We start from the raw sequence: 44,512 nt of genomic DNA on the forward strand, positions 1-44,512 counted from the left end.
GCTCTTCCTTGACGTCGGCCTTGGGGGCGACGGCCGGGATCAGCAGCAGCATGAGCGCGGCCAGGTGCAGCGCGATGACGAACGCAATGCCGATGATGCGCGGCCAGCTGAGCCCGCGATCCTCGGTTTCTTCGTAGTTCCTGTGGACGACCAGTTGTTCAGCCATGCGCCTAGTGACTCGGGTGTGGGGCCGGGCCTCGAGGAAAGCGTTTCCAGCAGAGGCCCAGGTTCTCGCGGGTGACACCGCATGAACCGCCAAGCATATACCAAATACCGCGTCCGGTGCCTAGGACGCGGCGCTTTTACGTTTTCTTACTTCAAGTTGATGATCTTGCGGGCGTCCTCGGGCTTCTTCACGCCCTTGGCCAGCGCCTGCTGGGCCGCCTGCTTGGCCTCGGCGACGCGGCCTTCCTGCCAGAGCACGCGGGCCAGGTTCAGGTAGGTCTCGCCGTCCTTGGACAGGGGGGCGGCCTTCTGCCAGGCCTCGATCGCCTGCGGGATCTGCTCGCTGTAGTAGTAGGACTGGGCCAGGGCCAGGTAGGTCTGGTAGTCCTGCTTCAGCACGCCCTTCTGCACGCCCTCGTTGATGACCGAGATGACGTCCTTCTCGCGGCCGTCCATGTTGGCGTAGGTCACGTACAGCTGGCGGTACTCGCGCTCCTCGGTGAGCTGGCCGGCGGCGCGCAGCTTCTCCATCACCTCGGCGGCCTTGTCCATGCGGTCGGCCTGGGCGTAGACGGTGGCGAGGTTGACCTGGGCCTTCTTGTCGGTCGGGTTCTTCGCCGCCAGCTGTTCGGCCAAGGCGATCGCCGCGTCGTTCTGGTCGGATTCGGCGTAGGACGCCATCAGCAGCTGGGTCCAGTTGTCCTTCGGCTCAGGCGAGGTCTCGATCGCCTGCTTCAGCACCGGGATCGCTTCCTGGAAACGCTCCAGCTGGTACAGCACCTGGCCCTTCAGCGCGAGGTCTTCCGGCTTCTTCGACTGGGTTTCGGCCAGGTAACGGTCGAGGGTGGCCAGGCCTTCCTGCAGTTCGTCGTCGCCCAGCTGCAGCTGCGCGAGCATCAGCATCGACTGGTAGTGGCCGTTGTTGTCCAGGCCGCCGATTTCCAGCGCCTGCTTCAGGTAGGCCTTGGCCGCCGGGATGTCGTCGAGGTTGTACGCGGCCTGCGCGGCCAGCTGCGCGGCGACCGAGCGGTCGTATTCGTTGGCCACGTCCAGCGCCAGTATCTCGTCGGCGAGGACGCGGGTCTGCTCGGCGTCGTCCTTGTTGTAGACGTCGATCAGCTTCTGCAGCTTCTTGCCGGCCTTGGCCGAAGCCTTGATGCCCGGTTCCTTGCGCGTGGCGTCCGGGAACATCACTTCCGACTTCTCGGACTTCTTCGAACGCGACGAGGTCGGTGCGGCGGCCGCGTCGGCGATCACCACGCCCCCGAGCGCGGCAGCGACGAACAGGGACAGGAGGGCTTGCTTGCTGCGGAATTTCATTGGATCACCTCTTGCGGGCCGCCTGTATTGCAGGCGGCGACGGAAACCGGGTCGGCAACGCTAACAGAACCGGCTTTCTTACGGAATGGCACAGGCTGCCAATTTTCCTGCGGCTTACGGACCGCACTGTGGCGTACGGCCGGCGCGTCGCGCCTCCTGGGCGAGGGGCTGCAGCGCGGGCGCGCGCGCTTCCAGCGCACGGATGCGGTTCTGCGGATCCGGGTGCGTGGACAGCCATTCCGGCGAACGTCCGCCGCCGGAAGCCATCATGTTCTGCCACAGGTCCACGGCCTGGGCGGGATCGAAACCGGCCTGGGCCATCAGCCGCTGGCCGAGCTCGTCGGCCTCGCTTTCCTGGGTGCGCGAGAACGGCAGCAGCACGCCCAGCTGGGCCAGGATGCCGCCGCCCTGGGTGACCAGGTCGCTGCCGGTCTGCCCATAGCGGGCGCCGGCGAGCGCACCGATCACCGCCAGTCCGGTCGACGTCGCGGCCTGGCGCGAGACGCGTTCATTGGTGTGGCGGGCATAGACGTGGCCGATCTCGTGGCCGATCACCGCCGCCAGCTGGTCCTGGTTCCTGGCCACCTTGAACATGCCGCTGTTCACGCCGACCTTGCCGCCGGGCAGCGCGAACGCATTGGGCGTGTCGTCGACGAACACCGCCGTTTCCCACGGCAGGTTGCGCCATTCGGGCGGCAGGTGCGGGACCAGGGCATCGACCACGCACTGCACGTAGCGGCTCTGCTGGCCGCCCGTGGTCTGCTGCTTGCTCTTCATTTCGGCGAAGGCCTGCGCGCCCATCTGGTTGAGCTGGGCGTCCGAGTAGGCCATGTACTGGGTGCGGCCGGTCGGCGAAGTCGTGGTCGCGCACGCCGCGACGACGACCGCCATTGCCAACGCGAGCGCGGTCGGCTTCCAGTGCATGTGCAGGGCAACCCCCGTTCCGGTACCTGAAGGAAAGTGTCCGCGCTGGCGGCTTAACTTTTCGTCAAGCGGACCGGTCAGCCGAAGCCGTGCAGGGCCAGCGCTATGCCGTTGTTCAGCGCATGGGCGGAAACCGCCGCCCATAGCGTGCCGGTCCGCCAGTACACCCAGGCGAAGGCCGCGCCCAGGCCGCCATAAGCCAGCCACAGCAGCAGCATCGCCGGCAGGGTGTTGTCGCTGAGGAACGGCATCTCGTGGGCCAGGGCAAAGGCCAGGCTGCTGAGCACCAGGCCCAGCCAGGGCCGGCCGGCGCGCAGGAAGCGCCCGAACAGCACGCGCCGGAACAGCAGTTCCTCGTAGGCCGGGGCCAGGACCACGACGAACAGGGCCAGGAACACCGGCCAGCGCGCGGCGGCTTCCTCGACCATCGCCTCGTTGCTCGGCACCGGGTCGATCCCGGCCTGCCTGCCCAGCCAGCTGAACAGCGCCGAACCGAGGAACACGACCAGGCCGGCGGCCAGGGTCCAGCCCCAGGTCGAGGGCCGGCGCAGCGCCGCCAACGAGCGGGCGCGCTCGTCGGCGGAGGCCGGCTGGCGCAGGAAGTACAGGGTCAGCGCGATGATGCCGGTGGAAAGGATCACCAGCACGATCTGCGCAAGCAGGCCCGGCTGGCCCGGCAGCGGCTCCGCCCCGGCAGCGGGAATCCCCTGCGAGAGCAGCTGCCACACGCCCAGGGCGATGCCGCCGGCGAGGCTGATCGCCAGCATGAGGAACACCGCCAGGCCGATGTCGGCCAGGAACGCGCCGACCAGCGGCGCGGCACGCGGCGCGACAGGCGCGGCCGGCGGGAGCGCCGTCGGCACCGCGGACGTATGCACGGCGTCCGCCGGCTCAGACATCCAGGTTGGCCACCTTCAACGCGTTGGTCTCGATGAACTCGCGGCGCGGTTCGACCACGTCGCCCATCAGCGTGCTGAAGATGCGGTCGGCGGCGACCGCGTCCTCGATGCGCACGCGCAGCAGGCGACGGGTGTCCGGGTTCACCGTGGTTTCCCACAGCTGCTCGGGGTTCATTTCGCCCAGGCCCTTGAAGCGCTGGATCTGGCGGCCCTTCTTCGCCTCTTCCAGCAGCCAGGCCTGCGCCTGGGCGAAGCTGGTGACCGGCTGGGTCTTGCCGCCGCGCATGACCTGCGCGCCCTCGCGGACCAGGCCGTGCAGCAGCGCCGCCGCATCGCGCAGCGGGCGCAGTTCGCCGCTTTCGAAGATCGACAGCGGCAGCACCTGCAGCAGTTCCTCGCCCATGTGCCGGCGGGTGACCTGCAGCGCGGCCGGACGCGACTCGGTGGCCGGCAGCAGCTTCAGCGCATAGCGCGGGCTGCCGAGCTTGCCGCGGTTGAGGCGCGCTTCCAGCGCCTGCAGTTCGTGCTGCTCGTCGGTGTTCTGCGCCAGGTGCTGCGCGTCCAGCGGGGTGAAGTCGATCAGCGATTCCAGCAGCAGCGGATCGAAGCGGTGGCTGTTGCGCGCGATCGCCTCGCGCGCGCCGGCGTAGGCCAGCAGCAGCTTCTCCAGGCCCTCGCCGCTCACCGGCGGCTCGCCCTCGGCCGGCACCAGCGCCGCGTTCTCCACCGCGTTGCTGGCCAGGTAGCTGTCCAGCGCCGCGTCGTCCTTGAGGTACAGCTCGGTCTTGCCCTGCTTGACCTTGTACAGCGGGGGCAGGCCGATGTAGACGTGGCCGCGCTCGATCAGCTCCGGCATCTGCCGGTAGAAGAAGGTCAGCAGCAGGGTGCGGATGTGCGAGCCGTCCACGTCCGCGTCGGTCATGATGATGATGCGGTGGTAGCGCAGCTTGTCCGGGTTGTACTCGTCCTTGCCGATGCCGGTGCCCAGCGCGGTGATCAGGGTGCCGACTTCCGCCGAGGACAGCATGCGGTCGAAGCGCGCGCGTTCCACGTTGAGGATCTTGCCGCGCAGCGGCAGCACCGCCTGGTTCTTGCGGTTGCGGCCCTGCTTGGCGGAGCCACCGGCCGAGTCGCCCTCGACGATGAACAGCTCCGACAGCGCCGGATCCTTCTCCTGACAGTCGGCCAGCTTGCCCGGCAGGCCGGCGATGTCCAGCGCGCCCTTGCGGCGGGTCAGCTCGCGCGCCTTGCGCGCGGCCTCGCGGGCACGGGCCGCGTCGACCACCTTTTCCGCGATGGCACGGGCTTCCTGCGGGTGTTCCTGGAGGAACTCCTCCAAACGTGCACCGAACGTGCTTTCAACTGCCGGCTTCACCTCCGAACTGACCAGCTTTTCCTTGGTCTGGCTGGAGAAGCTGGGATCCGGGACCTTCACCGACAGCACGGCGATCATGCCTTCGCGCATGTCGTCGCCGGACAGGTTGATCTTGGCCTGCTTGGCCAGGCCGTTCTGCTCGATGTAGTTGGTGAGGGTGCGGGTCAGCGCGGCGCGGAAGCCGGCCAGGTGGGTACCGCCATCCTTCTGCGGGATGTTGTTGGTGAAGCAGAACATCGTTTCCTGGTAGGCGTCGGTCCACTGCAGGGCCACGTCCACCACGATGCCGTTGGATTCGCCGGTCACCGAGATGACGTTCGGGTGCAGCGGCGTCTTCAGCTGGGCCAGGTGCTCGACGAAGCTGCGGATGCCGCCTTCGTACTGGAACACGTCCTGGCGGCCTTCGCCGCGCTCGTCGATCAGGGTGATCTTGACCCCGGAGTTCAGGAACGAGAGTTCGCGCAGGCGGCGCGCCAGGATCTCGTAGTGGAACTCGGTGTCGGTGAAGATTTCCGCCGCCGGCTTGAAGCGCAGGCAGGTGCCGCGGCGCGTCGAGGCTTCCAGCTGCTTGAGCGGATACAGCGGCTCGCCCAGCGCGTACTCCTGCTGCCAGTGGAAGCCGTCGCGCCAGATATCCAGCCACAGGTGCTCGGACAGCGCGTTGACCACCGACACGCCGACGCCATGCAGGCCGCCGGAAACCTTGTAGCTGTTGTCGTCGAACTTGCCGCCGGCGTGCAGGACGGTGAGGATCACTTCGGCCGCCGAACGGCCCTCCTCCTTGTGCGTGTCCACCGGGATGCCGCGGCCGTTGTCCGAGACCGCCACCGAGCCGTCCTCGAGGATGCGCACGACGATGTCGTCGGCATGGCCGGCCAGGGCTTCGTCGACCGAGTTGTCGACCACCTCGAACACCATGTGGTGCAGGCCGGTGCCATCGTGCACGTCGCCGATGTACATGCCGGGGCGCTTGCGCACCGCTTCCAAACCACGCAGGACGGTGATCTTGCTGGAGTCGTAGGAATCGTTGACGGGGGTGGAGCTCTGGATCTGTTCGCTCATGCGCTCGCCGCAATCGGGGCCGGGCCGCGGCGGGAGGCCACGACACCTTAGCTAAAGGAATCAACGGCTGATTATAGCAGCCCACCCCCTTGACCTGACCGCCGGGATTTACCCTGCGATCAGCCCCTGTTCCACGTGGAACACCTGGCAGGCCGCGGGCAGTTCACGCAGCGCTTCGGGGACCTCCGTGGCTGTCACGAACAGCTGCACGCCAGGCTGTTCCAGCAGGAACTCGAGGGTCCGGCGCTGGTGTTCGCGGTCCAGTTCCGACGGCAGGTCGTCCAGCGCCATTACCGGCCAGTGGCCCTGGCGGGCGGCGTAGTCGGCCGCCTGCGCCAGCAGCAGCGACAGCGCGGCCAGCTTGGTCTGTCCGCGCGACAGCGCCTCGCGCCCCGGCAGCCCGGCCAGGCGCAGGCTCCAGTCGGCCCGGTGCGGGCCCACCCCGGTATGCCCGCTGGCCCGGTCGCGGTCGCGGGCCAGCAGCAGGGCGTCGGCCAGCGACAGCTCCTGGCGGCGCCAGCCGGCCTGGAATTCCAGCCCCAGCAACTCCGGGCCGGTGCTGAGCCGGCGCCCGATGGCCGCGGCCCTTGGCATCAGTTCGCCGAGGTAGCGCTCACGGAAGGCGGTCAGCACTTCCCCGCTCTCGGCCAGCTCGGCATCCCAGGCATCGAGCTGGGCGTTGGAGCCGCCGGCCTTCAGCAGCGCATTGCGCTGCTTGAGCGCCCGCGCGTAACGCCGCCACAGGGACATGAAGTCGTGTTCCACGTGGAACAGGCCCCAGTCGAGGTAGCGGCGACGGTTATCCCCCCCCCCGGCGACCAGCGCATGGCTGCCGGGCTCGAAGGTCACCACCGCCAGGGCGGCACAGAGCTGGCCAAGGTGGGCGACATCGCGGCCGTCCAGGCGCCCGGTCCAGGCCTGCCCGGTATGGCGCAGGCCAGCGCGTCGTGGAACGCCGCCGCCAGTGCCCTCCTCCCACTCCACGAACACCTCGAGGGCCTCGGCGCCATCGCGGACCAGCCCGTCCCGGACACGCCCGCGGAAGCTGCGGCCATAGGCCATCAGGTGCAGGGCCTCGAGCACGCTGGTCTTGCCGGCGCCGTTGGCGCCGGTGATCAGGTTGAGGCCGGGTCCCGGGACCAGTTCCGCATGCTGGAACCGGCGCAGGTCGCCCATCACCAGCCGCGTCACCCGCATCGGCCGGCCTCCAAAGTACGACGCCCGGCGAGGGCCGGGCGTCGTTCGGGTTCCACGTGGAACATGGACCGGTCCACGGCTGCGGTCAGAGGCGCAACGGCATCACCACGTGCCGGCAACGGCTGTTGCTGGCCTCGCGGACCAGGGCCGAGGAGTTGGCATCGCGCAGGGCCAGCACGACGTGCTCGTCGCGCAGCGCACCCAGCGCATCCAGCAGGTAGTTCACGTTGAAGCCGATGGCCAGGTTGTCAACCCTGGTGTCGGCCTCGATCTCTTCCTGCGCCTCTTCCTGCTCCGGATTGTGCGAGCTGATCCGCAGCTGGCCCGGCGAAACCTCGACGCGGACGCCGCGGTACTTCTCGTTGGACAGGATCGCCGCACGCTGCAGGGCTGCACGCAGCACTTCGCGGTCCAGCTTGACCTCCTTTTCCGCGCCGATCGGGATCACCGCCTCGTAATCGGGGAAGCGGCCGTCGATCAGCTTCGAGGTAAAGGTCACGTCGTCGCGCTTCACCCGGATGTGGCTGCGGCCCAGTTCCAGCTCGAGCGCGCGGTCGCCGCCTTCCAGCAGGCGCTGCAGCTCGGTCACGCCCTTGCGTGGGACGATGATCTGGCGCTTGGCGCCGGAAGCGCCTTCCAGCGGGGCTTCGCACAGGGCCAGGCGGTGGCCGTCGGTGGCCACGCAACGCAGCAACTGGTCGCGCAGGTCGAACAGCAGGCCGTTGAGGTAGTAGCGCACGTCCTGCTGGGCCATCGCGAACGCGGTGCGTTCGATCAGTTCCTTCAGGCCGGCTTCCGGCACGCCGATGCGTTCGGTGGCTTCGACCTCGTCCACGGACGGGAAGTCGTTGGCCGGCAGCGTGGCCAGGGTGAAACGGCTGCGCCCGGCCTGCACGGTGACCTTGTCGCCGGACTGGCTCACGGTGACGCGGCTGCCGTCCGGCAGTGCACGCACGATTTCGAACAGCTTGCGCGCGGGGATCGTGGTCTCGCCGTCCTGCGCGTCATCGACCGCGGCACGGGCCACCATCTCCACTTCCAGGTCGGTGCCGGTCAGCGAGAGCTGGCCGCCCTGCACCTGCACCAGGAAATTGGCCAGGACCGGCAGGGTCTGACGCCTTTCGACGACGTTGACGACCTGGGCCAGGGGCTTGAGAAAGGCCTCGCGTTGCAGAGTGAAACGCATGGGAGTCCGTGCCTCTACGCTTTGAAGGAATGTGGAATAAATCTAAAAGAGGTGGTGCTGGAGTTGGTCCCGGCCTGTGGATAACAGCACCAACTATTTGAAATAAAAGAAGTTTGTTTGAGGGTAAAGCCTGCGTGCAAGGCCGGTCGGGGCGGTGGGACAAGCTGTGGATGGTTTTGCGCACCGCGTTTTGTCCCCGGTTTATCCCCAGCCCGTCCCCCTGCTCTCCACCGCGTATCCCGCCGCAAATCTACCGCACCTGCGGGAGCGCGTCGTGGCGCCCCCTTCCGCCTACTCGCTCAGCTTGCGGATCAGCTTGTCCCAGTCCTCGCGCAGCTTGCCGTCGGTCTCCATCAGGCTGCGGATCTGCCGGCAGGCATGCAGCACGGTGGTGTGGTCGCGGCCGGCGAAGGCGTCGCCGATCTCCGGCAGCGAGTGCTCGGTCAGTTCCTTGGTCAGCGCCATGGCCACCTGGCGCGGGCGCGCCAGCGAGCGGGTGCGGCGCTTGGACAGCAGGTCCTTGACCTGCAGCCCGTAGTAGTCGGCCACGGTCTTCTGGATGTTGGGGATGCCGATGGCCTGCTGCTGCGCGCGCAGCAGGTCGCGCAGGGTCTCCTGGGCGAACTCGATGCTGATCGCGCGGCCGGTGAAGTTGGCGCGCGCGGCCAGCGTGTTGAGCGCACCTTCCAGGTCGCGCACGTTCGAGCGCATCTTCTTGGCCAGCAGGAAGGCGACCTCGTCCGGGATCTCGGCGCCGCGCTCGCGCGCCTTGGCCAGCACGATCGCCGCGCGGGTCTCGAAGTCCGGCGGGTCGATCGCCACCGACAGGCCCCAGGCCAGCCGTGACTTCAGCCGCGGCTCCAGGCCGTCGACCTCGCGTGGGTAGCGGTCGCAGGTCATGATGATCTGCTGGCGGCTGTCGAACAGCGCGTTGAAGGTGTGGAAGAACTCTTCCTGGGTGCGGTCCTTGCCGGCGAAGAACTGGATGTCGTCGATCAGCAGCGCGTCGATCTGCTGGAACTGGCGCTTGAACTGGTCGGCGGTCTTCTCCTGCAGCGAGCGGAAGAAGGCGTTGTAGAACTGCTCCGAACGCAGGTACAGCACGCGCGCGCCGGGGTTGAGGCGGCGCATCTCGTTGCCGGCGGCGAACATCAGGTGGGTCTTGCCCAGGCCGGTGCCGCCGTACAGCAGCAGCGGGTTGTGGGCGCGGTCGCCCGGCTTCTGCGCCGCCTGCCAGGCCGCGGCGCGGCCGAGCTGGTTGGAACGGCCTTCGACGAAGTTCTCGAAGGTGTAGTGCGGGTCCAGGTTGCCGTTGAACGGCTCGGCCGGGGCCGGCGCCGGGCGGGCGCTGGCGGTGGCCAGCGCGGCCGGGGCGGGCTTCGGCGGTTCGGCCGCGCGCGGGCGCGAGCCGATCTCCAGGGCCACGTTCAGGCCGGCGAAGTGCCGGGCCAGCTCGCGGATCCGCGGCAGGTAGCGGTCGCGCACCTGCTCGACGATAAAGGCGTTGGGGGCGTAGAGGACGACGCTGTCCGCGCGTTCCTCCGCCTGCAGGGGTTTGAGCCAGGTATGGACGTCTTCGGCCGGGAATTCGGCCTCCAGACGTTCCAGACAGCGGGGCCAGGCATCCATCGGAAAGGCAAAGCTCATGGGGCGGTCGCCGGTCGCCAGGGGCGCCACCGGGGACCGGGAGGGTCGGGGAATCGGACTGGGCAGACTACCACCCGGACCGGCTTTTCCCAAGAATCATCCACAGGGCATCCACAGGCCCATTGACAGCCCGCGCGCCAGCAAGTGCCGCAAAGGTTGACCCGCGGCGGGGCCTCCCCTAGACTTTCCGGTTCTTTCGATCCGACTTCAGCCGAGTGCCACCATGGCCACCAAGCGCACCTACCAGCCCAGCAACCTCAAGCGCAAGCGCGACCACGGTTTCCGTGCCCGCATGAAGACCGCCGACGGCCGCAAGGTCCTCGCGCGTCGCCGCGCCAAGGGCCGCAAGCGCCTCTGCGCCTGATCGCCTCCCGGCCCCGCCTGCCGCGTGCAGGCCTGCCTTCCGCAGACCGGGGCCGCCGCGATCCACAGCTCACGATGAACTCCGGCCCGCGCGCGCGATTCCCTCGCAGCGCGCGGGTTCGTTTGCGCGCCGAATACACCGCGGTGTTCGAACAGGGCCGCCGCCTCGGCGATGCCCTGTTCGGCCTGCACTGGGTGCCCGGCGAGCAGCCGGCCCGGCTGGGCCTGGCCGTGTCGCGCAAGGTCGACCCGCGCGCGGTCGGCCGCAACCGGATCAAGCGCGTGCTGCGCGAGGCCACCCGCCACCTGCGCCCGCAGATGGCCGGCGGCGACTATGTGGTGGTCGCGCGCCCGGCCGCGGCCCGCGCCAGCAACGCCCAGCTGGTCGAGGCCTACGTGAAACTGCTGCGGCGGCTGGGCGCATTGCCCCACCCGGTTGCCGGCGGCACAATGCCCGCGGCCACTCCGGCCGGATTGCAGCCCTCTTCCCCGACTTCCTCTTCCAGGCCGGACCCCCACTCCGGCTGAGCCTGCCTGCCCGATGAACCAGACCCGCGTATTCCTGATCCTTGCCTGGCTGATGGTGGCGATGCTGCTGTGGATGGAGTGGGGCAAGGAGCAGGCCGCACCGGCCGCGCCCGCCACCCCGGCCGCCACCGCGACCACCGCCGCAGGCGTGCCCGCCGCGGTCCCGGCCCCGGTCGCCGGCGACGCCGCCGTGCCGGCCGCCACCGCGCCCTCAGTGCCGGCCGGCGCCGTGGCCGCGGCCCCGGCCGGCCCGAGCCGGGTCAGCGTGCGCACCGATACCCTGGAACTGGTCCTGGACGGCGGCGCCGTGCTGCAGGCCGACCTGCTGCAGTTCCCGCAGACCCGCGACGCCGGCAGCCCGCCGGTACGCCTGTTCGACACCGACCCGGCGAAGTTCTATGCCGCCCAGCTCGGCTGGGTCAGCGCCAGCGGCGCCGCGCCGAACCACCAGTCCGGCTTCGTGCCCGAAGGCAGCGAGCGCGAGTTCGTCCTGGCCGACGGCCAGCAGCAGGTCGAAGTCCCCTTCATCTGGAACGGGCCGGACGGCGTCAGCATCCGCCGCACCTTCACCCTGACCCGCGGTTCCTACGCGATCGAAGTGCGCGACGAGGTGATCAACCGCGGCAGCGCGCCGTGGCAGGGCCAGGTCTACCGCCAGCTGATCCGCAAGCCGCCGGTGATCGAGCGCGGCTACACGAAGCCGGAGTCCTTCAGCTTCACCGGCGCGGCCTGGTACGACGGCGACTACCAGCGCCGCAAGTTCGACGAGGACTACCTCGAGGACGGCCACGTCAACGCCAAGGCCGCGCGCGGCTGGATCGCGATGCTGCAGCACCACTTTTTCAGCGCCTGGATCCCCGAAGGCGAGCAGCCGTCGACGATCTCGCTGGACCAGCCGGCCACCGGCGCGCTGGTGCGCGCGCTGGGCGAGGTCGTGGAGGTCGCCCCGGGCGCCACCGTCACCAGCCAGGCCCGCCTGTACGTCGGCCCGAAGCTGGTCTCGCAGATCCGCGCCCAGCAGGTGCCGGGCCTGGAGCGCGCGGTCGACTACAGCCAGTTCTCGATCCTGGCCCTGCTGGGCGAGGGCCTGTTCTGGGTGCTCAGCCACCTGTACGGCCTGTTCGGCAACTGGGGCTGGGCGATCATCGGCCTGGTGGTGATCGTCAAGGCCATCATGTATCCGCTGTCCGCGGCGCAGTACAAGAGCTTCGCCAAGATGCGCAAGTTCCAGCCGCGCATCCAGCAACTGAAGGAACGCTATGGCGACGACCGCCAGAAGTTCCAGGAAGCGATGATGGAGCTGTACCGCAAGGAGAAGATCAACCCCATGGGCGGCTGCCTGCCGATCTTGGTGCAGATGCCGGTGTTCCTGGCGCTGTACTGGGTGCTGGTGGAGTCGGTCGAGCTGCGCCACGCGCCGTGGGTCCTGTGGATCCAGGACCTGACCGCGCGCGACCCGTACTTCATCCTGCCGGTGATCAACGTGGCGGTGATGTGGTTCACCCAGAAGCTGCAGCCGGCCCCGGGCATGGATCCGGTGCAGCAGAAGATGATGCAGTTCATGCCGGTCGCCTTCGGCGTGATGATGGCCTTCTTCCCGGCCGGCCTGGTCCTGTACTGGGTCACCAACGGCGCGCTGGGCCTGCTGCAGCAGTGGTACATGATGAAGAAGCACGGCGAGCCGGCCCCGAAGCCCTCCACGGCGAAGTAAGGCCGGACCGCACGACCAAGGAACCCGCCGCCAGGCGGGTTCCTTCTTTGTGGCGGCAGGCAACGCCGCGAACCGCTAGGCTCTCCACCACCCCGAAGGCCGGATACCGATGAACCCGCCCGACACCATCGCCGCGATCGCCACCGCGCCGGGCGCCGGCGGCGTCGGCATCGTGCGCCTGTCCGGGCCGCGCGCGCTGGAGATCGCGCGGGCGCTGTGCGGCCGCGAGGCGCCGCCGCGGCAGGCGCTGCGCGCGCTGTTCCGCGACGCCGCCGGCGAGGTGATCGACGACGGCATCGTCCTGGCCTTCCCCGCGCCGCGCAGTTTCACCGGCGAGGACGTGGCCGAACTGCAGGCGCACGGCAGCCCGGTGCTGCTGCGCGCGCTGGTGGCGCGCTGCATCGAACTGGGCGCGCGCCAGGCGCGGCCGGGCGAGTTCAGCGAACGTGCCTTCCTCAACGGCAAGCTCGACCTGGTCCAGGCCGAGGCCATCGCCGACATCATCGCGGCCGCCGACGTGCGCGCCGCACGCGCGGCGCGGCGTTCGCTGGACGGCGTGTTCTCGCAGCGCGTCGAGGCGCTGGCCGAGATCCTGCTGCGCCTGCGCGTGCACGTGGAGGCGGCGATCGATTTCGTCGACGAGCCGATCGAGACGCTCGGCATCCCCGCGGTCCGCAACGGCATCGAACAGCTGCGCACCGACCTGCGCACCCTGCTGGCCGAGGCCGAGCGCGGCCGCCGCCTGCGTGACGGCCTGCACGCGGTGCTGCTGGGCCCGCCCAACGCCGGCAAGAGTTCGCTGCTCAATGCGTTGGCCGGCGACGCCCGCGCCATCGTCGCCGACGTTGCCGGCACCACCCGCGACGTGCTGCGCGAGACCGTGCGCATCGACGGCCTGGAACTGGTCCTGGCCGACACCGCCGGCCTGCGCGAGGGCGGCGACGAGATCGAGCGCGAAGGCATGCGCCGTGCCCACGCCGAGGTGCAGCGTGCCGACGTGGCCCTGCTGGTGCTGGACGCGCGCGACCCGCAGGCCGGCCGCGCCGCGCTGGAGGCCGCCGCCGCCGGCGTGCCCAGGCAGCTGTGGATCCTCAACAAGTCCGACCTGCTCGATCCGGGCGCGCCGCCCCCCGCCGGCGGCATCGCCGTGTCGGCGAAGACCGGCGCCGGGCTGGATGCCCTGCACGCCGCGCTGCGCGAACTGGCCGCCGGCGGCGCGCCGGACGCGGTCGAAGGCGAGTTCAGCGCCCGGGCCCGCCAGGTCGGCGAACTGCAGCGGACCTCGGAACACGCCGCCGCCGCGCTCGCCGAACTGGATGCCGGCCACCTCGAGCTGGCCGCCGAGGAGCTGCGCCTGGGTCATGCCGCGCTCGGCCGCATCACCGGCCAGGTCAGCGCCGACGAACTGCTCGGCCACATCTTCTCCAGCTTCTGTATTGGCAAGTAGTTCGCCAATCGTTGATCTGTGTCACACTTTTTCGCGGCGATCGTGCCCGCGACATTCCCGCCAGGGCCGTGCCGCGCTTGTGATGCGGGCCGGCGAGGTTGACAATCGGCTGGGGATGGCGCGAGCTGAAAGGGGATCGTGCCAGATGCCGTACAACAGCTTTTCCACGGGGGAGTACTGATGTTGTCCATGACGATTTCGCCGAAGTCGCGGCTGTGCGCGGGCCTGTTGCTGGCCATTGCGCTGGGCGCCTGCTCCAAGCAGGAAGAATCCGCGCCGGCCACCGCCGCGGAAGGCACGCGCGCCTCCACTGCCGCGGCCCCGGCCCCGGCCGTCGCCGCCGAGGTGCAGGCGATGGGCGCCGACCAGCTGCGCGAAGCCGCCGGCCAGGCCCTGCGCGAGAACCGGATGTACGCGCCGGCCGGCGACAACGCCATGGAGTACTACCTGGCCCTGCGCGACAAGCTGCCCGACGATGCCGCGGTGGCCAGCGCGCTGACCGACCTGATGCCGTACACCGTGATCGCCGCCGAGCAGGCGGTGGCGCGCGAGCAGTTCGACGAAGCCCAGCGCCTGGCGGCGCTGATCGAGAAGGCCGACAGCGCCGCCCCGGCGCTGCCGCGCCTGCGCCAGGCCATCAACAACGCGCAGCAGGCGGTGGCCCAGCGCAGCGAGGCCGAGGCTGCCCGCGCCAAGGCCGAAGCCGAGGCCCGCCAGAAGCAGCTGGCCGCGCAGCAGGCGGCGCAGCAGGCTGCCGAGGCCGAGGCAGCCCGCCGCCTGGCCGAGCAGCAGGAGGCCGCGCGCCAGGAAGCCGCCCGCCGCGAGGCCGAGCAGCGCGAAGCCGCCGCCCGCCAGGCCGCGGCCCAGCAGCAGCATCAGCAGGCCGCGCAGGTCGCGCAGCAGGCCCCGGCGCAGCGCAACCTGCGTCCGATCAGCATGCCGGCGCCGCGTTATCCGCCCGATGCGCTGCGCGCGGGCCTGTCCGGCGAGGTGCTGGTCGAGTTCACCGTGGGCAGCGACGGTTCGGTCACCGACGCGCGCGTGCTGCGCGCCAACCCGGCCCGCACCTTCGACCGCGAAGCGCTCAACGCGGTCCGTCGCTGGCGCTTCGAGCCGGTCGACGCGCCGGTCACCACCCGTCGCACCGTGGCCTTCAGCCCGGGCGGCTGACCGGTTCCACGTGCCGCATGGAAAGGCCCGGCATTGCCGGGCCTTTCTTTTCGCCGCAGGGTCAGCAGCGATCAGGTGGAGATGGCCAGCTTCTCCTGGCGGTAGCGCATCACCGCCGCCAGCCATAGCAGCAGGGCCAGGCCCAGGCTGCTGCCGAGGTAGACGGCCCACACCTGCGCGGTGATCGGCTCGCTGCGGATCACCTTCAGCAGCAGTTGGTTCTGCGCCAGGAACGGCACCGCGAACTGCCACAGCTGGGTCTTCACCGGGTTCACCATCAGCATCAGCGTCGGGATCATCGGCAGCAGCATCAGCCAGGTCATGTGGCTCTGCGCTTCCTTCAGGCTCTTGGCCGCCGCAGCGAGGAAGGTCAGCAGCGAGGTGCCGACCAGCAGCATCGGCAGCAGCACGAACAGCATCTTGCCGATCGACAGCAGCGACACGTCCAGCGAGCGCGCCACGCCGGTGGACATCTGCGCGCTGAGCTTCAGCGCCAGTAGCGCCAGCAGCAGCGTGACCAGGCCCAGCGCGATCGCCGCGGCGATCTTGCCGCTGACGATGGCGCCCCGGGAGGCCGGCGTGGCCAGCAGCGGTTCCAGCGACTGCCGTTCGCGTTCGCCGGCGGTGACGTCCAGCACCAGGGCCGCTCCGCCGAGGAAGGCGGTGATGATCAGGAAGTACGGCAGGATCGTCGCCAGCAGGCGCCCGCGCTTGGCCTCCGGCGTGGACACGTCCAGCGTGCCCACGCTTACCGGCCGCGCCACCGAGGCGTCGATGCCGCGCACCATCAGGCGCAGCGAGCCGACCTGGCCGCCGTAGGCGGCCAGCGCCCCGCGCAGCCGCTGCCCGGGGATCTCGGCGTCGGGCTGGGTCGAGTCCAGCATCACCTCCACCAGCGCCGGGCGGCCGGCGCGCCAGTCCTCGGCGAAGCCTTCGGAAATGCGCAGGCCCACGTCGTGCTGCTGCGTGCGCAGGGCGTGCTCCAGGTCGGCGGGCGGTTCGATCGCACGGATGTCCTGGGTGCCGAGGAACGCCACCAGGTTGGGTGCCCGTTCGATGCCGATGGTCGGCACCTCAAGGACCTGCTGGATCTGGGTGCGTGTGCGCTTCTCGCCGAGCGTGCCCAGGCCCAGGATGATCGCCGGGAACAGCAGCGGGCTCAGCAGCAGGGTCAGCGCCAGGGTGCGGCGGTCGCGGCTGATGTCGCGCAGCTCCTTGAGCATCACCGTCCACGTCGTTGCCAGGATGCTCATGCGTGCAGGCCCTCCTCCGAACCGATCACCTTGACGAAGGCGTCTTCCAGGTTGTCCTCGCCGGTCTGTTCGCGCAGCTGGTCGGCGGTGCCGGCGGCGACCACCTGGCCCTTGGCCACGATCACGATGCGATCGCACAGCGCGGCGACCTCCTGCATGATGTGGCTGGAGAAGATCACGCAGCGTCCTTCGTCGCGCAGCCTGCGCAGGAATTCGCGCATCGCGCGGGTGGTCATCACGTCCAGGCCGTTGGTCGGCTCGTCCAGGATCACGTTGCGCGGATCGTGGACCAGGGCGCGGGCGATCGCGGTCTTGGTGCGCTGGCCCTGGGAGAAGCCCTCGGTCTGGCGGTCGAGGATGTCGCCCATGTCCAGCGCCGCCGACAGCTGCTCGATGCGCTCGGCGGTGCGCTGCGCCGGCAGCTCGTGCAGGCGCGCGAAGTAGGCGATGTTCTCGCGCGCGGTCAGGCGCTTGTACACGCCGCGAGCGTCGGGCAGCACGCCCAGGGCGCGGCGCACGGCCATCGGGTCCTTCGCCGGATCGATGCCGTCCACCTCGATGCGGCCCTGGTCGGGCTTCATCAGCGTGTAGAGCATGCGCAGCGTGGTGGTCTTGCCGGCGCCGTTGGGGCCGAGCAGGCCGGTGATCTGGCCGTCGTGCGCCTCGAAGCCGACGCCGGACACGGCCTTCACCGTGCCGGTGCGGGTCTTGAAGCTCTTGTGCAGGTCGTGGGCGCGGATCATGGCGCGTCTCCCGCGTGGATGCGTCGGTTCATCAGGGTTCCCATCCGTTGAAGCTGGTGAAGGGCGGCACGTAGGTCATCGAGTCCAGGCAGCTGGCGTCCAGCGCCTTGGCATCGGCCGATTCCATGAACCGGCCCAGCAGGCGCGGCATGCAGCCCTGGCCGAAGGTGCCGTGGCCCTGGCCGCGCAGGACGAGGTGGCGGCCGTTGGGCAGGTGCTCCAGCACGCGCTCGCCGAACCGCGGCGGCGTCACCGGATCCAGTTCGCCGGACAGCAGCAGCACGGGCAGGTCCGAAGCCAGCGGCGCGGTGAAGTCGTCCGGACGGCCGCCATGCGGCCAGTGCGGGCAGGCGGCGAAGAACATCCGCGCCACGTCCGGGCCGAGCAGCGTGCCTTCGGCGCTGTCGTCGCGGTGGCGGTCCGCGTCCTCGGCGCAGATCACCGACCACTGCATGCCGCGCGCCATCGCCCCGCCCATGCTGCGGCCCATCAGTTCATACAGCGACATCAGCGGCGCGTAGCGGCCGTGGCTGGCTTCGTCCAGCACCAGCGGCAGCAGCGCCGCGGTCTGCGGCATGTACGAGAACATGAAGGCCAGGCTGGTCACGGTCTGGGCGTTGACCGTGCCGGTGCGGATCTCGCCGGTGGTCGGGTCGCGGTACTCGACCGCCGCCGGGTTGGCGCGCAGCCGCTCGACCAGGCCGGCCAGCTGCGCCCGCGCGTCCTGCGGGAAGCGCTGCGCGCAGGCGGGCAGCTGCCGGCAGCGCTCTGACTGCAGCGCCAGCGCATCCTCGAAGGTCCGCGCGAACTCGCCGCCGACGACCAGGTCGTTCGGCGCTACGCCGTCGAGGACGATGCTGCGCACGTGCTGCGGATAGCGCCTGGCATACTGCTGCGCCACGCGCGTGCCGTAGGAACCGCCGACCAGGTTGATCTTCTCCGCGCCGATGGCCGCGCGCACCGCATCGAGGTCGGCGATGGCGTCGGTGGTGGTGTAGAAGCGCGTGTCGGCGCGTTCGGCCACCTCCGCGGCGCAGCGTCGCGCGAACGCGGCGATGGCTTCCGCATCCGCCGGACCGGCCTGCTCCTGCTCCTCTTCCGTCGGCTCGCAGGCCAGCAGGTTGGAACCGCCGGTGCCGCGCTGGTCGACCAGCAGGACGTGCCGCTGGCGGCGTACCTGGGCGAACGCGCCGTCGATCATCGGCCACACCTGCACCGCCGACTGGCCCGGGCCGCCGGCGAGGAAGAACACCGGATCGTCCGTCGCCGCGCCCTCGTTGGTGGCCGGCAGCCAGGCGAGGTTGAGCCGGATCCTGCGCCCTCCGGGATTGCTGCGGTCCTCGGGCACCTCGAAGCTGGCGCAATGCGCCTGCACGTTGTCCATGCCCTGGCCGCTGGCCAGCGTGCATGGCTCGAAGGCGATGTCGCCGTAATGGCGGGTGGCGCTGGCTTGCCTGGCCTGTTCGGCGTCGTCGCAGCCGCCCAGCAGCGCGACCGCCAGCGCCAGGGCGCCGAGACGGAACACCTGCTTGCGTGGATTACCGGGGGTCATCGAACGGGTTCTCCGGTGGATGGAAGTTGGAAGGAAGTGGAGCAACGGGCGCGCCTGCTCAGTCTTCCGGCAGGAACACGTCCTCGATGCGCAGCGCGAACAGCTTCGCGATGCGGAACGCCAGCGGCAGGCTGGGGTCGTACTTGCCCGTCTCCAGCGCGTTGATCGTCTGCCGCGACACCTGCAGCCGTTCGGCCAGCTCGCCCTGCGACCAGGCCCGCGCCTCGCGCAGCTCGCGCAAGCGGTTGTTCATCGGCCAGCGCTCACTGGTAACGCCTTGAGACCGCGACCTTGGCCAGGCCGTAGGCGAAGCAGACCAGCGGGAACACCCAGATCATCGCCGCGCTCGCCGGCACGTCGATGACCTTCGCCGCCTGCAGGAAACCGCCAGACATGTACAGCAGGCAGACGAAGGCGGTGGCGATGCTCACCGCTTCCAGCTCGATGCGCTGCTGCAGCTCGTCCACGTCGCGGATGTAGCGCACGATCGCGCGCAGGGCGAAGGCGATCGGCGGCACCGGCAGCAGCGCCACCACCGCGCGCAGGGCCGGATCCATGTCCACCCGCTTGAGCACGGTGACCGACAGCAGAAGCACCGCCACGTACGCGCCCATCGCCAGCAGCAGCTCACGCGTATAGCGCCGGCGCAGGCCGGCCGGGGCCACGTCGCAGGAATCGGGCAGGCGCCAGCGCAGCAGCGCGGCGAACCCCAGGCCCAGGCCGGTGCCGAACAGCAGCCCCACGACCAGCGCCGGGACCTGGCCCGGCAGCAGGCGCGGCAGGCCGAATCCAAGCACGCCGCAGGCCACCGCCCCGCCGAGCAGGACGCCGGGATGGGAGGCGTTCATCGCCCGCCTCCCGCGCGGAGACACGCGACCAGCCCCAGCCCGGTAAACAGCAGGCCGGCGACGAGCATGCCCGGCACCCGTATCCCGGCCAGCCAGGCGCCCAGCACGGCCAGGCCCGTGCCGAGGAAGCCATCAGCGGAATCCTTGCTGCAGAAGCTGTCCATCGCCCTACTCCCTGTCAAGCGTGCTTGACAGACGATAGGGACGAGGGTGGGCGTGTGTCAATCGTCCTTTACAAGGGGCGGCCCAAGCCCCTTTCCCCCGCGCTGCCGCGGCTCCGTCCGAAGCCCGCCACCCCATTCAACGGCAGAGCACACGGGATGCGGTGAGTCCGCAGACGCGTGGCGACGCGCCAGACGTCGCCAGCGCCCCTCGTTCATTCCCGGCGCCCCCCGCGCTGCCGCGGCTCCGTCCGAAGCTCGCCACCCCAGCGCTTCGAACAGCACGAGGCGCACAGGATGCGGTGAGTCAATTGACGCGTGGCGACGCGTCAGACGTCGCCAGCGCCCCAGTTCATTCCCGGCGCCCCCCCCGCGCTGCCGCGGCTCCGTCCGAAGCTCGCCACGCCAATGCTTTCGAACAGCAGGACGCAGAGAATGTCCGCTGCGGAGCAACGCGCGCGGAGACCGTGATCGCCGGCGTCCTACTTGTTGCTGACGTACTTCTCGCGGCGGATCTGCGCCACCGGCAGCCCGTAACCCTTCAGCGCCTCGAAGCTCGCGTCGACCATGTCCGGATTGCCGCACAGGTAGGCGATGTCCCCGGCCGGATCCGGCGCGAACTCCGCCAGCTGCTGCTGCACGTAGCCATGGCGCACGTCCGGATGGTCCAGTGCCGAACCGGCCGCCGGCAGCTCGCGCGACAGGCACGGCACGTAACGGAAGCCCGGATGCGCCTCGGCGAAGGCACGGAAATCGTCCGCGTAGAGCAGCTCGCCCGGCGTCCGCGCGCCGGACAGCAGCACCACCTCGATCCCGCGCTCACGGATCTGCTGCGCCAGCACCGGCAGCATCGAACGGTACGGCGTCACGCCCGTACCGGTGGCGATCAGCAGGTAGCGGCGGTTGCGGTCGCCCGGCATCAGGCAGAAACGCCCGTACGGACCACTGGCGTTGACCCGGTCGCCCACCGCCAGCCCCTCGAACAGCGCCGTGGCCGCGCCTCCCGGCACGTGGCTGACCGCGATCTCCACCGCCTCGCCCGGACCGATCGCATGGTCGTGGATCGTCGCCAGCGAATAGCTGCGCCGCGCCGGCGTGCCGTCGGCGTAGTCGAAGTGGATCTGGATGAATTGCCCCGGAACGAAGTCCAGCGGCTTGCCATCGTCGCGCGCCAGCACGTAGTGGCCGATGGTGGGCGCCAGCATGCGGCGTTCGACGAGGCGGAGCGGGAACTGGACGGGCACGATGGTGGATTTCGCAACAGTGTGTAGCCGGGTCCAGGCCCGAGACGCTCCTATAATAGCCGTTGCCCAGAGCAGGCGCCGACCCGGCGCGAAGGCCCCCCGATGAACCCCACCCACGAGGCAGCGGTCCCCGCGCTGCGCGTGCGCGACTTGCGCAAGACCTACGACAACGGCGTCGAAGCGCTCAAGGGCGTGTCCCTGGACGTGATGCCCGGCGACTTCTTCGCCCTGCTCGGCCCCAATGGCGCCGGCAAGTCCACCCTGATCGGCATCGTCAGCTCGCTGGTGAACCTGAGCTCCGGCTCGGTGGAGGTGTTCGGCACCGACCTGGTCGCCCGCCGCAGCGACGCCATGCGCCTGATCGGCCTGGTCCCCCAGGAGATCAACTTCAACCTGTTCGAACAGCCGTTCGACATCCTGGTCAACTACGCCGGCTTCTACGGCGTGCCGCGCAAGGAGGCCGAGGCGCTGGCCGAGGTCGAGCTGCGCCGCGCCCACCTGTGGGACAAGGCCAGGGTGATGAGCCGCACCCTGTCCGGCGGCATGAAGCGCCGGCTGATGATCGCCCGGGCGATGATGACCCGGCCCAGGCTGCTGATCCTGGACGAACCCACCGCCGGCGTGGACATCGAGATCCGCCGCGACATGTGGCGCGTGCTGCGCGAGATCAACGCCGCCGGCACCACCATCATCCTGACCACCCACTACCTGGAGGAAGCGGAGAACCTGTGCCGCAACCTCGCCATCATCGACCGCGGCACGATCGTCGAGCAGGGCCCGATGCGCACGCTGCTGGCCAAGCTCGACGTGGAAGGCTTCCTGTTCGACATCGACGGGACCCTGCCGGAACGGCTGCCGGCGATCGAGGGCACCACCCTGGTCGCGCTGGACGACCACACCCTGGACCTGGACATGCCGCGGGCGATGGACCTCAACCGCGTGTTCGCCGCGCTCGACGCCGCCGGCATCCGCGTCCGCTCCATGCGCACCAAGAGCAACCGCCTGGAAGAGCTGTTCGTGCGCCTGACCGGCAAGCAGCAGGAGGCCGCGTGAAGGACACCGCCAACCCCGCCGTGGCCTCAGCGCGCAGCGACACCGCGCGCAACTGGATCGCGCTGGCCACGATCGTCCGCCGCGAGGTGCGGCGGATCCTGCGCATCTGGGGCCAGACCCTGGTGCCGCCGGCGATCACCATGACCCTGTACTTCCTGATCTTCGGCGGCCTGATCGGCTCGCGGATCGGCGAAATGGGTGGCTACAACTACATGCAGTTCATCGTCCCCGGCCTGGTGATGATGAGCGTGATCCAGAACAGCTACGGCAACATCTCCTCCTCGTTCTTCGGCGCCAAGTTCGGCCGCCACGTCGAGGAGCTGCTGGTCAGCCCGATGCCGAACTGGGTGATCCTGTGGGGCTACGTCGCCGGCGCGGTGCTGCGCGGGCTGATGGTCGGCGTGATCGTGCTGGGCATCGCCATGTGCTTCACCCCGGTGCGCGTGCCGCATCCGTTCGTGACGCTGAGCACCGTGCTGCTGGGCGCGACGATCTTCTCCCTGGCCGGCTTCGTCAACGCCGTGTACGCGAAGAAGTTCGACGACGTGGCGATCGTGCCGACCTTCATCCTCACTCCGCTGACCTACCTGGGCGGCGTGTTCTATTCGGTGACCCTGCTGCCGGGCTGGGCGCAGGCGGCAACCCACGCCAACCCGATCTTCTACATGGTCAACGCGTTCCGCTACGGCCTGCTCGGCACCTCCGACGTGCCGCTGTGGGTGGCCTACGCGCTGATGCTCGGCTTCACCGCCGCCCTCGCCATCCTGTCGCTGTGGCTGCTGCGCCGCGGCGTGGGCCTGCGCAGCTGAGGCGGCGGCGATGCGCATCCTCGTGCTCGGCGCCGGCGGTACCGGTGGCTACTTCGGCGGGCGCCTGGCCCGGTCCGGCGCGGACGTGACCTTCCTGGTGCGGCCGGCGCGCGCGGCGCTGCTGCGCGAGCACGGCCTGCGCATCCGCAGCCCGCTGGGCGACGCCGACCTGGCGGTGGCCTGCACCACCGCCGACGAACTGCCCGCGCTGGCGGCGGCCAGGCCGTTCGACCTGGTGCTGCTGGCCTGCAAGGCCTACGACCTGGACAGCGCGATCGAGGCCGTGGCCCCGGCGATGGGCCCAGCCACCACCCTGCTGCCGATCCTCAACGGGCTGCTCCACTACCAGGCGCTGGACGCGCGCTTCGGCCGCCAACGCGTGCTCGGCGGGCTGTGCTTCATCAGCGCCACCCTCGGCGCGGATGGATCGATCCTGCACCTGGGCCGGCCGGCCTCGATCACCTTCGGCGAACGCGACGGCGGCAGCAGCGCCCGCGTCGACGGCTTCGCCGCGGCGTGCGCGCAGGCCGGCATCGACCATCGCGCCACGCCGGACATCGCCCAGGAACAGTGGATCAAGTTCAGCTTCCTCGCCACGCTGGCCGCCGGCACCTGCCTGATGCGCGCCAGCGTGGGCGCCATCGTCGCCACCGGAGGCGGCGCGGAGTTCATGGCCGCGCTGCACGAGGAATGCCTGGTGGTGGCCGCGGCCGAAGGCCAGCCGGTACCGGAGAAGGCGCGCGGCATCGCCCGCGCCAGCCTGGTGCAGGAAGGTTCGGACGTGAAGGCCTCGATGCTTCGCGACCTGGAAGCCGGGCAGCCCGTGGAAGCGGCGCACATCGTCGGCGACATGCTGCACCGCGCCCGCGCCGCCGGCCTGGCCACTCCGCTGCTGCAGGCCGCCTGGGTGCACCTGCAGGTCTACCAGGCCGGCCGGGCCGCCAACCGCCCGGCCTGACGCCCCCGCGGCGGCCGCTGCACTGGACGGTCAACTACCTCACGCTGAAGCCGGAACTGCGCCGCTGAGCGGCCCGGCCGTCAGGGTAGGCGGAAGAAGGCCCGTGCCGTCGCGGTGCTCGCCGCCGCGACGGCCTCCACGGCCTCGCCGCGGTCGCGCGCCAGTTCCTCGACGATGTGCGGCAGGAAGGCCGGCTCGTTGCGCCGGTCCTTGGGCATCGGCCTGAGCGTGCGCGGCAGCAGGTAGGGCGCGTCGGTCTCCACCATCAGCCGGTTGGCGGGGATGTTCCTGACGATCTCGCGCAGGTGCTGGCCGCGGCGTTCGTCGCACAGCCAGCCGGTGATGCCGATGTGCCAGTCCTGGTCCAGGTAGTCGAACAGCTCCTCGCGGGTGCCGGTGAAGCAGTGCACCACCGCCGGGCCATGGCGGCCGTCGAACTGCTTCATGATCGCCATGAAGTCCGCGTGCGCATCGCGCTGGTGCAGGAACAGCGGCTTGGGATTGCCGGCCGCCGCCAGGTCGGCGGCGAGCTGCAGCTGGCGTTCGAACGCGCGGCGCTGCGCCGGGCGCGGCGAGAAGTCGCGGAAGTAGTCCAGCCCGCACTCGCCCACCGCCACCACTTCGGCATGCGCGTGCAGCGCGCGCAGCTCGGCGTCGCATTCTTCGGTGTACTCGGTGGCGTGGTGCGGATGCACGCCGGCGGTGGCGTACAGCATGCCCGGATGACGGCGGGCCAGTTCCAGCGCCTGCGGGTTGTGCTCGCGGCTGGCGCCGGTGACCACCATCTGCCCCACCCCGGCCTCGCGCGCGCGCTGCAGGACCGCGTCCAGGTCGTGGCCGAAGCTTTCGTGGGTGAGGTTGGCGCCGATATCGACCAGTTGCATGGAACGTCCGCTCGCGAAAACGCGCATTTTACCCGGGCGTCGGACCGCGGTTCCCGCGCCGGGCCCGCGGGCGACTATCATCGCCGGCCCATGCAGTTCCCCATCAGCCCGCTGCTGCCCGCGATCCGGGACAGCCTCGCCGCGCACCCGCGCCTGGTGCTCGAGGCTCCTCCCGGCGCCGGCAAGACCACCCAGGTGCCACTGGCCCTGCTCGATGTGCCGTGGCTGCAGGGCCAGCGCATCGTGATGCTGGAACCGCGCCGGGTGGCCGCGCGCAGCGCCGCCATGTTCATGGCCCGGCAGCTGGGCGAGGAGGTGGGGCAGACCGTCGGCTACCGGATCCGCTTCGAGAACCGGGTGTCGGCGCAGACCCGGATCGAGGTGGTCACCGAGGGCATCCTGGCCCGGATGATCCAGGACGATCCGCTGCTGGAAGGGGTCGGCGCCCTGCTGTTCGACGAGTTCCACGAGCGCCACCTGTCCGCCGACCTCGGCCTGGCCCTGGCCCTGGACGTGCAGGCGCAACTGCGCGAGGACCTGCGCGTGGTGGTCATGTCGGCCACCCTGGATGGCGAGCGCCTGGCGCGTTTCCTCGACGCCCCGCGCCTGTCCAGCGAGGGCCGTTCCTTCCCGGTGGAGATCAGCCACTTCCCGGCGCGGCGCGAGGAGTCGCTGGAGGCGCAGGCGCGGCGCGCGGTGGAGCAGGCGCTGGCGAAGCACCCGGGCGACGTGCTGGTGTTCCTGCCCGGGCAGCGCGAGATCGCGCGGGTGGGCGCGGCGCTGGACGCGGCGGCCCTGCCCGGCGACGTCGAAGTGCTGGCCCTGCACGGCGAACTGCCGGTGGAGCAGCAGTCGAAGGTGCTGCAGCCGGCGCCCGACGGGCGCCGCCGGGTGGTGCTGGCGACCAACGTCGCCGAATCCTCGGTGACCCTGCCCGGCGTGCGCGTGGTGATCGACTCCGGCCTGGCGCGCGAACCGCGCTTCGATCCCAACAGCGGCTTCTCGCGGCTGGACGCGGTGGCCATCTCGCAGGCCTCGGCCGACCAGCGCGCCGGCCGCGCCGGCCGCGTGGCCGAGGGCTGGGCCTGGCGGCTGTGGCCGGAGTCCCAGCGTCTGGAGGCGCAGCGCCGCCCGGAGATGGCCCAGGTCGAACTGGCCGGGCTGGCGCTGGAACTGGCCGCCTGGGGCAGCGACGAACTGCGCTTCGTCGACCCGCCGCCGCCGGGCGCGCTGGCCGCCGCACGCGAGCTGCTGCAGCGCCTGGGCGCGCTGGACGGCAACGCGATCACCGCCCTGGGCCGGCGCATGCTGGCCTTGGGCACGCATCCGCGGCTGGCGGCGATGCTGCTGGCCGCGCGCAGCCCGCGCGAGCAGGCGCTGGCCGCCGACCTGGCCGCGCTGCTGGAAGCGCGCGACCCGCTGCGCAGCCGCAGCGACGCGGCGGCCGAACGCTGGCGCGCGCTGGCCGCGTTCCGCGGCGGGCGCATGCCGGCCGATGCCAGCCGTTCTGCACTGGCCGCGCTCGACGCGGCGGCGAAGCAGTGGCGCCGCCGCCTGCGCTGCGAATCCGCGCCGCCGGCCGACATCGAGGCGCACGAACTGGGCGACCTGCTCGCCCACGCCTTTCCCGACCGCATCGCCGCCCGGCATCCGTCCGACCCGCTGCGCTACCAGCTGGCCAACGGCCGCATGGCGCGGTTGTTCGAGGACAGCGCGCTGCGTGGCGAGCCCTGGCTGGTCGCCAGCGAACTGCGCTTCGAGGCGCGCGGCGACGCCCTGCTGCTGCGCGCCGCGCCGGTGGACGAGGCGCGCCTGCGCGCCGATTTCCCCGCCCGCTTCGTCGAGGAGGAAGGCGCGGTCTGGGACGCCGGGCGCCGCGCCCTGCTGGCCCGGCGCGAATCGCGCTTCGACCGCATCGTGCTCGACAGCCGCCCCGCCGGCCGCGTCGACCCGGCGCAGGCCGCGCAGGCGCTGACCGCCGCGGTGCGCGAGCTGGGCCTGGACGCGCTGCCATGGACCGAAGGCCTGCGCCAGTGGCAGGCGCGCGCGGTATCGCTGCGCCAGTGGATGCCGGAGCTCGGCCTGCCCGACCTCGGCGACGCCGCCCTGCTGGCGACGCTGGACGACTGGCTGACGCCCGCCTTCGCCGGCAAGACCCGCCTGGACGCGCTGTCGGAAGAGGAACTGGGCGAGGCGCTGAAGTCGCCGCTGGAGTGGAGCCAGCGCCAGCAGCTGGACCGCCTCGCCCCGGTGCGGATCACCGTGCCCTCGGGCATGGAGCGGCACATCGAATACGCCCTGGACCATGAAGGCCAGGCGCAGCCGCCGGTGCTGGCGGTGAAGCTGCAGGAGCTGTTCGGCCTGGCCGATACCCCGCGCATCGCCGATGGCCGCGTGCCGCTGACCTTGCACCTGCTCTCCCCCGGCGGCCGCCCGCTGCAGGTCACCCAGGACCTGCGCGGTTTCTGGGACCGGACCTACCCGGAGGTGAAGAAGGAGATGAAGGGGCGGTATCCGAAGCATCCGTGGCCGGACGACCCCTGGACCGCCACGGCCACGCACCGCGCAAAGCCGCGGGGCACGTGACGGTCCCGTCGCCTGTGGCGACGGCGCGGCGGGCGGGACTCCGGGGGAGGCGTCCTGGCGCGGCTGAACTGCAGTTGCATGCCCGCGCGGCGCGGATGCGCTGTCGCCGACGACGGTGTAGCGTGATGGCACGGCATGGACGCTCCGGCGCGCGGCCTCGGCGGCGCCACTGACGTTCCATGCACGGCCCGTCGCCGATACTGGCGGCGTCCCCCTTTCCCGCCACGGATTGCGCCATGAGCAAGATGACCATCATCACCGACCGCGCGATGGAGCTGGCCGAGCAGGCCGGCGCCGGACTGCGCAATGCCGGTGCCAGCCTGCGCGACGCCGGCGTCGGTGCCGAGCAGTGGATCCGCACTGGAGCCGCGCTGGGCGCGGCCAAGGCCGGCTTCAACGTCGCCCGCGGCACCGTGCGCCGGCACCCGGTCGCGGTGGCCGCCGCCGCTGCGGTGGTCGGCGCCGGCGTGCTGGCCTACGTGATGTACCGCAAGCGTCGCCAGGAGGAGCGGCAGGCGCCGATCGACGGCCAGTCGCGGCGCGTCAGCCGCGAAGGCAACGGTGCCCCGCGCGCCCGTCCGCGCGCGCGCCGCGCTTCGGGCGCGAACGACACCGCCAGCACCTGAGCCCAGGCGCGGCGGTTACGCCGCGCCGTCCACCCGGTGCCAGCTGCCGGGCGGCAGCCAGCCCGCGTCCGGCCCCTGCCCCGTGGCCAGCCGGTGCCGGCCGATCGCCACGCGCACCAGCCGCAGCGTCGGCAGGCCGACGGCGGCGGTCATGCGCCGCACCTGGCGGTTGCGGCCTTCGCTGATGACCAGTTCCAGCCAGGCGTCGGGCACGGTCTTGCGGTAGCGCACCGGCGGATCGCGCGGCCACAGTCGGGGCGCCGGATCGAGCCGCCGTACCTTCGCCGGCCGGGTCGGCCCGTCGTTGAGCACCACGCCCTCGCGCAGGGCCTGCAGCTGTTCCGGCCGTGGATCGCCTTCCACCTGCACCCAGTAGGTCTTCGGCAGCTTGTGCCGCGGATCGGTCAGGCGGTGCGCGAGCGCGCCGTCGTCGGTCAGCAGCAGCAGCCCTTCGCTGTCGTGGTCCAGGCGCCCGGCCGCATACACGCCCGCCGGCAGGCCGAAGCCGGCCAGGGTCGGCCGCGGCGGCACGCTGCGGTCGGTGAACTGGCACAGCACCCCGTAGGGCTTGTTGAACGCGATCAGCATCCCGGCGGCGACTGCGGGGTGGAACGGTGCGGCATCGCGCTCAGTCCTGCGCCAGGCCGTGGCCGCCCAACGGCCGCGTCAGCACGTGCGAGTCGAAGCCGGCGATCAGCGGCCGCGCACGGCTGATCGCTTCGCGCACCGCGGGCAGCTGCAGCGAGGCTTCATGGCTGGCGGCGTTGTCCCAGACTTCGGTGATCCACAGCGCGTCCTCGTCGTCCGGGTCCTCGGAGACGACGTAACTGAGGCAACCGGGCATGGCGCGGATGCCGTCGAGCAGGATCGCGGCCAGTTCATCGCGGTTGCCGGGGGTGGCGCGCAGGCGCCCGATGAGTCCGTGCATGGGGGGGCTCCGATGGGGGAGCGGAGAGGGGGAGAGCGCTGGCGCGTCACGGAAGCGCGGCCGCGGCGCCGGCGCTCTCGCTCTTCATTTCATTCCCGGGGCGGCTTCACGAAGCGCAGGGTCATGCGGTCGCTCTCGCCGATGGCCTGGTACTTCGCGCGGTCGGCCTCGTCGTGGTTGTTGGACGGCGGCAGCGTCCACACGCCGTTCGGGTGGTCCTTGCTGTCGCGCGGGTTGGCGTTGACCTCGCTGCTGCCGGCCAGTTCGAAGCCGGCGGCCTTCGCCAGCGCGATTACCTGGTCCTGGCCGACGTAGCCGCTCCTGTCGTCGGCCGGCACGTCGCCCTTGGCACGGTGCTCGACCACGCCCAGCACGCCGCCGGGCTTGAGCACCTCGTAGAAGCCCTTGAACATGCCCTCGGCCTGGCCGGCGCTGCGCCAGTTGTGCACGTTGCGGAAGGTCAGGACCATGTCGGCCGAACCGGCCGGGCCGAACACCGGCGCCTTCGGGTCGTAGGCCACGACCTCGGCCTTGCCGAACTGTTCCGGCGCATCGGCGAACTTCTTCGCCAGGCCGTCCTTGCTGCGCTGGTAGTAATCGCGCTGACGTTCGACCTCGAACACGCCCGGATCGACGATCGCGGCGACGTACTGGCCGCGATCGCGCAGGTACGGCGCCAGGATCTCGCTGTACCAGCCGCCGCCGGGGGTAATCTCGACCACGCGCATGTCCGGGCGGATGCCGAAGAACGCCAGGGTCTGGCCGGGATGGCGGTACGGGTCGCGCGCGGTGTTGGCCGGGTCGCGCCAGCTGCCGTCGATCGCCGCCTGCAGGGCCGCGTCGGGCGCCGGCAGGGTGGCGCTGTCGGCCGGCTTGGTCGCCTGCGCCAGCGGCGCGGCGAAGGCAAGGGACACCGCCAGCAGGCAGGCGCGGGAAAGCGGCGTGCGGATCATGGGCAGGCTCCAGTAGATCGGTGCGGCGAGACTAGCACTAAGGCCGGGATTGGGGATTCTTTGAGGCCGTGATTCGGGATTGGTGATTCGTGATTCGTGAAAGCGGAGCCGTCGGAGCACATGGGCGGGACAGCGACCTGACGGGCTGTTGCTCTCCCCGATCACCAATCCCCAATCACGGCTCTTCAAGCCAATCGCAAAGCGTCGGGGTACGGCGGCGTGTCGGGCCATTCGCCGCGGCGCAGCGCGGACTGCAGGGTGCGCCACTAGTGCGGATCGAAGATCGACCCGTGCACGGTCTTCAGCGCCGCCAGGAGCGGCGCCGGCAGGCCCATGAACATGCCGAAGCGCTCGGGGAACACGTCCTCCGGCTCGACGTGGAACCAGGGCTCGGCCGCCACCTGTTCCTCGTAGCTGGACGCCTTGGGCCAGTCGCGGAAGTTGCATTCGCTGACCGCGCGGATCTCGTCGTAGTCGTAGAACACCACGCGGCGGTGGCGCGACACGCCGAAGTTCTTCAGCAGCATGTCGCCGGGGAAGATGTCGTTGCGGGCCAGGTCGATGATCGCCTGGCCGTAGTCCAGCGCCGCCTGGCGCGCGCCCTCGGCGGTCTGCTCGCGCAGGTACAGGTCCAGCGGGCGCAGCCGGCGCTGCACGTAGCACAGCCGCAGGACGATGTCCTCGCCGTCCTCGTCGAGGCTGGCGGCGCAGGTCTGGCGCAGTTCCTGCAGCAGCGCCGGATCGAAGCGCGCGCGCGGGAAGCGCAGGTGGCGGAACGGCTGCGCGTCGAGCAGGCGGCCGACCCGGTCCAGGCGGAACACGCGTTCGTACTGCGCCTGCACTTCCTCGCGAGTGGTGTTCTTCGGCCAGGCGAAATGGTCGCGGATCACCTTGAACACCAGCGGCTGCCCGGGCAGGGTGAACACCGCCATGACCATACCGGGCGTGCCCTCGGCGCGCATCAGCCGCTCGGCCGGATGCGCGTGGAAATAGCGGAAGAAGCTGCGGTAGCGCTCGGTCTTGCCCTGCTTGGCGCGGCCGAGCACGGTGTAGATCTCGTCGACGGGTTTCTGCGGCAGCAGGCTGCGCAGGAACACCACCGCGTCGCCGACCGTCGGCAGGTCGGCCTGGAAGTAGCTGCGCGATACGCCGAACAGCTGGGCCACGTCGGCGCGGCGGGTCAGCACGGCCTCGGCGCGGATCCCGTCCTCGCCGTTGACCAGGGCGATCACGCATGGCGAGAAGCGGTGCTCGCCGAACACGCGGCCAACCAGGTAGGCGCGGCGCTCGCGGTAGAACACCGTGTCCAGCAGCTCGATGCCGCGCACCGGGTGCTCGCCCCAGTGCGCCAGGTCGTCCTGCAGGCGGATCGCGATCGCCGCCGCGCAGCGGGTCAGGTGCGCGTACGGCACGTCGAAGCGGTAGTTGCCCAGCACCCGGATGAAGGTGTCGGTCGGCCGCCGCTCGGAGACCGCGTAGCTGTGCCGCGCCACCGGCCGGGTGATCGCGTCGGTGGGCTCGATGTCCAGCGCCACGAATTCCACCGCCGGATCGACGCCGCGGGTGCCGAAGAAGCGCCGGGTCAGGGTGTTGTAGAACGTCTTGTACAGCTCGGTGTCGATCGCGTCCTCGATGGACGCGGCGTAGTGGTCACGCACCTGCGCCCACAGCGCGCGGTCGTGCGCGTGCGTGCCGAGGGTCGCGGCCAGGCGTCGTCCGCAGTCGCCGACGCAGGCGTCGTACAGGTCCAGGCGCTCGGCGGCGTCGGCTCGGGCGCCGGTCCAGTCGCGCTGCTCGAAGCGGCGCCGCGCGCGCCGGCTGATCTCGGCGAACCGCGCGTGGTAGTCGTCGAAGGCGTCGTGGATCTGCTGGGCGATGGCGTCGGCTCGGAGCATGCGGGCGATGGTAGGGGCTGGCGGGCGCGTTCAGCGCGTGGCGGTGGCGGCGGCCTGTTCCATGATCCAGGCGCGCACCGTGGCGAAGGCCGGATGCGACAGGCTGCGCTCCGGATAGACCAGGTAATGGCCGAACCCGGCCGGCAGGCGCCGGCGGCCGAGCAGGACCAGGCGTCCGGCGCGCAGCAGCGGTTCGGCCAGGGTCAGGCGCGCCAGCGCCACGCCCACGCCTTCGGCCGCGGCCTGGTGCAATGTCTCGGTATCGTCGAAGTGGGCCACGTGCTGCGCCGGCGGCCGGCCGCCGGCGTGGGCGAACCATTCCTTCCAGCGGTCGGCCGGGTCGCCTAGCAGCGGCAGTTTCGCCAGGCGCTGCGCCGCCGGCACGTCGCGGTGCTTCTGCAGCAGCGCCGGGCTGGCCACCGGCGCGATCCACTCGTTGAACAGCAGCTCGGCGTGCACGCCCGGCCAGCGGCCATCGCCCAGGCGCAGGGCCAGGTCCACCGGCTCGCGCTCGAAATCCACCACGTGGGTGCTCGACTGCAGGCTCAGGCCCAGGTCCGGGTGCGCGGCGAGGAACGCCGGCAGCCGCGGCACCAGCCAGGCGGTGGCCATCGACGGGATCAGGCTCAAGGTGATGCTGCGGTCGTTGCGCGGGGTGGCGCGGCGCAGGGCCAGGCCGATCGCGTCCAGCGGCGCGGACACCGCGTCGTACAGCCGGCGCCCTTCCACGGTCAGCTCCACCCCGCGCGGGCCGCGCGCCAGCAGGCGCCGGCCCAGCCGCTCCTCGAGCTGGCGCATGCGGTGGCTCAGCGCGCTGACGGTCAGGTGCATGGCCTCGGCCGCACGGGTCAGGTTGCCCATCCGCGCGGCGGTGACGAAGGCCTCGACCTGGTCCAGCGGGAGTCGTCCCATCTTGAATCATCCTCAAGCCTGGCTTGCAGGATTTGCGCTTTTTGCCGGCTCAGCATCGGGCTAGCTTGATCTGCATTCAAGTCCCGAAGGAGACGGCGATGGCTGGCTGGCACGACGGAGCGGTATTCCGGCAGATGGCGGCGATGTTCCGCGGCATGGCCTCCATGCACGGGTTCGTGTTCGACACCGAGGCGACCGGGGCGACCGCGGCGCAACGACCGCCGCCCGCAAACGACGACGCCCGGCATGGAGCCGGGCGTCGCGGGTGCTGCGGGGTGGACGCGTCGGTCAGGCCGACAGCGCGGCCAGCGCCGCGTTGAAGGTCGCCGACGGGCGCATCGCCGCGGCGGTCTTGGCCAGGTCCGGCTGGTAGTAGCCGCCGATGTCCACCGGCTTGCCCTGGGCGCCGTTGAGCTCGGCGACGATCTTCGCCTCGTTCTCGGCCAGGGCCTTGGCCAGCGGCGCGAACTTCGCCTGCAGCGCGGCGTCCTCGTCCTGGGCGGCCAGGGCCTGCGCCCAGTACAGGGCCAGGTAGAAGTGGCTGCCGCGGTTGTCCAGCTCGCCGACCTTGCGCGCCGGCGAACGGTTGTTGTCCAGCACCAGGCCGTTGGCCTGGTCCAGGGCCTTGGCCAGCACCTTGGCGCGCTGGTTGCCGGTCTGCTCGGCCAGGTGCTCCAGCGAGGCGGCCAGGGCCAGGAACTCGCCCAGCGAATCCCAGCGCAGGTAGTTCTCCTCGAGGAACTGCTGCACGTGCTTGGGCGCGCTGCCGCCGGCGCCGGTCTCGAACAGGCCGCCGCCGGCCATCAGCGGCACGATCGACAGCATCTTGGCGCTGGTGCCCAGCTCCAGGATCGGGAACAGGTCGGTCAGGTAGTCGCGCAGGACATTGCCGGTCACCGAGATGGTGTCCTTGCCCTGGCGGATGCGCTCCAGCGAGAACTTCGTGGCCTCCACCGGCGACATGATGCGGATGTCCAGGCCGGTGGTGTCGTGGTCCTTGAGGTACTTCTCGACCTTGGCGATGACTTCGCGGTCGTGGGCACGGTTGGAATCCAGCCAGAACACCGCCGGGGTGCTGCTCAGGCGGGCGCGCTTCACGGCCAGCTTGACCCAGTCCTGGATGGCCGCGTCCTTGGTCTGGCACATGCGCCAGATGTCACCGGCCTCGACCTTGTGCTCGAACACGACCTTGCCGTCCTGGTCGACCACGCGCACGGTGCCGTCGGCCGGGATGCGGAAGGTCTTGTCGTGGCTGCCGTATTCCTCGGCCTTCTGCGCCATCAGGCCCACGTTCGGCACCGAGCCCATGGTGGTCGGGTCGAACGCGCCGTGCGCCTTGCAGTCGTCGATCACCGCCTGGTACACGCCGGCGTAGCAGCGGTCCGGGATCACCGCCTTGGTGTCCTGCAGCTTGCCTTCGGCGTTCCACATGCGGCCGGAGTCGCGGATCATCGCCGGCATCGAGGCGTCGACGATCACGTCGGAAGGCACGTGCAGGTTGGTGATGCCCTTGTCCGAGTTGACCATGGCCACGGCCGGGCCGTTGGCGTACACCGCCTCGATGTCGGCCTTGATCGCCGCCTGCTGCTCTTCCGGCAGCGAAGCGATGCGCGCGTACAGGTCGCCGATGCCGTTCTCCGGCGAGAAGCCGACCGAGGCCAGCACGTCGGCGTGCTTGGCCAGCGCGTCCTTGTAGAACTCCGAGACCACCACGCCGAACATGATCGGGTCGGAGACCTTCATCATGGTCGCCTTCAGGTGCACCGAGAACAGCACGTCCTGGGCGCGCGCGTCCTCGACCTGGGCGGCGACGAAGGCGGCCAGCGCCTTGCGGCTCATGGTCGAGGCGTCGACGATCTCGCCGGCCTTGACCGCCACCTTCTCCTTCAGCACCACGGTCCCGCCCTCGGCCTGGGCCAGCTCGATGCGCAGGCTGCCGGCCTCGGCAATCGTGGCCGACTGCTCGCTGCCGTAGAAATCGCCGGCGTCCATGTGCGCCACGTGCGACTTCGAATCCTTGCTCCAGGCGCCCATGCGGTGCGGATGCTTGCGGGCGTAGTTCTTCACCGAGGCCGGCGCGCGGCGGTCGGAGTTGCCCTCGCGCAGCACCGGGTTCACGGCCGAGCCCTTGACCCGGTCGTAGCGGGCCTGGATGTCCTTTTCCTTCTCGTCCTTCGGCGCGTCCGGATAGTCCGGCAGCGGGTAGCCCTTGCCCTGCAGCTCCTTGATCGCGGCCTTCAGCTGCGGGACCGAGGCGGAGATGTTGGGCAGCTTGATGATGTTGGCTTCCGGCCGGGTCGCCAGTTCGCCCAGCTCGGCCAGGTGGTCGCCGATCTTCTGCCCCTCGTCGAGATAGTCCGGGAACTGCGCCAGGATGCGGCCGGCCAGCGAGATGTCCCGGGTCTCGACCTCGATGCCGGCGGTGGCGGCAAAGGCCTGGACGATGGGCAGCAGCGACTGCGTGGCCAGGAACGGCGCTTCGTCGGTGAGGGTGTAGATGATCTTGGGCGTATTCGACATGGTCGGCGGGGGCTCTCTGGTGCGGATCGGCGATACGGAACAGGAAAGCGCCGGAACGCCCGTGCGGCGGACCCGGCGGCGAAACCCCCGCATTGTCGCGTGTTTTGCCCAGCGATGCGCGCACCCGGCCATCCCCGGCGGTATGGTTGGCCCGGGTACACCGCCTGTGGCCTGCTCGACCTGTTATCGTCGCCGCCAGCGGGCGGTGGCGAGTGGGTGATCGCCCGATGTGCTCGCAGCACTTGTGGCCTTGTGCCCGTTTCGTATGATCTCAGGCAGCCTTGGAGGGCGGCTGGGCATGCAAGCCGGATCATGGATGGCCTACTGGGGAAAGGCCGGAAGGCGGGACGATCTGACGTCGCACCATCCCTTGGTGTTCCACTGCCTCGACGTGGCCGCTTGCGGGCAGGCCTATCTGGATCGGCGTCCCGAGCTCCTGGGCCAGCTTGCGCGTTGGCTAGGCCTGGACGAGGCGCCGACCCGGCAGCTGCTGGTGTTCCTGCTGGCGGTGCACGACATCGGCAAATTCGCCGAAAGCTTCCAGTACAAGGTTCCAGAACTGGTCGAACATGCCTTCGACCCTCCATTGCCGCGCCTGCCAGGCGATATGCGCCATGACGCGATCGGAGCGCTGTTCTTTGCCTGGCTGGCGGAGGAACGGAGGCTTCCGGCTCCATTGCCCGACTGGGGGCCGGATCTATGGAACGTGCTGCTGGCGCCGGCTTTCGGCCACCATGGCATGCCGCCACCGGCCTTGCCGCCGGGGGCAGGAATGGCCTTGGCCAGCCTGCGCGAGGTGATGTCTCCGCGGAGCCGCGAGGCTGCCGAGGGATTCTTCGCCTGGTGTGCCCGGATGTTCCTGCCTGGTCCCCTGCCCGCCTCCTGCGACGGGGAGGGGGCGGCACTGGCCAGCTGGTGGATTGCCGGCCTGGCGGTGCTGGCGGACTGGATCGGCTCGAACACCACGTGGTTCGGATACGCCGGGCCGGACCTGCGGGCGTTGTCGCCGGAGGAGTACTGGGAGCGGCATGCGTTGCCGACGGCATGCCGGGCCGTGGAGGAGGCGGGAGTCGTTTCCGTTCGGCCACGGCCCTACCACACCGCCGAAGTCCTGCTGCCGCGTCTGGCCGAAGGACTGCGCCCGGCGCAGGCCGCGGCGGCCGCCATCGACATTCCGCCCGAACCCCAGTTGTTCGTGCTTGAAGATGCGACCGGTTCGGGAAAGACCGAAGCAGCGTTGATCCTGGCTGCGCGTCTGATCGATGCGGGACTGGCCGATGGCCTGTTCTTCGGCCTGCCGACCCAGGCCACCGCCGACCAGATGTTCGAGCGCGTCACCCGCGACGTGCCGGCATGGTTCGATGACCCCTCCCGCGCCACGCTCGTCCTGGCCCACGGGATGCGTGACCAGTCGCATGCGTTCCTGCGCCACCTGGCCCAGCTCGACGACGAGGTGCCGGGCGAAGGGCGTTCGGCAACCCTGCGCTTGACCGAATGGCTGGCCCAGGGCAACAAGCGCGCGCTGCTTGCGCAGATCGGCGTGGGAACGCTCGACCAGGCCCTGCTGGCGGCCTTGCGGGTCCGCCACCAGTCCCTCCGGTTGCTGGGGCTGTTCCGCAAGGTCCTGGTGGTGGACGAAGTCCACAGCTACGACCCCTACATGACCCAGGTACTGCTGCGTACCCTGGAGTTGCACGCCGCGTCTGGCGGCAGTGCCATCCTGCTGTCGGCCACGCTTCCCCTGGCACTGCGTTCGCGCCTGCTGGCCACCTACTCCGCGGGGATCCGCCGCTGGCAGCCTGGTGGAAGGGCGACAGGAGGCGGGCGCCGGCGCGGCACGTTGGTGCAGGCGCCCCAGGCGCAGTCCTTGGAATATCCGTTGTTGACCCGCTGGTCGGGGTCGTTCGGAACCTGTGCCCAGGAACAGGCGTTCCCGTCCGCAGGCCACAGCAGGCGGGCGATGGATGTCGAGTACCTGACGACCGAAGACCAGGTGTTGGACCGGATCGCCGCGTGGCATGCGGCGGGCGAGGCCGTGGTCTGGGTGCGCAACACCGTCGGTGATGCCTGCGCGGCCTGGTCGGCTCTAGCGGAGCATTTCGGTGCCGATGCGTGCACGCTGTTCCACGCCCGCTTCGCCGCTGTCGACCGCCGGCGCATCCAGGAAGAGGTCCTGGCGACACTGGGCCGGGACAGCGACGCGGCACGCCGGAGGGGGCGGATCATCGTCACGACCCAGGTTTTCCAGGAAAGCCTGGATGCCGATGCCGACCGCATGGTCACCGACCTGTGCCCGGTCGATGTCATGTTGCAACGTTTCGGCCGCTACCGCCGCCACCTGCGCGACGCGCGGGGCAACCTGTTGCGCGACGGCCAGGCCGGGGACGGCCGCCAGCCGGGCCCGGTCGTGGTCTTCGGTCCCGACCGCGAGGCCGAACCCGCGGGTGACTGGTATGCGCGTTTCTCGCGTGGCGCCGCGCACGTCTATGCAGCACACGGGTGCGTCTACCGCAGCGCACGCGCGATCGGCTGCCATATCGAGCTTCCCGGCCAGTTCCGCACCCTGGTGGAGGAGGTCTATGGCGAAGACGGCGAGCCGATCCCGGATGCCCTGCAGACGGCCGAGGACAGGGAACTGGGCAAGGTCATCGCACAGGGAGCGCAGGCCGGCCAGAACGCCATTTCCCTGTCCGGGGGATACTGCGGCGCCGATTGGGATAGCGATGAGCGCATCGGCACCCGGCTGGGAGACAGCATCGAGGCGGTGCTGGTACGGGCCACCGGCCACGGCCTGGAGCCATGGGCTGCTGGGCGTTGCGGCCAGGACGAGGATGTCTGGGCGCTGAGTTCCATCCGCTTGCCCGGCCACTGGATGGCCCGGATCGAAGAGCCCGCCTGTCTCGATGTACGCCTGGCGGCCCTGGTGGCGGACCTCAGGGAGCGCGTGCCGGCGTTGCGTTATCGCTTGGTTCTGCCGCTGGTGGAGGACGGCAACGGCACCTGGTCCTGCACCCTGGCTGGCGAGCCTCCGCTGAGTCTCAGCTATTGCGACAGAACCGGCTTAAGACGCGGGAAACGGGTTCGGGAGACCTGAGGGGAACGCAGGAGACGGAGGAGGAAGGAGCTGATGAACCTGATGACCGATCCATGGATTCCGGTTCGCTGTGCCAGTGGTCGACCACGCCTGATCTCGCCACTGCAACTGGCGGACGAAGAAGACCCGCCCCTGGAGCTTGACGCGATCCGGCCAGACTTCAATGCCGCGCTGGCGCAGTTCCTGGTCGGGCTGATGCAGTGGCTGGCGCCGGACAACGAGCCGGAGTGGCGACGGGTCGCCGAAGGTCGGGAGCGGCCCGCGTTCGAACGGTGGCGTGAGCTCGGGCATTGCTTCTCCTTAGACACTGGATCGCATCGCTTCATGCAGGACATGGATTTCGAGCCCGATGAGGCGGGCGACCTGTCCGCATTGCTGCTGGAGGCGCCTGGCGGCAATACGTTGCGCAACAACACCGACCTGTTCATCAAGCGCAGCGAAGGCACGACCCTGTCGATGCCGATTGCCGCCCAGGCGTTGCTTACCCTGCAGATCAACGCACCAGCGGGAGGGCAGGGCCACCGCACGTCGGTCCGGGGAGGCGGCCCTGTTTCAATGTTGCTGTGGCCCCCGAGGCTGGGGAACGAGACGACACCGTTGTGGCGCAAGTTGTGGCTCAACACCCTGGTGCTGGAAGGCGACGAGCCGCGGCTGGACGTCGTCTTTCCCTGGATGGCGCCGTGCCTGACCAGCGAGGGCGGACGCGACGTGCACACCCACCTGGCGGAGCAACCGCCCAGCGACATCGAACAGGCCTTGTTGTGCTACTTCGCCACGCCGCGCCGCATCCGCCTGCACTTCGAGGTTGAGGGTACCTGCTCGCTTACCGGCCAGCGCGGCCCCTGCGCCATCGCCATGGAGATGCGCAACCTCGGCGCCAATTACCGCAGCGACCTGTTCCAGCACCCGCTGTCGCCGTACTACCGCGACAAGGCCGGAAGCCTCTTGCCGATCCACGTCCGGGAAACCGGATTTACCTATGCCGACTGGGTCCTGGCTTGCGAGGACAGTGAACAGTTCCGCAGCCCCCGCTCATTGAGGAGCGAGCGGCTGGGCATGGAGCTGCGTGTTCAGCTGCCTGCCGATTCGGTGTGGGCCACGGGCTTTGCCATGGACAACATGAAATGCCTGGCTTGGCACGAAGTGCGGTTTCGCCACCTGGACCTGGACGAAGCCCGCAGGGCTGCCGTCCTGCATGAGGTCCGTATCTGGCTGGGCGGGGCGGAACATGTCCGTCAGGAGCTGGCCAAGCAGTTGCGGGTTGCCTGGGGTGGGACTGGCGCGGGGGATACCAGCGTGGTCGAGCGCGAACTGTTCAGCCGGACCGAGGAGGCTTTCTACCGCCTGGTCGGCGAACTTGCGGCCATGGGTGAGGCGACCGAGGAACAACAGGTGCAGTTCCACCAGGAGCTGCGTCGCCGCTGGCAAAAGCAGCTGGCGGGTGTGGCCTTGCAGCTTTTCCAGCGGCATGCCGAGCAGGGTGATGCGGCAGAAGAAACCGTACAGGCGTTGAGGCGCGTTTCCATTGCCCACCGCAACCTGCTCCAGGCCGTCCATGGCGGACTGGCCAGGAAGCTTGGAATCGCCAGTCCCGCCGCGAAGGCGGGTCGGACGACTGCAACCGGAAAGAAGGAGAAAGCAGCATGAGGGATCGCAGACGATGGGCGGAGGTAGTGCATCGTGCAAGCTGCGCCATAGAACGAAATGGCCGCCTGCGCTCGGCCTTGCGTCGCGCCGCCTGCTGTGGCGATGCAGTCGGCTACGAGGAGACCGAAGTCTTCGCCCAGGCATTGGCTTCCTGCTTGGGGTCACGATGGCTGGAAGAGGCAGTGGCGGATGGTGCCATGGTGCTGCTGGCACAACGCAATGTGGCGCCTTGGCCCAAGCAGGATGAGGTAGACGCGTTGCCGGAGCCAGGCCGGTTGCCAAGGCTCCTCGGACAGCCCGTCGGAGAACGACGCCGCCTCTCCGAGCTGAGGTTTCAGCGCCTGTTGCGTGCCGCCGACAGCGACGAACGCCTGCAGCACCTGCGTCGTGCCCTGCCCTTGCTGGACGGGCCCGTGCATCCCCTTGCGGTGGTGGAGGCCTGGCTTGACCTGCATGGCGAGCAGGGACGGCGTGCGTTTGCGCGCGCTTACTTCACCGGAGACGCAGCCCCTACCCACCCGCAACCATCCGAACCGACCGCTGACGCGGCCTGAAATTACTCACGGAATCGAGGACAGAACATGAAGCACCGTTTCCTGCAATTGCATGTGCTCACCGCCTATGGACCGTCCAACCTCAACCGCGACGACCTGGGAATGCCCAAGACCGCCGTAGTCGGCAATGTGCCCCGCCTGCGCGTTTCTTCCCAGAGCCTGAAACGCACCTGGCGTACCAGCGACGTGTTCCAGTCGGCGCTGGCTGGCCATCTGGGTACCCGCACGAAGAAGATTGGCCAGCTTGCGATGGACGAGATGCTCAAGGCGGGCCTAGATGAGAAACGCGCGTTCGATTGGTCCAAGTTCATCGCCCAGGCTTTTGGCAAGCTCAAGGAAGGCGAGGACGGCGAGCAGGTCACTGAAGGCGCCGAGGAAGGCGCCGGCAAGGGCAAGCGTGGCAAAGGCAAGAAGGGGGAAAGCAACGAAGTCGAGACCCTGGTATTCCTGTCGCACGAGGAGCGCGAGGCCATCCTCGCTCTGGCCCGTACCCTGGCCCAGTCGAAGCAGGCCCCTTCAGCCGACCAGCTTGCCTTGCTGAGGAAGAGCAATGCCACCGCGGACCTGGCGTTGTTCGGGCGCATGCTGACCGCTGACAAGTCACGCAAGGCTGAAACCTCGGATCGCCCCCAGTACAGCGTGGAAGCCGCTGCACAGGTGGCGCATGCCATTACCGTGCATAGAGCCGTTCCTGAAGATGACTTCTTCTCGGCGGTGGATGATCTCAACACGGACGAGGAAACCGGCTCCGGTCACCTCGGCGACCTGGGCTTCGGATCGGGCGTGTTCTACGAGTATGTATGCGTCGACCGCGAGCTGCTGGTTCGGAACCTGGACGGGAACGTGGAACTGGCGGCCCGTACCTTGCGCGCGCTTGCAGAAGCGGTGGTATCGGTGGCGCCCACCGGCAAGCAGAAGAGTTTCGCCAGCAACGCCCGGGCCAGCTTCGGCCTGGCGGAACTGAGCGACGAAGCCCCCCGCCAGCTGACGGCGGCATTCCTGCGCCCGGTGGAGGCCTCGGACATGGACATGGCGGCCCGGGCTGCCGAACGCCTGCGGGACCTGGTGGTGCGTTTCGACGATGTGTACGGCTTCGACGGTATGCGCCTGCACTTCAATGCGACCGATGCCGATACCTCGACGTTGGACAGGGGCGTGCAGGCTGATTCGCGGCCCCGCTTCCACCAGTTCGTCGACTTCGTTGCCCGTGGCCTGGACGAAGGCACCCCGGACGGACTGGAGTAAACGTCATGCACTGGCTGCTGTTCGAACTTGCAGCGCCATTGGCCAGCTTCGGCGGCGTGGCCCCCGGACAGGTGCGGGACACGGAACTGCTTCCTTCGCGCTCGGCGGTACTCGGCCTGCTGGCTGCGGCCTCGGGTCTCGAGCGTGATGATGTCGCCGCCCAGCATGCATTGGCTGAAGGTCTGTACATCGCCGCGCGGGTCAGCACTGGCGCGAGCCTCCAGCGCGATTACCACACCGCACAGGCACCTGGCCAGGCGGCATTGAAAGGCCGCCCTTGCCGCACCCGGCGCGACGAGTTGTCGGTGGCGAAGGACGACCTGAATACCGTGCTGTCGGACCGTTACTACTACGCTGGTTATGCCGCGACCATCGGCGTGGCGTGCAGATCAGGCGAGCGCCTCGATGGATTGGAACAGGTCCTGAGACGTCCCCGTTTCGCGTTGTACCTCGGTCGCAAGAGTTGTCCGCCGGCCTGGCCGGTGGTTCCCCACCGCTTGCAGGCCGATACCTGGGCACGGGCGCTGGCTGGCTACGAAGACTACGCTCTCGCCCGGATCGACCGTTTCAGGGACTTCGGCGCGGATGGCTGGCTGCGTAGCTGCAAGGGCAGCTATCTCCACCGCGTAGACGAAGGCGTCGAGCCCGGTGAGCTGCCGGGGGTGAAGCACCTGGTCGTGCGTCGCGACCATCCCCTGGATACGGCTCGCCGCCTGTTTGCCGAGGGCCGGCACTGGCGCATTGGCCCGGAGCAGGAGGTGCGGCCATGAGCTGGTTCAGCCGGGTGACCATGGTGGCGGGCGTCAGGGATGAGCGGCAACACCTGCGTGCGCTGCGCGTCCATCCCTACCGCCAGCATCAGGCCCTGTGGGGAATGTTCGAGCGGCCGGAAGGGACTCCTCAGCCGTTCCTGTTCCGCCAACTCCCCGACGAGGACGCCGACGTACTGCGCTTCCTCGTGGTCAGCCAGGATCGCCCGCGCGAGATCCCGGGTTGGCATGTGGAATGCAAACCCTACCAGCCAAGGCTGCGGGTCGGAGAGTGCTACCGCTTCGGCATACGCCTGAACCCCACGCGCACGGAAGCGTCAGCAGCTGGCCGGGGCAAGCGCCAGGACTACGTCATTTCCCGACTGCACCAACTGCGGGTAAAGCCGGAGCAACGGGCCCCGGAACGTCAGCGAGTGGTGCACGAGGAGCTGCCGGAATGGTTGCGTCGCCGGGGCGAGAGGCATGGGTTCGATATCGAAGCGTGTCACGTGGAGCGTTACGAGGTTCTGCGCACGCAGAAGGGAAGTCACGCCGTCACCCTCGGCGTTGCCGAATTCGGTGGTGTCCTGCGTGTGGCGGATCCGGAGAAGCTGACCGCTACCCTGAGCCAGGGCTTGGGGCATGGGCGCAGTTTCGGCTTGGGGCTGCTGCTGCTCAAGCCTTGCTGACTGATTGGGTGGTCCCGTCGGCATCAGGCCGGCGGCACCACCCGGCTTCCGGTGCGACCGGGAGAAGCTTCATGCACGACGCAGGTACCTGACCTGATCTGAGAAAGATGAGCACACCACTGCTTCCTCCGCTCAAGCCCCTTCCGATGAAGGACCGGGTGTCGATGATCTTCGTCCAGTATGGGCAGATCGATGTGCTGGACGGCGCTTTCGTGGTGGTGGACAAGAACGGAGTGCGCACGCACATCCCGATCGGATCTGTGGCCTGCATCATGCTGGAACCGGGTACGCGCGTCTCGCACGCCGCCGTCAGGCTGGCTTCCCTGGTGGGCACCCTGCTCGTTTGGGTCGGCGAGTCAGGTGTCCGTCTTTATGCCAGTGGCCAGCCAGGAGGAGCACGTGCTGACCGCCTGCTTTACCAGGCCAAGCTCGCACTGGACGACGAACTGCGGTTGAAGGTCGTCCGGAAGATGTACGAGGTTCGTTTCGGGGAGCCAGCGCCACTACGGCGTAGTGTCGAGCAGTTGCGCGGAATCGAAGGCGTGCGTGTCCGCGAGACCTACAAGTTGCTGGCCCGGAAGTATGGCGTGAACTGGCGTACCCGGAACTACGACCGCGAGGAGTGGGATGCGGCTGACATACCCAACCGCTGCCTGTCCGCGGCTACGGCTTGCCTGTACGGGATCACCGAGGCAGCGGTGCTGGCAGCAGGCTATGCGCCGGCGGTCGGATTCATCCACACCGGCAAGCCGCTCTCGTTCGTGTACGACATAGCCGACCTGTTCAAGTTCGAGACGGTGGTGCCCGTTGCTTTTCGTGTTGCAGCCCAGGCGTCGCGGGAACCCGAGCGCGAGGTCCGCCTGGCTTGTCGCGACCTGTTTCGCAGCGAGAAACTCCTGGGTCGCATCATCCCGACCATCGAGGCGGTGCTGGGGGCTGGCGGCATCCAGCCCCCCGAGGCTCCGTCCGAATCCGTGCCACCGGCAATTCCCAACCCGGATGGCATTGGTGAAGTCGGGCACAGGACGCAGGGATGAGTTTTCTGGTGGTCGTCACTGAGAACGTGCCACCCCGCCTGCGGGGAAGGCTTGCCCTGTGGCTGCTGGAAGTCCGCGCGGGCGTGTACATAGGCGACGTGTCCCGTCGTACCCGCGAGATGATCTGGCAACAGTTGTCCGAAGGCTGCGAGGACGGGAACGTGGTCATGGCCTGGGCCAGTCGCCACGAATCCGGGTATGAGTTCCAGACGCTTGGCTCGAACCGCCGGATGCCCGTGGACTTTGATGGCTTGCGTCTGGTGGCATTTCGTCCGCCACCGGATGCTACTGCTCTTTGAAAATTCAGCTTGGTAGAATCCTGTAAGCCATTTTTCCATTGGTGAATCAATGGCTTGCGTCAAGTGTGTTCCCCGCGCTCGCGGGGATGAACCGGCGGGATCGAACAGTGAATCCAGCTCAGCCACGTGTTCCCCGCGCTCGCGGGGATGAACCGACGGTCTTGGCGCTGGAATTCGCCCTGGAGATGTGTTCCCCGCGCTCGCGGGGATGAACCGCCTTCGTGGCCGACTATGCCAGCGCACTGCCGGTGTTCCCCGCGCTCGCGGGGATGAACCGCA

The 44,512-nt window shown here is 69.6% G+C and carries 39 protein-coding genes and 1 pseudogene (1 of these 40 only partly in view); 18 read left to right on the forward strand and 22 right to left on the reverse strand.

What is annotated here, in order from left to right:
- The 8 genes from PSEJ35_RS0114035 to dnaA form a co-directional block, all read right to left on the reverse strand.
- Nucleotides 1-52 carry the 5' portion of an energy transducer TonB gene (locus PSEJ35_RS0114035; protein ID WP_028918324.1) on the reverse strand. It extends 506 nt beyond the left edge of the window, so 52 of the gene's 558 nt are visible here — the first part of the coding sequence; the start codon lies at nucleotides 50-52; the stop codon falls past the left edge of the window.
- Nucleotides 53-312: 260 nt separating this feature from the next.
- The gene (locus PSEJ35_RS0114040) at nucleotides 313-1,485 is read right to left on the reverse strand and encodes a tetratricopeptide repeat protein (RefSeq protein ID WP_028918325.1); all 1,173 of its coding nucleotides are present in this window, start codon (nucleotides 1,483-1,485) and stop codon (nucleotides 313-315) included.
- A 114-nt stretch (nucleotides 1,486-1,599) separates the two neighbouring features.
- Nucleotides 1,600-2,409 carry a M48 family metallopeptidase gene (locus PSEJ35_RS0114045; RefSeq protein ID WP_037083438.1) on the reverse strand — a complete coding sequence of 270 codons (810 nt, stop codon included), beginning with the start codon at nucleotides 2,407-2,409 and terminating at the stop codon, nucleotides 1,600-1,602.
- A gap of 77 nt (nucleotides 2,410-2,486) precedes the next feature.
- Nucleotides 2,487-3,308, reverse strand: coding sequence for a CPBP family intramembrane glutamic endopeptidase (locus PSEJ35_RS0114050; RefSeq protein ID WP_028918327.1), 822 nt, complete (start codon nucleotides 3,306-3,308; stop codon nucleotides 2,487-2,489).
- Nucleotides 3,301-5,745: a DNA topoisomerase (ATP-hydrolyzing) subunit B gene (gyrB, locus tag PSEJ35_RS0114055; protein ID WP_028918328.1), complete on the reverse strand. Its 2,445-nt coding sequence runs from the start codon at nucleotides 5,743-5,745 to the stop codon at nucleotides 3,301-3,303. The genes PSEJ35_RS0114050 and gyrB overlap by 8 nt, the downstream gene beginning before the upstream one ends.
- A 108-nt stretch (nucleotides 5,746-5,853) precedes the next feature.
- Nucleotides 5,854-6,942, reverse strand: a complete 1,089-nt coding sequence (gene recF / locus PSEJ35_RS0114060) for a DNA replication/repair protein RecF (protein ID WP_028918329.1) — start codon at nucleotides 6,940-6,942, stop codon at nucleotides 5,854-5,856.
- A gap of 85 nt (nucleotides 6,943-7,027) precedes the next feature.
- Entirely contained in the window at nucleotides 7,028-8,128 is a 1,101-nt protein-coding gene (gene dnaN, locus PSEJ35_RS0114065) for a DNA polymerase III subunit beta (protein ID WP_028918330.1), read from the reverse strand.
- A 291-nt stretch (nucleotides 8,129-8,419) separates the two neighbouring features.
- Complete coding sequence (gene dnaA, locus PSEJ35_RS0114070; RefSeq protein ID WP_028918331.1) at nucleotides 8,420-9,757, reverse strand: chromosomal replication initiator protein DnaA; 1,338 nt, start codon at nucleotides 9,755-9,757, stop codon at nucleotides 8,420-8,422.
- A 241-nt stretch (nucleotides 9,758-9,998) separates the two neighbouring features.
- On the opposite strand from dnaA, the gene rpmH reads away from it, so the two are divergent.
- The 5 genes from rpmH to PSEJ35_RS0114095 all read left to right on the forward strand — a co-directional run bounded on the left by rpmH (nucleotide 9,999) and on the right by PSEJ35_RS0114095 (nucleotide 14,994).
- Nucleotides 9,999-10,139 carry a 50S ribosomal protein L34 gene (gene rpmH / locus PSEJ35_RS0114075; RefSeq protein WP_024868391.1) on the forward strand — a complete coding sequence of 47 codons (141 nt, stop codon included), beginning with the start codon at nucleotides 9,999-10,001 and terminating at the stop codon, nucleotides 10,137-10,139.
- A gap of 74 nt (nucleotides 10,140-10,213) precedes the next feature.
- Entirely contained in the window at nucleotides 10,214-10,666 is a 453-nt protein-coding gene (gene rnpA / locus PSEJ35_RS0114080; RefSeq protein WP_028918332.1) for a ribonuclease P protein component, read from the forward strand.
- Between the two features lie 13 nt (nucleotides 10,667-10,679).
- A complete protein-coding gene (gene yidC, locus PSEJ35_RS0114085) occupies nucleotides 10,680-12,377 on the forward strand; it encodes a membrane protein insertase YidC (protein WP_028918333.1) in 1,698 nt (565 codons plus the stop codon).
- A gap of 109 nt (nucleotides 12,378-12,486) precedes the next feature.
- Nucleotides 12,487-13,824, forward strand: coding sequence for a tRNA uridine-5-carboxymethylaminomethyl(34) synthesis GTPase MnmE (mnmE, locus tag PSEJ35_RS0114090; RefSeq protein WP_028918334.1), 1,338 nt, complete (start codon nucleotides 12,487-12,489; stop codon nucleotides 13,822-13,824).
- Nucleotides 13,825-14,004: 180 nt separating this feature from the next.
- Entirely contained in the window at nucleotides 14,005-14,994 is a 990-nt protein-coding gene (locus tag PSEJ35_RS0114095; protein WP_028918335.1) for an energy transducer TonB, read from the forward strand.
- A gap of 71 nt (nucleotides 14,995-15,065) precedes the next feature.
- Here PSEJ35_RS0114095 and PSEJ35_RS0114100 read toward each other — a convergent pair whose 3' ends face one another.
- The 7 genes from PSEJ35_RS0114100 to PSEJ35_RS0114130 form a co-directional block, all read right to left on the reverse strand.
- On the reverse strand, nucleotides 15,066-16,247 hold the full coding sequence (locus PSEJ35_RS0114100) for an ABC transporter permease subunit (protein ID WP_028918336.1): 1,182 nt from the start codon (nucleotides 16,245-16,247) through the stop codon (nucleotides 15,066-15,068).
- Nucleotides 16,244-16,990, reverse strand: a complete 747-nt coding sequence (locus PSEJ35_RS0114105; RefSeq protein WP_028918337.1) for an ATP-binding cassette domain-containing protein — start codon at nucleotides 16,988-16,990, stop codon at nucleotides 16,244-16,246. The genes PSEJ35_RS0114100 and PSEJ35_RS0114105 overlap by 4 nt, the downstream gene beginning before the upstream one ends.
- A 31-nt stretch (nucleotides 16,991-17,021) precedes the next feature.
- Nucleotides 17,022-18,542, reverse strand: a complete 1,521-nt coding sequence (locus PSEJ35_RS0114110; RefSeq protein WP_051412702.1) for an alpha/beta hydrolase — start codon at nucleotides 18,540-18,542, stop codon at nucleotides 17,022-17,024.
- 58 nt (nucleotides 18,543-18,600) lie between these two features.
- Nucleotides 18,601-18,795: a helix-turn-helix transcriptional regulator gene (locus PSEJ35_RS0114115; protein WP_028918339.1), complete on the reverse strand. Its 195-nt coding sequence runs from the start codon at nucleotides 18,793-18,795 to the stop codon at nucleotides 18,601-18,603.
- A 10-nt stretch (nucleotides 18,796-18,805) separates the two neighbouring features.
- Nucleotides 18,806-19,390, reverse strand: a complete 585-nt coding sequence (locus PSEJ35_RS0114120; protein ID WP_028918340.1) for a hypothetical protein — start codon at nucleotides 19,388-19,390, stop codon at nucleotides 18,806-18,808.
- Nucleotides 19,387-19,554 (reverse strand): hypothetical protein, encoded by a 168-nt coding sequence (locus PSEJ35_RS17360; RefSeq protein WP_156924826.1) that lies wholly within the window; start codon nucleotides 19,552-19,554, stop codon nucleotides 19,387-19,389. Before PSEJ35_RS17360 ends, PSEJ35_RS0114120 begins: the two co-directional genes overlap by 4 nt.
- A gap of 479 nt (nucleotides 19,555-20,033) precedes the next feature.
- Nucleotides 20,034-20,852 carry a ferredoxin--NADP reductase gene (locus PSEJ35_RS0114130; protein ID WP_051412707.1) on the reverse strand — a complete coding sequence of 273 codons (819 nt, stop codon included), beginning with the start codon at nucleotides 20,850-20,852 and terminating at the stop codon, nucleotides 20,034-20,036.
- 45 nt (nucleotides 20,853-20,897) lie between these two features.
- On the opposite strand from PSEJ35_RS0114130, the gene PSEJ35_RS0114135 reads away from it, so the two are divergent.
- From PSEJ35_RS0114135 to panE, 3 genes are read left to right on the forward strand one after another with little or no spacing between them, the layout of a single operon-like run.
- A complete protein-coding gene (locus PSEJ35_RS0114135) occupies nucleotides 20,898-21,848 on the forward strand; it encodes an ABC transporter ATP-binding protein (protein WP_028918342.1) in 951 nt (316 codons plus the stop codon).
- Nucleotides 21,845-22,657, forward strand: a complete 813-nt coding sequence (locus PSEJ35_RS0114140; protein WP_232207678.1) for an ABC transporter permease — start codon at nucleotides 21,845-21,847, stop codon at nucleotides 22,655-22,657. The genes PSEJ35_RS0114135 and PSEJ35_RS0114140 overlap by 4 nt, the downstream gene beginning before the upstream one ends.
- 10 nt (nucleotides 22,658-22,667) lie before the next feature.
- Nucleotides 22,668-23,615, forward strand: a complete 948-nt coding sequence (gene panE / locus PSEJ35_RS0114145; protein WP_028918344.1) for a 2-dehydropantoate 2-reductase — start codon at nucleotides 22,668-22,670, stop codon at nucleotides 23,613-23,615.
- A gap of 80 nt (nucleotides 23,616-23,695) precedes the next feature.
- On the opposite strand, the gene PSEJ35_RS0114150 is transcribed toward panE, so the two are convergent.
- A complete protein-coding gene (locus PSEJ35_RS0114150) occupies nucleotides 23,696-24,499 on the reverse strand; it encodes a TatD family hydrolase (protein WP_028918345.1) in 804 nt (267 codons plus the stop codon).
- A gap of 90 nt (nucleotides 24,500-24,589) precedes the next feature.
- On the opposite strand from PSEJ35_RS0114150, the gene hrpB reads away from it, so the two are divergent.
- Complete coding sequence (hrpB, locus tag PSEJ35_RS0114155) at nucleotides 24,590-27,085, forward strand: ATP-dependent helicase HrpB (protein ID WP_028918346.1); 2,496 nt, start codon at nucleotides 24,590-24,592, stop codon at nucleotides 27,083-27,085.
- Between the two features lie 236 nt (nucleotides 27,086-27,321).
- Nucleotides 27,322-27,711: a hypothetical protein gene (locus tag PSEJ35_RS0114160; protein WP_028918347.1), complete on the forward strand. Its 390-nt coding sequence runs from the start codon at nucleotides 27,322-27,324 to the stop codon at nucleotides 27,709-27,711.
- 15 nt (nucleotides 27,712-27,726) lie between these two features.
- Here PSEJ35_RS0114160 and PSEJ35_RS0114165 read toward each other — a convergent pair whose 3' ends face one another.
- The 6 genes and pseudogenes from PSEJ35_RS0114165 to PSEJ35_RS0114195 all read right to left on the reverse strand — a co-directional run bounded on the left by PSEJ35_RS0114165 (nucleotide 27,727) and on the right by PSEJ35_RS0114195 (nucleotide 34,919).
- Nucleotides 27,727-28,299, reverse strand: coding sequence for a pseudouridine synthase (locus PSEJ35_RS0114165; RefSeq protein ID WP_028918348.1), 573 nt, complete (start codon nucleotides 28,297-28,299; stop codon nucleotides 27,727-27,729).
- A gap of 40 nt (nucleotides 28,300-28,339) precedes the next feature.
- Nucleotides 28,340-28,639 (reverse strand): putative quinol monooxygenase, encoded by a 300-nt coding sequence (locus PSEJ35_RS0114170; protein ID WP_028918349.1) that lies wholly within the window; start codon nucleotides 28,637-28,639, stop codon nucleotides 28,340-28,342.
- A gap of 89 nt (nucleotides 28,640-28,728) precedes the next feature.
- Entirely contained in the window at nucleotides 28,729-29,592 is an 864-nt protein-coding gene (locus PSEJ35_RS0114175; RefSeq protein ID WP_028918350.1) for a class I SAM-dependent methyltransferase, read from the reverse strand.
- A gap of 185 nt (nucleotides 29,593-29,777) precedes the next feature.
- Nucleotides 29,778-31,487 (reverse strand): annotated as a pseudogene (gene aceK / locus PSEJ35_RS16395) (bifunctional isocitrate dehydrogenase kinase/phosphatase).
- Nucleotides 31,488-31,517: 30 nt separating this feature from the next.
- The gene (locus tag PSEJ35_RS0114185) at nucleotides 31,518-32,399 is read right to left on the reverse strand and encodes a LysR substrate-binding domain-containing protein (protein ID WP_028918351.1); all 882 of its coding nucleotides are present in this window, start codon (nucleotides 32,397-32,399) and stop codon (nucleotides 31,518-31,520) included.
- Between the two features lie 288 nt (nucleotides 32,400-32,687).
- On the reverse strand, nucleotides 32,688-34,919 hold the full coding sequence (locus PSEJ35_RS0114195) for an NADP-dependent isocitrate dehydrogenase (RefSeq protein WP_028918353.1): 2,232 nt from the start codon (nucleotides 34,917-34,919) through the stop codon (nucleotides 32,688-32,690).
- A 316-nt stretch (nucleotides 34,920-35,235) separates the two neighbouring features.
- Here PSEJ35_RS0114195 and cas3 point away from each other — a divergent pair, with 316 nt between their 5' ends.
- The 8 genes from cas3 (at nucleotide 35,236) to cas2e (ending at nucleotide 44,233) form a co-directional block, all read left to right on the forward strand.
- Complete coding sequence (cas3, locus tag PSEJ35_RS16400) at nucleotides 35,236-38,013, forward strand: CRISPR-associated helicase Cas3' (protein WP_198014194.1); 2,778 nt, start codon at nucleotides 35,236-35,238, stop codon at nucleotides 38,011-38,013.
- A 33-nt stretch (nucleotides 38,014-38,046) separates the two neighbouring features.
- A complete protein-coding gene (casA, locus tag PSEJ35_RS0114205) occupies nucleotides 38,047-39,660 on the forward strand; it encodes a type I-E CRISPR-associated protein Cse1/CasA (RefSeq protein WP_037083442.1) in 1,614 nt (537 codons plus the stop codon).
- Nucleotides 39,657-40,214 (forward strand): type I-E CRISPR-associated protein Cse2/CasB, encoded by a 558-nt coding sequence (gene casB / locus PSEJ35_RS17070; RefSeq protein ID WP_084635569.1) that lies wholly within the window; start codon nucleotides 39,657-39,659, stop codon nucleotides 40,212-40,214. The genes casA and casB overlap by 4 nt, the downstream gene beginning before the upstream one ends.
- Before the next feature lie 27 nt (nucleotides 40,215-40,241).
- Entirely contained in the window at nucleotides 40,242-41,459 is a 1,218-nt protein-coding gene (gene cas7e / locus PSEJ35_RS0114215; protein WP_028918356.1) for a type I-E CRISPR-associated protein Cas7/Cse4/CasC, read from the forward strand.
- Between the two features lie 5 nt (nucleotides 41,460-41,464).
- On the forward strand, nucleotides 41,465-42,229 hold the full coding sequence (gene cas5e / locus PSEJ35_RS16405; protein ID WP_051412704.1) for a type I-E CRISPR-associated protein Cas5/CasD: 765 nt from the start codon (nucleotides 41,465-41,467) through the stop codon (nucleotides 42,227-42,229).
- Nucleotides 42,226-42,897 (forward strand): type I-E CRISPR-associated protein Cas6/Cse3/CasE, encoded by a 672-nt coding sequence (gene cas6e / locus PSEJ35_RS0114225; RefSeq protein WP_028918357.1) that lies wholly within the window; start codon nucleotides 42,226-42,228, stop codon nucleotides 42,895-42,897. The genes cas5e and cas6e overlap by 4 nt, the downstream gene beginning before the upstream one ends.
- A 107-nt stretch (nucleotides 42,898-43,004) precedes the next feature.
- Complete coding sequence (gene cas1e, locus PSEJ35_RS0114230) at nucleotides 43,005-43,934, forward strand: type I-E CRISPR-associated endonuclease Cas1e (RefSeq protein ID WP_232207679.1); 930 nt, start codon at nucleotides 43,005-43,007, stop codon at nucleotides 43,932-43,934.
- Nucleotides 43,931-44,233 carry a type I-E CRISPR-associated endoribonuclease Cas2e gene (gene cas2e, locus PSEJ35_RS0114235; RefSeq protein ID WP_028918359.1) on the forward strand — a complete coding sequence of 101 codons (303 nt, stop codon included), beginning with the start codon at nucleotides 43,931-43,933 and terminating at the stop codon, nucleotides 44,231-44,233. The genes cas1e and cas2e overlap by 4 nt, the downstream gene beginning before the upstream one ends.
- Nucleotides 44,234-44,512: the final 279 nt, after the last annotated feature.

The sequence above is a fragment of the Pseudoxanthomonas sp. J35 genome, assembly GCF_000513995.1.
Lineage (GTDB): Bacteria > Pseudomonadota > Gammaproteobacteria > Xanthomonadales > Xanthomonadaceae > Pseudoxanthomonas.

Coding starts and splice junctions, on each gene's coding strand:
- PSEJ35_RS0114040 (WP_028918325.1), bottom strand. CDS start 1,485: ATGAAATTCCGCAGCAAGCAAGCCCTCCTGTCCCTGTTCGTCGCTGCC.
- PSEJ35_RS0114045 (WP_037083438.1), bottom strand. CDS start 2,409: ATGCACTGGAAGCCGACCGCGCTCGCGTTGGCAATGGCGGTCGTCGTC.
- PSEJ35_RS0114050 (WP_028918327.1), bottom strand. CDS start 3,308: ATGTCTGAGCCGGCGGACGCCGTGCATACGTCCGCGGTGCCGACGGCG.
- gyrB (WP_028918328.1), bottom strand. CDS start 5,745: ATGAGCGAACAGATCCAGAGCTCCACCCCCGTCAACGATTCCTACGAC.
- recF (WP_028918329.1), bottom strand. CDS start 6,942: ATGCGGGTGACGCGGCTGGTGATGGGCGACCTGCGCCGGTTCCAGCAT.
- dnaN (WP_028918330.1), bottom strand. CDS start 8,128: ATGCGTTTCACTCTGCAACGCGAGGCCTTTCTCAAGCCCCTGGCCCAG.
- dnaA (WP_028918331.1), bottom strand. CDS start 9,757: ATGGATGCCTGGCCCCGCTGTCTGGAACGTCTGGAGGCCGAATTCCCG.
- rpmH (WP_024868391.1), top strand. CDS start 9,999: ATGGCCACCAAGCGCACCTACCAGCCCAGCAACCTCAAGCGCAAGCGC.
- rnpA (WP_028918332.1), top strand. CDS start 10,214: ATGAACTCCGGCCCGCGCGCGCGATTCCCTCGCAGCGCGCGGGTTCGT.
- yidC (WP_028918333.1), top strand. CDS start 10,680: ATGAACCAGACCCGCGTATTCCTGATCCTTGCCTGGCTGATGGTGGCG.
- mnmE (WP_028918334.1), top strand. CDS start 12,487: ATGAACCCGCCCGACACCATCGCCGCGATCGCCACCGCGCCGGGCGCC.
- PSEJ35_RS0114095 (WP_028918335.1), top strand. CDS start 14,005: ATGTTGTCCATGACGATTTCGCCGAAGTCGCGGCTGTGCGCGGGCCTG.
- PSEJ35_RS0114100 (WP_028918336.1), bottom strand. CDS start 16,247: ATGAGCATCCTGGCAACGACGTGGACGGTGATGCTCAAGGAGCTGCGC.
- PSEJ35_RS0114105 (WP_028918337.1), bottom strand. CDS start 16,990: ATGATCCGCGCCCACGACCTGCACAAGAGCTTCAAGACCCGCACCGGC.
- PSEJ35_RS0114110 (WP_051412702.1), bottom strand. CDS start 18,542: ATGACCCCCGGTAATCCACGCAAGCAGGTGTTCCGTCTCGGCGCCCTG.
- PSEJ35_RS0114115 (WP_028918339.1), bottom strand. CDS start 18,795: ATGAACAACCGCTTGCGCGAGCTGCGCGAGGCGCGGGCCTGGTCGCAG.
- PSEJ35_RS0114120 (WP_028918340.1), bottom strand. CDS start 19,390: ATGAACGCCTCCCATCCCGGCGTCCTGCTCGGCGGGGCGGTGGCCTGC.
- PSEJ35_RS17360 (WP_156924826.1), bottom strand. CDS start 19,554: ATGGACAGCTTCTGCAGCAAGGATTCCGCTGATGGCTTCCTCGGCACG.
- PSEJ35_RS0114135 (WP_028918342.1), top strand. CDS start 20,898: ATGAACCCCACCCACGAGGCAGCGGTCCCCGCGCTGCGCGTGCGCGAC.
- panE (WP_028918344.1), top strand. CDS start 22,668: ATGCGCATCCTCGTGCTCGGCGCCGGCGGTACCGGTGGCTACTTCGGC.
- PSEJ35_RS0114150 (WP_028918345.1), bottom strand. CDS start 24,499: ATGCAACTGGTCGATATCGGCGCCAACCTCACCCACGAAAGCTTCGGC.
- hrpB (WP_028918346.1), top strand. CDS start 24,590: ATGCAGTTCCCCATCAGCCCGCTGCTGCCCGCGATCCGGGACAGCCTC.
- PSEJ35_RS0114160 (WP_028918347.1), top strand. CDS start 27,322: ATGAGCAAGATGACCATCATCACCGACCGCGCGATGGAGCTGGCCGAG.
- PSEJ35_RS0114165 (WP_028918348.1), bottom strand. CDS start 28,299: ATGCTGATCGCGTTCAACAAGCCCTACGGGGTGCTGTGCCAGTTCACC.
- PSEJ35_RS0114170 (WP_028918349.1), bottom strand. CDS start 28,639: ATGCACGGACTCATCGGGCGCCTGCGCGCCACCCCCGGCAACCGCGAT.
- PSEJ35_RS0114175 (WP_028918350.1), bottom strand. CDS start 29,592: ATGATCCGCACGCCGCTTTCCCGCGCCTGCCTGCTGGCGGTGTCCCTT.
- PSEJ35_RS0114185 (WP_028918351.1), bottom strand. CDS start 32,399: ATGGGACGACTCCCGCTGGACCAGGTCGAGGCCTTCGTCACCGCCGCG.
- PSEJ35_RS0114195 (WP_028918353.1), bottom strand. CDS start 34,919: ATGTCGAATACGCCCAAGATCATCTACACCCTCACCGACGAAGCGCCG.
- cas3 (WP_198014194.1), top strand. CDS start 35,236: ATGGCCTACTGGGGAAAGGCCGGAAGGCGGGACGATCTGACGTCGCAC.
- casA (WP_037083442.1), top strand. CDS start 38,047: ATGAACCTGATGACCGATCCATGGATTCCGGTTCGCTGTGCCAGTGGT.
- casB (WP_084635569.1), top strand. CDS start 39,657: ATGAGGGATCGCAGACGATGGGCGGAGGTAGTGCATCGTGCAAGCTGC.
- cas7e (WP_028918356.1), top strand. CDS start 40,242: ATGAAGCACCGTTTCCTGCAATTGCATGTGCTCACCGCCTATGGACCG.
- cas5e (WP_051412704.1), top strand. CDS start 41,465: ATGCACTGGCTGCTGTTCGAACTTGCAGCGCCATTGGCCAGCTTCGGC.
- cas6e (WP_028918357.1), top strand. CDS start 42,226: ATGAGCTGGTTCAGCCGGGTGACCATGGTGGCGGGCGTCAGGGATGAG.
- cas1e (WP_232207679.1), top strand. CDS start 43,005: ATGAGCACACCACTGCTTCCTCCGCTCAAGCCCCTTCCGATGAAGGAC.
- cas2e (WP_028918359.1), top strand. CDS start 43,931: ATGAGTTTTCTGGTGGTCGTCACTGAGAACGTGCCACCCCGCCTGCGG.